Genomic DNA, 55,457 nt, shown 5'->3' with positions numbered 1-55,457 from the left:
CGTCGCCCGCGGCGAAGTCGTCCTCGTCGAGGACAAGCTCGGCGTAACCATGACCGAAATCATCAAGACCGAACGCGCTTAAAGCGAACAAGGAATGACGCGCGGCAGCGCGACCAGACGGACAGGAGACTGACATGCGGCTTCTCATCGTTGGCACATTGAAGGGCCAGCTCACCACCGCCACGAAGATCGCGATGGAGAACGGCGCCACCGTGACCCATGCCGAGGATCACGAGCAGGCGATGCGCGTGCTGCGTAGCGGCAAGGGCGCCGACCTCCTGCTGGTCGACGTCGCTCTCGACATCCGCGACCTCGTGATGCGGCTCGAGGCCGAGCACATCCACGCCCCGATCGTCGCCTGCGGCATCACCAACGACGCCCGCGCCGCGGTCGCCGCGATCCATGCCGGCGCCAAGGAATACATCCCGCTGCCGCCGGATCCGGAGCTGATCGCCGCCGTGCTGGCTGCCGTCGCCAACGATTCGCGCGAGCTGGTCTATCGCGACGAAGCCATGGCGCGCGTCATCAAGCTCGCTCAGCAGATCGCGGGCTCCGATGCCTCGGTGATGGTCACCGGCGAATCCGGAACGGGCAAGGAAGTGCTGGCGCGCTACGTTCACACCCGCTCGGCGCGCGCCAAGCGGCCGTTCATCTCGATCAACTGCGCCGCGATCCCCGAGCATTTGCTGGAGTCCGAGCTGTTCGGCCACGAGAAGGGCGCCTTCACCGGCGCGATCGCTCGCCGCATCGGCAAGTTCGAGGAAGCGACCGGCGGCACGCTGCTGCTCGACGAAATCTCCGAGATGGACGTCCGCCTGCAGTCAAAACTGCTCCGCGCCATCCAGGAGCGTGTAATCGACCGCGTCGGCGGCACCAAGCCCGTGCCTGTCGACATCCGCATCATCGCGACCTCGAACCGCAATCTGGCGGAAGCCGTACGCGAAGGCACGTTCCGCGAGGACCTGCTGTTCCGCCTCAACGTCGTGAACCTGAAGATCCCGCCCCTGCGCGAGCGTCCCGCCGACATTCTCGAGCTCGCCCAGCATTTCGTGAAGAAATATGCCGAGGCCAACGGCGTGCCGATGCGGCCCATTTCGGCCGAGGCCCGCCGCGTGCTCTCCACCAATCGCTGGCAGGGCAACGTCCGCGAGCTCGAAAACACCATGCACCGCGCGGTGCTGATGGCGCAGGGCGACGAGATCGGGCCCGATGCGATCCTCACCCCGGACGGCGACCGCCTCGACCTCGCCAAGACGGCGCCGGCGGTGGCGCATGCCACCATGGCCGCCGAACAGGTGACGCGCGCGCTGGTGGGCCGCACCGTCGCTGACGTCGAACGCGACCTGATCCTGGAGACGCTGAAACACTGCCTCGGGAACCGGACCCATGCTGCGAATATTCTGGGCATCTCGATCCGCACGCTGCGCAACAAGCTCAACGAATATTCCGACGGCGGCATCCCGATCACGCCGGCCGGCATACCGGGTGAGTATCCGCGGATGCCGATGGTGGGGGCGTAGGCTTCCAGCTGAAGTTGAGAGAAAGCAAATGCCCGGACCAAGTCCCGGGCATTATGTTTGAAGGCGGGCTGCTCAACCTCGTCATTGCGAGCGCAGCGAGCAATCCCAGATATTTCTCCGCCATTACAAACTGGATTGCTTCGCTACGCTCGCAATGACGGCGTTGAGAGCGCTCCCCGCATAACGGGACCGCGTTACGTGACTAGGACATGACGACGCCAGGCCCTATAACCTCGCACCAGAACCCACGCGAGGAACCACATGTCTGAAGCTCAAGTCACGGATTGGCTGGCGTCGCAGCGGCAGGCGATGATCGATCTCTTGCGCGACGTCGTGAACATCGATTCCGGGTCCTATGACAAGGCCGGCGTCGATGCGGTCGGTGCGCGGTTCGAGCGGCATTTTTTCGAGCACGGCATTCCATTCCGGCGCGAGACCCATGACAGTTTTGGCGATGCCATCCACGCCGAGGTGGCAAAACCCGGCAGCAACGAGAAGCCCGTGCTGCTGATGGGGCATCGCGACACCGTGTTCGGCAAGGGCGAGGCCGGACGTCGCCCGTTCACGATCAAGGACAAGCGCGCCTACGGGCCCGGCGTCGCCGACATGAAGGCCGGCGTCGTGATGAACATGTTCGTGGCCACCGCCTTTCACAGATTCGGCGGCAACCCGCATCCGATCAAACTGCTGATCACTTCGGACGAGGAGATCGGCTCGCCATCGTCGCGACCGGTGATCGAGCGTGAGGGCCGCTCTGCGCGCGCGGTGTTCAATTCCGAGCCGGGCCGTCCAACCGGCAATGTCGTCACCAGCCGCAAGGGCGGCATCTTCATGCATGTCGGCATCACCGGAAAGGCGGCCCATTCCGGCGCCAATTTCGCCGCCGGCATCAGCGCGATCGGTGAGCTCGCGCACAAGATCATCCAGATCCACGCGCTGACTGATCTCACCAAGGGCATCACGCTCAATGTCGGCCTCGTCTCGGGCGGCCAGTCGGTCAACACGACCGCGCCCTACGCCGAGGGCCAGATCGACATGCGCTATGTCGATCCAAAGGATCGCGCCGCCGTGATGGCCGAGATCGAACGGATCATTGCGACGCCTTACGTGCCCGGCACAAGTGCTGTGCTGACGATCAAGGGCGAGTTCGTGCCGGTGGTGCAGAGCGAGGGCTCAAAGGCGCTCTTCGAAAGCTATCAAGCGGCCGCAAAACAGGCCGGCCTCACCACGCTCCAGGGCGAGTTCTCCGGCGGCTGCGCCGATTCCGGCTTCACCGCCGCGGTCGGCACGCCGACCATCTGCGGCGTCGGACCTGTGGGCGGGCTTGCCCATTCGCCGGAGGAATATCTCGAGCTCGACAGCATCGTGCCGCGCGCACAGGCGCTGGCACTCGCTATCCTGCGGGGGTAAGCGCGGCTGCCGTAGGGTGGGCAAAGGCGCAACTGCGCCGTGCCCACCAGTTGTTTTCGTTGGATAGAGGTGGTGGGCACGCTTCGCTTTGCCCACCCTACGAGAGCGAGCAAGTCCTACGAATAGCTCGGTGCGTCGGGCTTGCGAAAAATGTGGATGGGATCGCCCGGCACGAACGGCTGGCCGCGGAAGGTCGCATAGGCGTAGAGCGCGAGATACACGATCGCCAGCGCGCCGACGGCATAGAACGCCCAGGTCCCGACGCGCTTCATCGCTCCGCTCCTTGGCCGTCCCAACATGGGAGGCTCAGGGGGCTTCTAGAGCGATGATGGGGAAAAGGCCAGCCCTGGGGCGCTCAGATGCCGCGGTGGCTGCGCGCGGGAAGGCTGACGTCCGCAAGCCTTGCTGCGTCCTCGTCCTGATCCACCGCCACATACTGACCGTGCCAATAGGCGAGCGCCGCCGTTCGGGTGGAGTTCTTGATGTCCCTGACGCGGCCGATGACGATGCCGTGCGAATGACGCTCGACGATCTCCTCGACCTCGCAATCGACGGCGGACAATGCGCCGACCAGCAGCGGCACGCCGGAGACCGACGTCACCCACTGCGCACCGGCGAAACGATCGGCGCCCTTCAGCCCTCCCTTGCCGGCAAAACGCTCGGCGACATCGAGCTGATCGGCGGCGAGAATGTTCACGCCGAAGGCGCCGTAGCGGCGGATCAGCGGGAAGGACGAAGCATCGCGATTGATGCTGACCAGCAGCGTCGGCGGATCGACCGATAGCGAGGTTACCGACGTAACCGTCATGCCGGTGATGTCCTTGCCCCGCCCAGCGGTGATGACGCTGACCCCGCCGGTGAGGTGGCGCATGGCGCCGCGGAAATCGGCGGACGAGACGGGGATTTCGGTCATGAGCTCGCGAGGGACTACATTCATGGCATGCTCCCCGAAGCGGGGTCCCCTTTTATTTAGGTACGATCATCCGCCGACAAAAGATGGCTCAGAATCGAGCCTTCGAGGCCAGCGAGCTCGACCGAGCCGCGCGTGCGCGGCCGGGCCGCGTTAACCATGACATCATGGGCAATTCGGCCCTCGTCGATCACCAGCACCCGGTCGGCCAGCGCGACGGCTTCGGCGACGTCATGGGTCACCAGGATCGCGGTGAATCCCTGGTCGCGCCAGACCCGCTCCAGCAGCCGCTGCATCGAGATGCGGGTCAGCGCATCCAGCGCACCGAGCGGCTCGTCGAAGGCAAGCACACGCGGGCGGGACACCAGCGCGCGGGCCAGTGCGACGCGCTGCTTCTGGCCACCCGACAGCACTGACGGCCACTGGTCGCGCTTGTCGGTCAGCCCGACCTCGGCAAGCGCCTTCTCGGCACGCGCGTGCGCATCGCTGGACGAGCGATCGCGGCCAAGGCCGACCTCGACATTGGAGAGCACGCGCGCCCATGGCAACAGCCGAGGCTCCTGGAACATCACGCGGGCATCTTCCGCCTGGACGTCGTCACCAAAGCTGATGCTGCCGGCGTCGATCTTCTCCAGGCCGGCGATGAGACGCAGCAGCGTGCTCTTGCCGCAGCCGCTTTTGCCGACGATCGCGACGAACTGGCTGGCGGGGATGTGCAGATCGATACCGCGCAGCACCTCGTTGTCGCCGAAAGATTTGCGCAGGCCCCGGATGTTCAGCGGCAGACCACCGACATGAACCGGCCGCTCCTCACGCGTGTGAGGTACGAAATTGGCGTGGCTGACGAGCTCGGTTTCGGGAAGGGACGTACGAAGCGCTGTCTGCATGTCACTCTCAACGTTTTTGAAAAGCGGGGTGCCAGGAGAGCGTCAGGCGCTCCAGCACGCTGGAGGCACTGTCGGCGAGCTTGCCGAGCAAGGCGTAGATCAGGATCGAGAGCACGACGACATCGATCAGCATGAACTCGCGCGCCTGCATCGCCATGTAGCCGAGACCCGAGGACGCCGCGATAGTCTCGGCGACGATCAGGGTCAGCCACATGATGCCGAGCGCAAAACGGATGCCGACGAAGATCGACGGGAGTGCGCCCGGGAAGATCACACGACGGAACAGTTCGCCATCACTCATGCCGTAGATGCGGCCCATCTCGACCAGTTGCGGATCGACGGTGCGGATGCCGTGCAGCGTGTTGAGATATATCGGAAAGAACACGCCGAGTGCCACGAGAAACAGCTTTGCACTCTCGTCAATGCCGAACCATAAAATGACCAGCGGGATCAGCGCCAGATGCGGCACATTGCGCACCATCTGCAGCGTGGTGTCAGTGAGCTTGGCCGACAACTGCGACAGGCCGTTCGCGAGCCCGAAAGCAAAGCCGATGCTGCCGCCGATCAGGAAGCCGATCGAGGCGCGCCAGAACGAGACCCAGATGTTGCGGACCAGCTCGCCGGACAACAGCAGCTTCCAGCCGGCGAGCGCGACGTCGCTCGGCGCCGGCAGGACGCGGGTCGGCACGAAGCCGGTGACGCTCGCCACCTGCCAGATCGCGATAATGGCGAGCGGCACGATCCACTGGACCAAGCCGTCGACGCGCGGCAGGCGGAAGTTGCGCGGGAGTGAGACGCTGTCGATGAGGCTCATGATTGCGACACCCGATGCTGCGGACGGTAATCGCTGCCGACAGTCTCGCCGAACGGACCACCGTTGAAGTGCAGCTTGGTCACGTTGCTCGGCTGCTCCAGCGAGAGCAGCGGGAAGACCAGCTCGGCGAAGCGATAGGCTTCCTCCAGATGCGGATAGCCCGACATGATGAAGGTATCGATGCCGATGTCCTGATACTCCCTGATGCGGGCGGCCACGGTCTGGGCGTCACCGACCAGCGCCGTGCCGGCACCGCCGCGCACCAGGCCGACGCCGGCCCAGAGGTTCGGAGCGATCTCGAGCTTGTCGCGCTTGCCGCCATGCAGCCGCGCCATGCGCTGCTGGCCGACGGAATCCATTCGCTCAAAATTCTTCTGCGCGGTCGCAATGGTCTCGTCACTGACGTGCTTGATCAGCTCGTTGGCGGCCTGCCAGGCTTGTTCATTTGTCTCGCGAACAATGACGTGAAGCCGGATGCCGAAGGAGAGTTTTCGGCCGCGCGCGGCGGCGACGTCCTTCACCTTTGCGATCTTCTCCGCAACCAGAGCCGGCGGCTCGCCCCAGGTGAGATATTTGTCGACGGCGTCGACCGCGACGTCGATGCCGGCATCGGACGAACCGCCGAAATAGAGCGGCGGCCGCGGCGACTGCACGGGAGGAAACAACAGTTTGCCGTCCTCGATGTGGATATGCTTGCCCGCGACATTCACGGTCTTGCCCGCAAGCAGATCGCTATAGACGTTGAGGAACTCGCGGGTGACCTCGTAGCGCTCGTCATGACCGAGGAAGATGCCGTCGCCCCTGTTCTCGACGGGATCGCCGCCGGTGACCACGTTGACGAGCAGCCGGCCATTGGTGATGCGGTCGAGCGTCGCGGTCATGCGCGCGGCAACCGTCGGCGATTGCAGGCCGGGACGGACCGCCACGAGATAGCGCAGGCGCTCGGTGAACGGCGCCACGCTGGAAGCGACGATCCAGGAATCCTCGCAAGAGCGCCCGGTCGGCAGCAGCACGCCGTAATAACCGAGCTGATCGGCGGCCTGCGCAATCTGGCGCAGATAGTTGAAGTTGACCTCGCGGCCGCCGATGCCGGTGCCGAGATAGCGGCCGTCACCGTGGGTCGGCAGAAACCAGAGGATGTTGGCATTGCTTTGCTTGCTCATGACCTTGCTCATGTTCCTGGCCTCCGCGCCGCGTCGGAAATCTTGATGGATTTGGGGATCAGGCCGAGCGCGAGGAATGCGTCGGCAACCTGCTGCTGATCGACGATGACGGCATCGGTGATCGGCTTGATGCCGTAGGCCTGCCGCTTCAACGCGACCTCGACCACCGGCACGGACAGGCCGATCGCCGGAGCAAGCTGCTCGGCCACCGCGTGAATGTCGCCCTTGGCCCAATCGTCGACGGCGCTCAGCTCAGTGAGCACGGCGTCGACGATCTTCGGGTTGGCTTCGAGGAATGTCTTGGAGGAGAAATAGAACTGGTAGTTGGCGACGATGTCGGTGCCGTCAGCCAGCGTGCGTGCACCCGTGGCCGCTTCGGCCGCGGCCTGGAACGGATCCCAGATCACCCAGGCATCGACCGCGCCGCGCTCGAAAGCGGCACGCGCATCGGCCGGCGCCAGGAACACGGGTTCGATCTCTGCGTATTTGACGCCCGCCTTCTCCAGCGCCTTGACCAGGAGATAGTGGACATTGGAGCCTTTGTTGAGCGCGACCTTCTTGCCTTTGAGGTCGGCGACCGACTTCAGCGGACTGTCCTTCGGCACCAGGATCGCCTCGCCCTTCGGCGCCGGCGGCTCATAGGCGACATACCGGATCGGCGCGCCGGCGGCCTGGGCGAAGATCGGCGGCGCTTCACCGGTGTTGCCGAAATCGATCGCGCCGACATTGAGCGCTTCCAGCAGCGGCGGGCCGGATGGGAATTCGGTCCACACCACCTTGTAGCCGTCGGCCGCGAGCTTCGGCTCCAGCGTGCCCTTGCTCTTGAGCAGGACCAGCTTGCCGTATTTCTGGTAGCCGATGCGGACCACCTTGTCCTGTCCGTAGGACGTGCCGACCGCCGCGGCGACGATGCCGATCGACAGCACGATGGCCGCGATCAGACGCTGAATGATACGCCTCATGTTCGAACCCTTTTGGATGGAGAGATTGGTCGGCATGATCAGGTCGCAGTGCTGCGCCAGACGATGTCGCGAATGACGATCGGCTTCGGGATCAGGCCGAGCTTGGTGAAGCGGTCGGCAACGCCCTGCTGGGTCGCGACGATGTCGTCGGTGACGGGGCCGATCACGAAATTCGCGCGATCGGCCGCGACGGCCTGGATGTCCAGCGGGACGCCGGTGATCGCGGCCAGCGACCTGGCTACCTCGTCGCGGTGCTGTTCGGCCCATTTGCCGGTCGCGGTCGTCACGTCGACGATCTGTTGCAGGATCGCGCCGTGGTTCTTCGCGAATTCGCGGTTGGCGATGTAGAAGGAGTTGGTCTTGGTGACCTCGCGCGCATTGATCAGGATGCGGCCGTTCTGCTTGGTCTCGCCGATCGCGAAATACGGATCCCAGATTGCCCACGCCTCGATGCTGCCATTGGCGAAGGCGGGACCGGCGTCCGGCGGCGTCAGATAGACCGGGGTAATGTCGGCATAGGTGAGACCGGCCTTCTCCAGCGTCTGGACCACGACATTGTGGGCGCTGGAGCCCTTGGTGAAGCCGATGCGCTTGCCCTTCAAGTCAGCGATCCCGTGGATAGGCGAATCCTTGGGCACCAGGATGCCCTGGCCGTTGGTGATGGGCTGGCCGGCGGCATAGACGATCGCCGCGCCCGCGGCCTGGGCGAACACCGGCGGAGAATCGCCGACCGCACCGTAATCGACGCTGCCGACATTCATCGCCTCCATCAGCGGCGGGCCGGAGGAGAACTCGACCCATTTCACCTCGATGCCTTGCGGAGCGAAATGTTGTTCCAAGGTCGCCTGCTGGCGCGCGATGACCAGCACGCCGGTCTTCTGGTAACCGATACGAATTTCCTTCACCGCGCCTTGCGCATTCGCGCGCGAGGCGAACGCGGCGGCTGCCGCAGTTCCAACGGAGAGTTTGAGAAAGTCCCGACGTTGCATTCCACACTCCGGGCCGCAGGCGGCCGTCATCATTCACGTTGCGAGAATGATGGTGCGGGTTCTTGGAGGTGTCGAGACGCGCGGAAAAATAGCGATGCGAACACTACGCGCGTGGCGGAGTGCATGATTAATCTTTCAAGCGGCGGGCCGAATGAAGACGGAATTTTTCTGCACGCGGACGTGAAAGCGGCGCCCGTTCAGTCTCGGACTCGCGGCCGGCACAAGAAACGCGAAAACAACCCCATGCACAGTAGCCGGGGCGCACAAAAGCAATCTCTTGCGTATTATCCGAAATAAATTTGACACGTCGGGCAAAACAGGCGCAAGATGGCATGATCGGCGCTCGGGAAGGACAGGCCCGTGCCGGGCTATTGCATCCATCTCACCGGCAAGTTCTGCAAGCCCCTGAACGCCCAACCGCCGATCCGCACCGGCTCGTCATCGGTGATCTCGATATGCTCGGCACGCGCAAACACCGTCGGCAAGGCGACGTCGGCGATCATCGCGCGCGAGGCCCAGGCGCCGGCGCAGAAATGCGGACCGGCACCGAAGGCGACGCTCTTCGAGGTGTCACGCCGCACGTCGAACTGGTCGGCGCGCTCAAAATGCTTCTCGTCGCGGTTGGCGGAACCGAACATCAGGAACACGCGCTCGTCCGTCTCGAGCGTGACGTCGCGGATCGACCACGGTTTTGCGATCCGCCGCGGCGACATGCCGATCGGTGAGATCCAGCGGGCGTATTCCTCGAACGCCTGCAGCCACGAGACCTCGCCCTTGCGCACGAGTTCGAGCTGATCGGGATGCGTCAGCAGCGCCCACACAGTGCCGGCGATCGCCTTGCGCGGCTCGTTCTGGCCGCCGGAGATCGCGAGTTTGACGTTCGCGCGCACGCTTTCCATCGGCATGCCGGAGGCGAGCAGCACGCCGAGGATACTCCGATCAGGGGTCTTGCGCATCACCGGCAGGATGTCGTCGATCGCAGCATCAATGCCTGATGTCGCGGCGTGACAGCGCGCCTCGACGGCGGGATCGCCGCCGTAATTGGCGATGCCCTCGATCATGCCCTGCGACCACGCATCCATGTCCCCAAAGCCGATATTGGTGAGGCCGGTGATCGACTTCAGGCATTCGCCGGAGAACGGCAGCGCGAAGTCGCGCATGAAATCGATCCGTGTCCCCGGCGCGATCGCATCAATGATGCGATCGGCATGGGCCTGGAACAGCGCGGTCCAATGCGCCTTCACCGTCTTCGGCGACACGGTCGGAAACATCGCGCGGCGCTCGACCTGATGCGCCTCGCCGTCCTTGCGCATCATGTTGTGGCCCATCAGCCGGTTCATCAGGCCGGCGGGCTGATGCGAGGAGAACACGTCGATCTGCTTCTCGGAGATCGAGATGTCGTCGCGGGCTGTTAGCAACGTCGAACCGAGCTGCGGCACGAAGGCGATCGGCGCTTCTTTCCGCATTTTCGCGAGCATCGGATAGGGGTCGGCCCAGAACGCGGCGGGGTCGATGTCGATGCGCGGCGCGGTGCTCAAGACGGCCTCCCCTGGATTCCCGTTTGCTCCAGTCCAGACTAGCGAACTCCGGCGCCGGCGTCTGTCCCTAGCGATAGGGACAGACCATGGTTCGCCCCGGCTCTAGTCGGCGGGTTGCGACGACCTGAGACAAATGTCTCATCCCGCCATCCCTTTGGCTGTAGTACGTTGAGCAGCAGGTGCAGGAGGTGCAATGGCTCGTCCCCTCAAACGCCGAACTTTGATCGTCGGGTCTTTGGCCGCAATCAGCTTCGCGCGGGCGGCTTCCACAAAGGTGTGGCGCATTGCTTTGGTTACCTCCAGCCCTGGCGCCAGTATCCTCAACATCATTCGCACCTCGCTCAAGAGCGCGGGATACGAAGAGGGCAACAATCTCGTTATCGACTTTCGCGAAGCAAACGGCCACTATGGCAGGTTACCGGGCTTGGTTGATGAACTAATCGCCTTGAAGCCCGACCTGATCATCGCAGAAGCAACGCCGGCCGTTGCAGCCGCCCAGATGGCGACCACAAAGATTCCGATCATCATGGCACCCGCTAGTGATCCTATCGGGGCTGGGTTCGTAAAGAACTTCACTCACCCCGGCGGAAATATAACTGGCGTTGCCAACATGTTTGGCGACACAACTACCAAGACGCTGGACATCATTCGGTCTGTGTTTCCGAATGTGAAGAAGATCGGCGTACTGATTTCCAACAACCCGAGTCATCCGCCTTTGCTTGACCTGGCAGCGCGCGCGGCCGCAACAATCGGTATTTTGGCGAGCGGTTTTGTCGCCAAGAACCCGGAAGACCTCGAGAACACGTTCGCACAGATGAAGGCGGCTAATTGTGAAGCTGTTTACGTTCTTGCTGATCCGCCCCGACCCGTTTTGCCGGCAATTGCGCTGAAAGACCATTTGCCGACGATTTTTCAGGTTAGCAGTTACGTCACGACGTATGGCGGGCTAATGAGCTATGGCCCCAACATACGGTCGTTCTTCACAATGGCGGCCGACTACGCGACTCGCATAATGAAGGGTGCTGATCCGAAAGAGTTGCCGGTCGAACAGCCCACTACCTTTGAGTTCGTCATTAACCTTCGAACGGCACGGGCTATGGGTATCAAAATCCCTGAACAGGTTTTGCTGATGGCTGATCAGGTCATTGAATAGCAAACGGCGAGCTGGCCAGAAGCGGAAGGCCAGCTCATTCGATCACTTCGTCTGCGGTTGCGAGTAGCGTGGGAGGAATGCCAAGCCCCAGCCTTCGCGCGGTCTTGCTGTTGATGATGAACTCGTACTCGGTCGGCTGTTGAACCGGAAGATCACTTGCCTTCTCGCCGCGCAAAATTCTATCCATGTAGTCAGCGGCGCGCCGGAATTGCTCCCCGACACTGACACCGTAGCAAGCGAGTCCGCCATCTGCAGCGAAAGAACGCATCCCATAGATGGCCGGGAGGCCATAGCGCGCTGCAAGTTCGATAATCAAGCGGCTATGTTGCAGTAAAAATCCGTCGGGAGGCACGACCAATCCGCCACTCGGCTTTCCGCGGAGGCGATCCATTGCCGATTCGATTTCAGAGGCGCTGCGAACGGGCGCATCCGCCGATTCTATCGCGAGTTTCGCTGCGGCCCCTTCGAACGAATGGTAGGATTGCATGGGACCCGGATTATCCGGATTGGACATGAACGCCACGCTTGCAAGTGGCGGAACCAATTGCTTTAGCAGCTCAAGCCATTTCGCGCCGACAGTGGCCTCCGCACCGGTGAAGCCAGTCATGTTGCGACCCGGATGGGCGAGAGACTGAACAAAGCCCTGCGCCACCGGCTCATAGATCATGAAGAAGACGATCGGGACAGTCTGGGTCGCCCGCTGCAGCGCAGCCAACGTTCCGGTGGTCCCGGCAAGCAGGGCGTCAGGCTTGAGACCAAGCAATTCGGAAATCGCAGCCTGGGTCCGCTCGGGGCTCGCGACACCCCATCGAAAGTGGATGTGAAGGTCGCGATCTAATGTCCGTCCATGCTTTTGGAAGCCTTGCCGCAACAGGGCAGCATATGACTGTCCCTCCGGATCGGCTTCCGGACCCGGCATGAACACACCAACCACGCGCGTCGTGTCAGATGATTGCGCCCGCCCCGCTAACGGAAAACTCGCTGCGGCACCGCCCACAAGCGTGATGAACCTACGACGATCCATTGCGAATGCCGTTTTCATGCCCCGACATGAAGGTACAGAATTCTCGATACAAGTCCAACCTTCCCGAACGTCGGCTTTGGGTCAACATGCGAAGAACTCAACCTGAGCAAATCGAGTCCGCAATGCCTGACGGAGCGGACCTCATTGGGACGTGTCGCCACTTCCCTGATGGACCCACTTTCGGACGTTCTCTTTGATTTCCAGATCGCACCAGTGGCCCCAAGTTGGTCGGTCGATGTACAAGATGTATCGGGAGCGAACGAGCCATGCTCGGCGGCGAACGTTCTGCGCCGACGACTGGCAGAATTAAACCGCCGGAGGCAGTATGGTCGACACCACACTTTCCACCACCTATCGCGAATACATCGACTGCCTGAACAGACAGGATTGGGCTGAACTGGTGCAATTCGTTCATGTCGATGTGCACCACAATGGCGAACGGATTGGGCTATCTGGTTATCGCGAAATGCTGGAGAGAGATTTTCGCGAAATTCCGGACCTTCATTTCGATATTCAACTCCTAGTGTGCGATCCACCGCGCATTGCGAGCAGGCTCGGATTTAACTGCACGCCAAGAGGAAATTTCCTCGGCCTTGACGTTGATGGGCGAAGGGTTTCCTTCGCCGAGAACGTCTTCTATGAGTTCGACGAGCGGAGAATAAAAGCGGTGTGGTCGATCATCGATAAGCTAGCGATCGAGAGACAATTAGGGCAGAGCAACGATCCCCGTTAATGTTCGTGGTCCGCTTCGGGTCAATCGCGTCGGTCTGCACCAGAGTTCGGGACTTCCGGTCCACCCCCGGCTCCGGACATGTCGCAGCATTGCGGCACTGACGCGATGGGCCAATAGCCGACCCACCGGCGCATCACAGATTTTTCAACAAGCGCCGATGTAGCGTTGCGGCATTGGGCTGCCTGGCGGCCCAATCCAGATTACGTTCGCCATCGATCTTCACCCAGAACGTACGGGTAGGCGCATCGGTTCCATCGAGCGAGCTGAAAGTACATGATGCCCTTTCTCGAATGATGGCGCCGATCGAGTCCTGAGCTTGGTAGTCAATGAGCGCCACGTACTGAACCGGCGGGTGATGCGCAGCTTGCATCATGGATCGTCTGGTTGACGCGGATACAGCGCGCTCCGGGTCGGCGAAAAATTCGTCCCATGTGATCGTTCTTCTGGAGTCGTCCAACCCAATCCGTTGATAGGTGGAGGGAACCGCCAACCGCTCCTGGATTGCCGTTTCGCAGGTCTGTACAAATTGAGAGGTGAACGGCGGATAGCCACGGGCGTAAGCATAGCCGAGAACAGCGATGCCGAGGACTAGGAACGCTGCGAGAGCAAGCTTAATCTTCATCTTTAACTCTTACAGAACTTTGCCTGCCTGGTTTTGAGCGACTGGCCCAGCGTGCACACTCCCGACCTAACTCGAACTAAGCTAAGCGTGCATTAACGGGACCTCACAACCCGCCAACTCAAATGTGCCATTTTGTCGCCGGCGGTTGCGACGACCATTCGGCTTTGATTTGGCTCTGGCCTGTCCGCTTCGGGTCAAGATGCGAAGAACTCAACTTGAGCAAATCCAATCCGCTCCGCCTCATTAAGCGGACCTCAATGGGGTGTGCCTCCACTTCGCCGATGGGCCACAAGCAGAACTTCCGTCAAGGACCCCAATGGATGCCCAATGGTAAACAACTTACGGCGAAGATGACTTGATGCCGAGGTGAACTCGGCAATCAATTCGCGCTAAGGTCGAGCATTCGAAGTCGAACGCCGGATGGAAAATGTGGGTCGCTAAAGCACTCGGCTTGATCGGGGTCGCGGCTATAGGGTGCGCCCTGCTGTTCGGGGGATATGAGGACGCTCAAACGCTTTACTTCCCTGCGCTCACGCTTTTCTTGTTCGCAGTTCTTTTCCTCCGCCCCGCGCGCCCCGTCCATCCCTACATCATTGTCTTTTTGACACTACTAGCAACGCTGATTTCAAGCGCACTCTATGGGGTATTTGGCATTGGCCGAGCTGCTTTGGTCATATCTGCCCTCTTTCTTTTTGTTGGTGTGACGGCAGTTGCCATCCCCTTTGGAATAGACGCGGTTTCGGCTTACGTCCGCAGTCTGAGGCGCAAGCCATGACCCAAGAGCGTCCGCTGAGGGTCAATCAGGTCGTTCCGACCCCATGCAAGCGGCTTCCGGTCTGCCCCAAGGAACGGACATAACACGACACTGCCTCAGCCGACGCTATGGGCCAGAGGCGGAAGTCTCTAGCCGCTCCATCACGCGCCTGGCCGCTGTCGGTCATCGGGGCAATCTCCTGAAATCGTCATAACTGAGATGTCTGACCACTCGTGCATCTGGCGGCGGTTGATGGGTCGGATTGGGAAAAAGGTACTCAGCAACTTTGCTCGACCTCAGCCAAGTCAATCGAGACTGGATACCATGGGTGATCGGATCGTCGGTGATCTCAACAGTAGCGCCTTTGAACGTCACACCGGGCCCGAAGCTCGTGGCAAGGTCGAGCGGGTTAACCGGCGCGACACTCGTCGGATCGTTCAGATTACCAAATCGAACCAATGCGGGAACATCTTTGAGCTGTAACTCGGACTTGGGTTTGGACCGATTGAGGTCATCGAGATAAGCAGCATATTTCTCATTAATTGACGCTTTTGCAGCGTTCTCGCCACGAAACTTGTCCTGTGGGAACGGTGTCAAGCCGGCGTTGTAAGCGTCTCCTCCCCCGCGAGAGAGGATTGATTGTCTTTCAAAGGTCGAAAACAAAATGCCGTGTTGCCCAAGGTCAACGACGACAGCCTCGCCCACCAATTGTTCTGTGAGCCCCCACCCTTGAGCCCTGGTCAGACCGCCGGGGAAGCTTATCGTCTCCTGCGTGACGCTAGAACCTGATCGCTCACCTTCAGGAGTTTCGACTACTATTGTGAGCCGTGAACGAATGACGCGGGGCCGGGTCGTGCTGCCATCAAAAACAAACCAGCCGAGCGCCAAGATCACCGCTACGACGAACAGGGAGACCCAAAATACCTTCAAGAAGACCGAAAGTGCTTCCTTCGCTCGCGGGGGCATCGAACCACTCAGACCTAAGGTGTCACTGGTCTCCAAGCCGGGATTAGGTTGTAGTGGCAGTCTTCGTCAACTAAGAGCGGATGGCGTGCTCAATTTTGGATTAAGCCATCACGACTTCGGCAATGGGTCAATCGCGTCGGTCTGCACCTGAGTTCAGGACTTCCGGTCTACCCCCGGCACCGGACATGTCGCAGCACTGCACCAACTGACGCGATGGGCCAATTGCGGCCATTAGATTAGCGCACCCGGAGGTCGAGCACCTGCTGTTCACGCCGAATAGGTGATTTTGGGTCCTGCGCTAGAATGCTTGCAATCCATTTCACCAGCACAGGAAGCGTCTTCGCCTCAATCTCGCGACGCACAGCGCCCACTTGTTCTACCGGTACCGAACCGGCGCGAATGCAGAGGCGTTCATGGGGCACAGCGGGAGTGGGCGGCCAAAAATGAGCGTCAAATAGTGCACCTGGTCGTCGGATGAGATGGACGTCAATGGAAACACCGGCGCGCTTGAGTGCATCCTCTAACGTTGATGGACGAAGCGGATAGCCTTGTCTCTTGGGGAGCGTTGCAGTCTCGGATTTCATTTCTCCAATGTGCCATCGGATTGCTTGACCAAGCAATAACCGCTTTCCAATTGGTACTAGACTCCAATTGGTACTAGACAATGACTAACCGCCTCTGACCACGTCGCCTCAAAATGAGGGCTTTGGTCCGCTTCGGGTCACATCCGGGCGTCGCGGCCATATCTCTCCTTGGTCTATTCATACCCCGCAAGCCGACGCCGGGCGCAAAACCAGCGAGGCAGCAAGGGGCCAAAAGCGGATAAGGCCAAGCTCCTCACGTAACAGAAATGTCTAGTCCAGTAGGATCGCGATTGACAAACAAACGGGTTCTATCGCCATCGTCAAACTCGATTGCAATCTCATCAGCGCGATGACGCCAAACAATTCGGACCGTTTTCCCTTTCAAGAGTTCCGTTAATTTCTCAGCCTCCTGCTCTAGCTCTGTCATGGAAATTCTCCGCTAAACCTGCAAGCCTTTGAACTCAGGAAAGCTATTCATCACCCGTCTCGCTTGTACGCCTGCGCAACCGTCGCTGGACGACCTCGCCTAGTGGGGTATCCGGTGATTTGCGAAAAGACTTCAGCCTCTTCATTCGCCCTTTGCGCCATGCTTGCGACTGCGCTTCGTCTGCTACTGCGTCTGCAACGTCCCCCTGCGCAGCGATAAGAGCTTGCCGCACGGTGCGCCGCTCCCCCTGGTGCGAAAGCTGTTTGCTGCGCGGAATGTTCTTTCGACTGCTCTTCTGGTTTTCACCATATGTGTTGCGCCTGTCGTTTGCGTAGCTCAGTTGCTTCTTTTCCTGGGGAGTTTTGACCTTACTCACAGCTTGCCTCCGAATTCGACCGCTGATGACAGTCCGCGCTCGCCATTCTTTCTCGTAGAGGTTGATAATCCATCAACTAATAGCATTCCGATTTAGCTGTCCCCAAGTCGGCTTTGGGTCACTTGCAGACATGGCGAGCACGCGCCACGAAGTCAGCTAAGGGCCAGAAGGAGACATCGCGCGACCTGCGTCAGTCCCGCTAGTTACACAGCCTTCATGCATCTTGCTGCGCTTGGCTCGTCTTCGATAGCCAGCAACAAACTGCGGTTGGAACTGCTCCAACCATTCCGATGAGTACCGGATCGCTTCTAACATCCGCTCTCAAGCCAAAGACATAAGCTGTCACCAATGAAAGAAGAAACCCTGTTGTCGCTGTGACCGTGATGCTTACAAAGGTTGGCTTTTGCGACAAATACCAGTCCATTGCAGACAAAAGGCACGCGGGTACTATCGCAACGAAGTAGGCGATCCCAAGCATTCCATACAGTGCCCGGAACGTCGGAAGCTCCGGTCTCGCAACCAGGCCGGGGACCAAGAAAGCAAGCAGCGCCAATGGAGGTAAGAGACCCGGAAATATTAGAAATCGCTTCATGGCCACTACTGTAGCCCGAAAATCTGCATGTCTTTGTGCAAATTCTCAGGAGATTTCCTGCATTGCCGAAGCGAGCCGCCAGTTCTGCAATGGGTCAAAATGCGAAGAACTCAACCTGAGCAAATGTAGTCCGCTTCTCTTCGCTCAGCAGACCCGAATGAGACATGCCGCCACTTCGCAGATGGGCCAAGAGCGGGCTCATGCATCGGGGGTCGAAGCCAGCGGCAGCCATGCCCGGTCTGAGCGTTGATACGCTACTGGCCCCGCGCCTGCGATTGCCGAAAACAGCCGCGCCGGGTAAAATTGAACGTGGATCAATACCGTTTGTGCTTGTCCGACTTCGATTGTCGGGTATCCGCGAGTTCCGACACAATCGCCTGTTTGCATAGGGGTGATCCGATGAATTCCAGTGTAGATCGCTCGACAATTCTGAACCGCATCCTTGATACGGCCACGGATAATCTCAGGATCGCAAAGATTCTCGTTCGAATGGGGCTTGATCCCAACAACATCACCTACGACGCACTGCTTAATTGGCTGTTTGAAATTGTGCTGGCTAATATCACGCTCGCCAACATGTTCGCCTTGATTGGCGCCATCTTCTTTGTCGCTACCTTGCTGATGCAGAGAATGGTGCCGCTGCGGGTCGCGAATATGGTCGGCTGTACATTCTTCGTAATTTCCGGCGCGCTTTCCGGAAGCGTCGCCACCTTTCTGCTTTATCTGCTGCTGTTGCCAGTCAATGCCGTTCGCCTCCGTCAACTGCTCAACCTCGTCAAGAAGGCACGTAACGCGACGCAGGGTGACAGGTCGATGGAATGGCTCAAACCATTCATGATCGAACGTAGATATCGCCGGGGCGACAGGCTATTCAGGAAGGGTGATGCCGCTACGGAAATGTTCCTCACCGTCACCGGGAAGTTTCTCGTCAATGAGATCGGCGTCGAGCTTGCGCCAGGGCGTCTCATGGGAGAACTTGGTTTCCTTACGCCCAATAACCGACGAACCGGAACGGTCGAGTGCATAGAAGACGGCCAGGTCCTGACCATAACTTATGAAAGGCTGCTTGAAATCTATTTTCAGAATGATCAGCAATTCGGCTATTATTTCCTCGTCCTGACCAGCCAGCGCCTCCTGGAAAACAACCAGCGCCTCCAGGAAAACATCTCGCGGCTGGAAGCAACTCTCGCACAAGAGAAAGCGGCGCGACAGACGTCAGCCGGGCATGGCATAGCTTGAACGGCCTTGACTGCTGCACCATTGGTGGAACGACTGTCCCCACGCAGTGCGGCTCTTGGACCGAGATACACAATGAGCGACGAGAAGCCGAGGGGAGTTCTAAGAATTCCCGGTTCGAAGCCTGACGTCTTGCGCGACCCGCCACCGGCGATTGCTCGCGAACCGATGCGCAGCAACAGTGAACTTGAGCCGCTTGCCAAGCAGGTTGCAGCAAATGCTCCTCTAATGAACAAATTTCGCGCGACTATCGGCTGTGAAGATGAAGCTCGCATGCGCGACATGATCGACGAAGTCAGGAATTACGCCCGTAGCATCGATTCTGCATTGACGTACGCTGAAGGCGCGAGACTTGCCCTCCTGCTATCGAATATCGACGATAGAGGCTCACCAAGTTGAGACAAGTTCAAACCTTCGGCTGAATCAGCTAAGGGTCAAATGGCGACGATCCCGGAGAGCCGGCCGCCAGTCCGCGGTGCTCCCGGAAGCAGATCTGCGCACTTTGAGTACCCCTAGTTCAATTGGCCAGGCCCTGCGAGCAGGCCCAGCACGATTCCGAACAGCTCATTCTGCGCGGAAATGCCGAGCCGCTCATAGGCGCGCTTGCGGTAGGTCAGAGTCGAATGCAGGCTGATGCCGAGCGCTTGCGAGATCGCCTCGGAGCTGAAGCCGAGCAGGATGCGGCGGCAGACTTCCTGCTCGCGCGGCGTCAGCGCAGCGAGCGGTGCGCGGGTCTTAAACAGCGCGGCGAGATTCTGGTCGGGCGTTGCAGTCGCGGCCTGCTGGAAATGACGTGCGACACTGGCGCCAATCGCCGGCGCGATCGCCTGCAGCCGCGCACGCTCGGCATCGTCGAAGCGGCCCTGGGACGTGATGCGATAGAAATTGACATAGAAGCAGGTGCCGTCGGTCCAGATCGCGGTGGCGCATTTGTCGACGATATCGGAATCGTTGAAGAAGATTTTCCGATAGCGCGCACCGTACATGCGCGGCGCGAAGGCCGGCAGCACGATCGGCGCGCTGCCCTCGCCTTCGAACAGCGCATCGCGGTTGGGATCGGACTCGTGGAACTGGCCGGCATAGGCCGCGCCGAGGTCGCTGCCGGTCGGGATGTTGCCGATATCGAGCAGACAGCTCGCCGCGCCGGCGCGCGTCAGCGCAAACACCATGCAATGGCCGACGCCGGCCTGCCGGCGCAGCGTGTCGATGAGGATCCTGGGAAAGTCCGGACGGCCGATGGCGAGCACCGCGGGCGTGACGTCGCCCGCCGCTGGAGTTGGGGGCGCCGTGTGGGGCCGCATCGTCTTCTCCCTGATTACTTTCTTCGCAGGATCTGGTCCATTTTCTTTCCCCGGGCCAGTTCGTCGATCAGCTTGTCCAGATAGCGGATCTCCCGCATCGTTGGTTCTTCGATCTCCTCCACCCGAACCCCACAAACCACGCCTTTGATCAGGGCGCGCGAAGGATTAATCTCGGGGGCGTTCGCGAAGAAGGTTTCAAAGTCCGTCTTTCTTTCAAGTTGGACTTGCAGCTCCTTCTGACCATATCCGGTCAACCATGAGATGATCTGATCGACCTCGGCCTTCGAACGCCCCTTCTTCTCTGCCTTCGCAACGTAAAGCGGATACACGCTTGCGAAGCTCGTCGTATAGATCCGGTGTTTTCCCACAAGCGCTCCCCTACCCCGCCGCGGCCTTTGCCGGTGCCACACTCACCGCAAGCTTGCCGTAGCGATCCGTAAAGGCTTCGGTGTCGATCTCTTCCAGCTTGATCTCACCGCTCATCACGCCCTGCTTCCAGGCGGCCTGCGCCGGATCGTTCTGGAACTCGGGCATCACCTCGCGGCCGAACAGCTCCAGCGATTCGCAGATGTGCTCGTGGCTGTTCTTGCCGGCCTGGTTGAGCAGGATGACCTGATCAATGTGAGAGCTCTGGAAGCGCTTCAGCTTCTTGCGGATCGTCTCCGGCGAGCCGATCAGGCCGCCGCGCAGCGCCGCCTCCTGCGCTTCCGGGTTGTCGCGCTTCCACTTGTTGTACTCGTCCCACATGTTGACGGTGTAGGGCGCGGGCCGCTGGCGGTTCTGCGAGGCGCCGTAGAAGCGCAGCGCGAACTGGAAAAAGGTGGCGCCGTCGGCGCGCGCGCGCGCCTCTTCATCCGTCTTGGCGCACATGAAGAACGACACCAGCGCCATGTTCGGATTGATCTCGTAATCGGCGAGCTTGGAAAGCCGCTTGGTCATCGCGTTGTAATAAGCATGCACCCAGGCATGCGCGGCATCCGCACTGACGAATTGAAAGCCCAGCGCGCCGAAGCCGTGGCGGCCCGCGCGTTCGATGGTCGGCAGTTGCGAGCAGGCCATCCACAGCGGGGGATGCGGCTTCTGTACGGGTTTGGGCACGACGTTGCGCAAGGGAATGTCGAAGTATTTGCCGTGATGCTCGGAGCCCGCGTCCTTGAACATCGGGAAGATCGCGGCGACGGCCTCCTCGAACACTTCCTTCTTGGTCTCCATGTCGCGGCCGAACGGCGTCAGCTCGGTGATGGACGCGCTCTCGCCCATGCCGAACTCGCAGCGGCCGTTGGACAAGAGGTCGAGCACCGCGACACGCTCGGCGACGCGCGCAGGATGATTGGTGGTGAGCTGGAGGATGCCGTGGCCGAGGCGAATGTTTTTGGTGCGCTGGCTCGCGGCGGCGAGAAACGATTCCGGCGAGGGTGAGTGCGAATATTCCTCGAGGAAGTGATGCTCGACGACCCAGGCGTGATCGTAGCCGATCCTGTCGGCCAGCTCCAGCTGCGAGAGCGCGTTCTGGTAGAGCCTGAGCTCGTCGCCGGCGACCCAGGGCCGCGGCAGTTGCAGCTCATAGAAGATGCCGAACTTCATGACGCGTCTCCCGCATGCTTTTTGTTGCGGGCATCTTAATGCGTAAGGCGGCGCTGTCTACGCAGTCGCAATTCCGCCTTGCGGGAGAACGCGCTTCTCGGCGCGGCGGCCGTTCAGCACCGCGCCGATGAAGGTGAAGCGCACCAGCACATGATAGCTCGCCAGCATCGGTGGAGTCGCGACGACGAGAATGATCGCGAACTTGACGAGGGCAGGCCAGTCGAGCTGCGACACCGCGACCTGCAGCGCCATCACGATCGGCAAATGGATGATGTAGAGCCAGTAAGACGCATCGGCGAGGTAGCGCCGGGTCGGGCTGAAGCCGGACATGAAGCGCAACGCGAGCCCCAGCGCGGCGAACGTCGTCATCCATATCGCGGGCGCATACAGGATGGCGGAGGCGAGCCGGAGCGTGGCGAAGCTGAACGGCAGTTTCGGCGCCCCCGGCGCGGAAAACATCACACCTGACAGCACGAAGCCGATCCAGATCAGAACGACCGCCAGCAACAGATGGGGGAGCCAGCGCCGCTCGAGGATTCGCAGAAGATCGATCTGCCGGTGCAACAGCCATCCGGCACCAAAGGCCGTGCCGAAACAGATCCAGGCCTGTGCGTTGGTGATGAGCGATTGATCGGGCGTCCGCACCCCCATCACATTGACCCATCTTGGGTCGAGGCAGAACGCGATTCCGATCGGGACCGCCAGAATGAGAGGCGCCAGCGGGTTGCGGATGACTCTCGCAAAGAGGCGGTCGATGAGCGTTCGCAATTTGCCTGACACGTCGAGCCAGACGATCGCGCCGCGCAGCAAGAGCATGGCGAGATAGAGTTCCAGCAGAACGTAGAGAAACCACAGATGGGTCAGGCGGAAATTCGGCAGTGCCGGCAGCCAGCCGGACGTCCATTGGAGCGGACCGCCATTCGGAAAGTGCGAGGCCCAGACGATCACCAGGGCGATGGGCACGAACACAAGCGGCCAGCCAATCACGAGCGGCAGGGCGATCCGCTGCAACCGATCCTTGACGAAGCCCAGGCTGCCACGACGATGAAAGCTCATGCGGGCGAAGAAACCGGCCATCAGGAAGAAGGTCGTCATCCGGAAGACATGGATGGTGAAGGACAGCAGGCTCAGGATGAAGCTTGGATTGACGTCCTGGATGATCCAGAACCGCGGCGAGGCCAGCACGAACGACATGGCTGCGTGCAGGACGATGCCGAGCAGTAGCGCGATGCCCCTCAGCGCATCGAGCGCGTGAAGCCGTTCGGATGCGGGAGTGACAGCGCTCGAAGTGGACATGAACAGGCGCTCGCTGGCTGAACAGGACTTTTCCGCCGCACAGTCTGCCCAATCGGGGCAAGTCTCTCTCGCCCGATCCAAAAATCGGCTAGCCGATTTCTCGACGGGGTTCGCTGTTTTCAGTCGTATCGCACCGGCTCAGCGCCTCGCGCCGGAATTCGGTCGGGGTGACGCCGGTTTCGGCCTTGAAAGCGCGGTTGAAAGGTCCGATCGACTGGAAGCCGGCATCCATGGCGATGGTCAGCACCGGGACCTCCCGTTGCGTCACATCGGAGAGCGCCAGCCTGGCGTCCTCAATACGATAACGGTTGAGGAACGCGTTGAAGTTCCGATAGCCGAGCCCCTCGTTGATGGCCAGACGCAGCCGGTGCTCGGGAACGTCAAGCTTCGCCGCGAGCGCCCCGATCGCAAGGCCTTCTTGCCGGTAGGTTCGCTCCACATTCATCAGATGGTCGAGACGCCGCAGCAGGATGGGATCGCAAGCGACCCGGGGATCGACGACGACCCGGGGATCGACGACGACCCGGCCCGCGGGAGCCCGATCGGCTCCGCGCCCGTCGCTGGATGCGATCGCCGCCACGGCGTCGTTGACGGGCACGGCCGGCTGCATCGCGAAAGTCCCCACGCCGGCCATCATCGCCACCACGAACAAAGCCAGCGCGGTCGGCAGGCTGGCCGGCGCGCCGGGAACGATGACGGGAATCGCCGCGAAGCCGGCGCCGGCCACCGCAGCGATAAGCGCGACATTGATGGCCAGCATCGCCAGCCGCAGGCGGCGGCGCCGCGCGACCAGATCGGCGCCCCAGGTCTTGACCGTCTGGACGGCAGCCGCAAGAGCCAGCGCCAGATTGACCAGCGCCAGGCCTCGGCCGCCGGCGCCGGCCAAAGCGGGCCAGTAGAACCAGCCCAGCGTGAGCGCAAAGCCGAAGGCCACGATGCCGAGCCACAGGACCCCATGCCATCGCCTGAGCACGGAATCATCGTCAAACGCCGCGCGCGCCCACAGCCAGAATACCGCAGGCTGCGCAGACAGGATCGGCAGCACCCACCACCATGACGCCTTGGGAAAGAACGGGGCGGTCGCGATGGCGTAGAACACGCCGCCGGCAGACATGGCCATGCCCAACAGCGCCTGCTGGCTGGTCGCACGCCGCAGCAGCGCCACGAGAATGATCAACAGGAACACGCCGCTCATTGCGCCGCGCAGCCCGAGATCGATGGCCGTGAGCCCCATCCCGTTCACACCGTGCCTCCGTTGCTCAACTTTCGCATCACGCTTGCGTTGGCACAATCCAAACTTGCGTTTGGCGGCACCTGAGCGCGCGCCTCGCCCTTCGAGACGACCGCTTTCAGCGGTCTCCTCAGGGTGAGGCTAAGCGGCATCTCGCGTGTCCGAAATTGCCGCCGCGCACTCCGTCCTCATCCTGAGGGCCCGCCAAAGGCGGGCGTCTCGAAGGATGGCCGCAGGGAAACAGCCTCCAGATGCGATTGTCCTGCGCTTGAACCGGCGGGGCGAATGGTTAGTTTTGGGGGATGGCGAATCGCTTCGTTTCGCCCCTCCTCAAGACAGATATGGCCAGTTTTTCCCCTCATCAGGATGCCGCTCTCAAGGCCGTTGGCGATTGGCTCAAGGCCAAGCCCGGCCGCAACGGCACGCCGCCGATTTTCCGCCTGTTCGGCTTTGCCGGCACCGGCAAGACCACGCTGGCGCGGCACATCGCCGACGGCGTCGACGGCGAGGTGAAGTTTGCCGCCTTCACCGGCAAGGCCGCGCTCGTGATGCGCAACAAGGGGTGCGACGACGCCTCGACCATCCACTCGCTGATCTATCGCGCCCGCGAATCCGGCGAGGAGCAGCCGAGTTTCGAATTGTGGGACGACGCGCCGGCCTCCAAGGCCAAACTGATCGTGATCGACGAATGCTCGATGGTCGACGCCGAACTCGGCCGCGACCTGATGTCGTTCGACTGCCCGCTGCTGGTGCTGGGCGACCCCGCGCAGCTGCCGCCGATCCAGGGCGCCGGTTTCTTCACCAACACCGAGCCCGACGCGATGCTCACCGAAGTGCATCGCCAGGCCCAGGATGATCCGATCGTGCGGATGTCGATGGACGTCCGCGAGGGCCGCGAGCTCGACATCGGCCGCTACGGCGAGAGCGAAGTGGTGTCGCGCAAAGAGCTCGATCCCGACCGCGTCATGAGCGCCGACCAGGTTCTGGTCGGCCGCAACAACACGCGACGTGCCTATAATATGCGAGTGCGCCAGCGGCAGAACATCGAGGACGTCTTCCCGGTCGCTGGCGACAAGCTGGTCTGTCTGCGCAACAACCGCAAGAAGGGCCTGTTCAACGGCGGCCTGTGGCGCGTCAAGTCGCGCAACACCTCGCGCTCGAAGTCGCGCATCCTCAGCATGCGGCTCTCGCCCGACGAGGATTTCGGGCACAAGGTCACGAAGGTCTCGGTGCGCGCCGATTGCTTCGAGGGCGGCATCGAGCAGATCGCCTGGGAGCAACGCAAGCCCTATGACGAGTTCGACTACGGCTACGTGCTGACGGTGCACAAGTCGCAGGGCTCGCAATGGGACGACGTCGTGCTGTTCGACGAAAGCTTTGCGTTTGGCGAGAGCCGGGCGCGGTGGCTCTACACGGGGATTACGCGCGCGGCGAAGCGGCTGAGTATCGTGGTTTAGAACTCCGCTGCCTCACTTCCCCGCCACGAAATAAAAATCCTCGCGTCCCGGCGGCGAGCCATACGAAAACGGCTGCTGCTCGTGCTTGGTGGCGGTCCATACGTCATCGCGGACGATATCGAACAGCTTTCGGATCTCGACCTTCGGCACCTTGATCTCGCGGGCGAGCGCGGTCGAGAACGGGCTGTCGGCACCATTGTCGCCGTCGATCGCGGTCTCGCCGTGCTTGGCGGCGTAGACCACCATGAAGCCGGCACCGGGCTCGATGTTGGAAAAGCCCTTGTCGACCAGCTTCAGCGACAGCGTGTGCTGCATGGTCGGCGCAAACGGATTGTCGCGGCAGGCATCCAGAATCACCAGACGCACTTTTCGCGCGGCACCGACGGCGGCGATGACCTGCTCCAGTGCGACCGCCTGGCTCTCGGCGTCCCGGTCGACGGCGAGCTTGGCGTCAACAGGAACGAGGTAATTCACCCCGCCGATCTCGAAGCCGTGGCCGGCATAATAGACCACTGCCCAATCGGCCTTCTCCGCCTCGGCGGCAAACGTCTGCAGGGCCTTGAAGAACTTGTCGCGGGTGAGGTCATTGACGGAAATCACGGTCTGGAAACCGAGGTCCTTCAACACGCTCGCGATCATTTTCGAATCGCGCGGCGGATTGGGCAGAGCGCGGACGTTCTTGTAGGCGCCGTTGCCGATCACAAGCGCAACGCGGCGCCCGCTGGCCGCGCCGCCTGGCGTTTGCGGCGTCAACGCGGCGAGCCGCTCCTGCGCGATGGCGCGGGCACGCGCGACGTCGGGATCGTCGAACTTCGTCAGCGAATAGGCCGCCGAGCGATAGTCGGCACGGGCCTGGGCGAGATCGTGCTTACGCTCATAGATCTGGCCACGGCCGGAATGGGCGCGGACACTGTTCGGGTTGAGCTGAAGCGCCGCATTGTAGTCCTTCAGTGCGGCGTCGAGGTCGCCCTTCATCATGCTGACGTCGGCGCGATTGTTGATCGCAAAGGTGTTCTTCGGTTGTTTCTCGATCAGGCCGTTGCAATCGGCGAACGCCTGGTCGTACTTGCCCATCAGGCCATAGGTGATGCAGCGGTTCCCCGCGATCTGTTGCGCGGTCGGGTCGATCTTCTCGGCTTCCGCGAAGTCTGCCAGCGCGCCGTCGTAATCCTTCGTCATCGTGCGCACGCGGGCGCGGTTGGTCCAGCCGAGCAGGAATTTCGGCGTGTATTTGATCGACAGGTTGAAGTCATCCAGCGCGCTCTGGATCGCGCCCCGGCGGAGCTGAATGGTGCCGCGGTTGTTGTAGGCGAAACCGAAGGTCGCGCGCTTCCGGATGGCGAGATTGTAGTCGGCCATGGCGAGATCGTCCTCGCCTTTGCGCTCATGGGCGAGGCCGCGCAGGTTGATGGCGCCGAGATTGTCGGGATCGAGGTCGAGCGACGACGACAGAGTCTCGATGGCGCGGTCGTAGTCGCGCTTGTTGATCAGGGCATTGCCGCGCACGACCAGCGCGAGTGCCTTGTCCTTGCCGCTGAGCTTGTCGGTCTTCAGCAGATTGTCGCAGGCCGTCGCACGGGCCTGCGCCTCGGCATTGCGGTCGCGGCACAGAGTGAGATCGTCAGGACCTTGCGGCTCGGCCGCGGCGATCGCAACGCCGGAGACGAGTATGACTGATATCAGGGGGACGACGCGCAGCATGTTGTCAGATCAGCTCCAGCCACCACGTTTTCAAGTCGATCAGCGATCGCGCCGGTTCATCTAGCCCGGAGTTCCCCACCCGCCAAGCCGGGCTGCTGGATGTGGCATTTTTTCACGGACTCGTGTGTCTCCGGCCGTAACAATCGCCCGGTCTGCCCGTATCTCTGGTGTCTGAAAACGCCGGGCAGGCTGTTCGCCCGCCTTCAACCGCCCTAAACTGTAGGCCTTCCGAAAGAGGATCCGCCATGCGCCGCTCCGTCCTGTCCCTGCTCGCCGCTACCACCGCCTTGACGCTGGCCTTTGCCGCACCGACCCGGGCCGCGGAAGACGCCGTCGTGATCCCCGCCCCCGCCATGGACGCAGCACCCGCGAACGGCATCCAGACCGCTGTCATCGCCGGCGGCTGCTTCTGGGGTGTGCAGGGCGTTTTCCAGCACACGGCCGGCGTCGTCAACGCCGTCTCCGGCTATGCCGGCGGCACCAAGGCAACCGCCGATTACCAGACCGTCTCGAGCGGCCGGACCGGCCATGCAGAATCGGTCGAGATCAAGTTCGACCCGAAGAAGATCTCCTACGGCAAGATCCTCCAGATCTACTTCTCGGTGGCGCACGACCCGACCCAGCTCAACCGCCAGGGACCGGACAGCGGCACGCAATATCGCTCGGCGATCTTCACCACCTCCGACGAACAGAAGAAGGTGGCGGACGCCTATATCGCGCAGCTCAACGGCGCCAAGGTCTATAGCAAGCCGATCGTGACCAAGGTCGGCGCGCTGGAAGCGTTCTATCCGGCGGAGGGCTACCATCAGGACTATCTGACGCTGCACCCGAGCCAGCCCTACATTGCCTATAACGACATCCCGAAGGTCGAGAACCTGAAAAAACTGTTCGCGGATAACTACATTGAGAAGCCGACGCTGGTGAGTGCCAGCAAGGCCACCAACTGATCGCGAGATCGCAAAACAAACGGGAGACCCATGCCCGACACCAAGACGAAAACCACCGACGACAAGGTCATCAAGAGCGAAGAGCAGTGGCGCAGCGAACTGTCGCCGATGCAGTACGCCGTGCTGCGCGAGAAGGCGACCGAACGTCCCTTCTCCGGCGAATATGAGCACGACCGCCGTGCCGGCACCTATGTCTGCGCCGGCTGCGGCAACGTGCTGTTCGAGTCCGACGCCAAGTTCGACTCCGGCTGCGGCTGGCCGAGCTTCACCGCGCCCGCGGTCGAGAGCCATATCGACGAGGAGCACGATGCGACGCACGGCATGATCCGCACCGAGGTGCTCTGCTCCAAGTGCAGCGGGCATCTCGGCCACGTCTTCCCCGACGGACCGGGGCCGACGGGACTGCGTTACTGCATCAACTCGGCGTCGCTAAAGCTCGAGCCGAAATAAGGTTGCTCGCCGCCTGGTTCCGCCATGGAACCCGGCGGCGCGATGTGCTTTTCTTGTCTGGCGGTGCAGCCGATGAGCGCAATCCGGCGGCCGCCAGGGAGGATGCCATGTCACTCGGGACCATCCTGATCATCCTGGTGATCATTTATCTGCTGGGCGGCTGGTCGGGCCGGATCGGCGGCTATGGCTACGGCATGGGCCATTCCGGCATGGGGATCGGCGGCGTCGTGCTCGTGGTGTTGATCGTCCTGCTGCTGCTTGGCAAGCTATAAACCATCTAAGACACTGAAATTGCTACAATTTTTTCATCTGCGGGCCTGCCATGCGCGGATTAATCATCTCCCATCGCAGGGGTCGCAATTTTGTCAAATCGGCCTATATTAGTGGGCGAAAGTGATGTGCGGCGGGCCCACCCGATCGTGGCCTCCGCCCTCCCAAACCCCACGCGCTTAAAGCCCCAGACAAGATCACGAGGTCTTTGACCATGCGTCCACTGCGTCCGTTCAACTTCAACACCTCCGCCGAACTCTTTCCCGCCGCCATCCGCAAGAAGAAGCGCGCGGGCTTCACCTATCGCCGGTTCGGCACCGCGGCCGAAGCCGTGCAGTTCGCGATGGAGCAGTTGCCGACGGATTCGCTGAATGGCGCCTATCTCCAGGTCGAGGAAGCCCGTTTCGACCAGAACGGCATCCGCTCGCTTTACGAGAGCGAGGCCTTCCCGCTGCCGCGCCACCGCAAGCCGGAACCGGTCGCCGAGGCCGACGCCGACGCGGCATAAGTTTTCTTGAAGCCTCCGATGTGCGGAAAGCGCGATGGCCGAAAGGCTGTCGCGTTTTTTGCGTTTTGGGCGAGCTTCAGATGCGCGGCTGCTTGTCGAGCCAGCGGCGCAAGAGGCGGACGTTGCGCATGTTGGCGCGGAACATGACGTCGAAGGCGTCGCCCACGAACGGCACGATGCCGACCACGCCGTCGACCGCGACATTGCCGAGCATGCGCGCGGTGAGGTACCAGGGCGCACCGAGCGCACGGGCCTCGCGCACCAGCCAGAGCGAGATCGCGGTCGTGATGATGTCGCCGACGATCGGGATCAACCCGATCAGGCCGTCGATGCCGTAACGAATTTTGGTGCCCGGCAGGATGAAGGCGACGTCGAGCAGCTTTGCGAGCGCTTCGAGCCGGGCGATGCGCTGCTCGCGCGTCAGATTGCCGAACGGATTGCCGTTGCCAGATCCTTGCCCGAAGTCGAAGCGAAACTCCTGAAACCCCTGCTCCAGGCTTTCGGGACGGATCTCCTGGCCGTCCTGATCGATGATCGGCCCGCGCGCTGCGCGGCCCGAAAAATCGGCGCGCGACTGGGTCCCGGAGCGGGATCTGCGTGGCACAAGAATGTCGTCATCGGGCATGGTCATGGCCATTAGGGAACGCGCGGGCACGGCAGAGGTTGCTGCGCCGCGTCCGAAGGTCGCGCACTCAGCGTGCTGCCGCCGCAGGCTGCGGCTCCTTGACATAGTGATGCACGAACCAGGATGAAAGCACTGCCGGCACGAAGCCAACCAGGCCGTACAGGATGAACTGCACCGTGCCTGAGTCCGACCCGCGCGAGCCGTAGGTCAGCGATGCCAGGATAAAAGCGAACAGGCCGACCAGCAGCATCCGCAGCACCGGCCTGACCCGCCTGACATGGATCAGGATGTCGTCCACCGCGCCGATCATCAGCGACGGCAGGAAGCCGAACAGATAGCTGTATTGCAGCGTCTTGAAGAACACGACGAGCAGCTTGCCGACCTCGCCGAGACTGGTCTGGGTCCAGTAGCCGGACTGGTAGGTCGTCGTGAGCAGAAGCAGGAAGCCGCCCACGAACGGCCCCACGAGCGCAAACACCAGATAGCGTTTCATCAAGAACTCCTGATACCCGGAGGCTTTTATAGCAGCGCCGGGAACCTTGGATAGCGGGTTGTGGGGCTCTGATGGGGAACAAGTGGCAAGGCGGCGGGTTCAGACTGAACCTAAAATTCCCTGTCAGATTTGGAGCCGCCGATGTCTCGTAAACTGTTGTTGCTGGCGACCATCACCCTGTTGGCTCTCGGTGGCCTGTCGAACGCGCCCGCCTTTGCGCAAGGCCATATGGGCTCGCCGCAAGAGCAGAAGGCCTGCTCGCGCGATGCCTCGCGGCTCTGCCGCAAGGACCTCGGGAATGACGGTGCAGTGCAGAGTTGCCTGCAGGCCAACCGCGCCAAGCTGTCCAGATCGTGCAGCAAGGTGTTCGCGAGTCACGGCATGTAGGATTGCGCGCCGGCGTTTTGCGTGACGGTCTCGCAACATCTGCGAATTCCTTCGCGTCTCCCATTGAAGCTTCGTGACAATCGCGCATACTCGGGTCGGGCGGCGCAGCACTTTTCGATTCGAACATCAAGCAATCGAGCGACCACATGCGGGATTAAGTTCCCGGCGTGAAGGCTGTGACATGCGGCAGATCAAGCCGCGTGCGGCGCCCCAAAACAAAGTGGTTCAACCCACGGAACTCGGGGACGCATTCATGACACGCTATCAAACCATCGCTTCGCGCTTCAAGACCACCGCTTCGCTGTTGGCCTTCGCCGCCACCGCCTTCGCACTCCAGACATCACCCGGCCTCGCCTTCTCGTCCGAAGCGCAGCAGATGTGCTCGGGCGATGCGATGCGGCTGTGTTCCAATGAAATCCCCGACATTCCGCGCATCAGGGCCTGCATGGTCCACAAAAAGGCGCAGCTCAGCCCCGGCTGCCGCGCCGTGATGGATCGCGAGGCCGCCGCCGCAGCGTCATCGCGCAAACGGGAAGCGGCCGCGCAGTAAGGGTCATCTGCAAGTCATTCCGGGGCGATGCGCAGCGTCGAACTATGATGCGCAATTGCGCATCTGATAATCCATTTCCCCGCATCGCGCGCCGCACGATGGATTCCGGGCTCGCGCTACGCGCGCCCCAGAATGACAGAAATGGCTTAGGCTCGACCTAATCGCCCCACTGCGCGAACGCGTCGTTGAAGGCGCGCTCGCCGGGGGCGCCCTTCTCGATGGCGATGATGGCGCGGCGCTGGTTGGAGTAGACCAGCGGCACGTCGAACCACGAGCGCTCCTTCAGGAGCTGGACGTTGCGGGAGCGGTCGGCGTCGACGTTGGAGAGGCCGACCAGGAAGAAGCCGTCGGTGACCTTGACCGCGAGCCCCGCGAGCGGCGTGCCGCGCGCCTGCTCGTTCGACTTCATCAGGATGCCCGGCACGTTGGAGACGCTGCCGCCCGGAAAATCCGGCGGCAGGATGAAGGTCAGCTCGGCCGTGTGGCTCGCCGGCAGCGACGAGTCGGTGTTGCGGCGGAACGACATCGTCATCTTGAACTTGCGGTCGGGAATCTCGATGTCGGCGCGCACCGCGATGTCGGCCTTCTGATTGCCCGACGCCTTGATCGGCTCGAGCCGCCAGACCACCGAGCCGACATATTGCTTGCCCTTGGGGTCGGACGGATCCTCGTCATAGAGCACGACCTTCTGTGCCACCGGCGCGGCCGGCTGGTCGCTCGCCGAGGGCTGGCCGACGCGATCCGGAATCTTCGGCTTGCTCTGCGGCTGCGAGGCATCCTTCGGCGCCTCCACCACCTGGGTGGGCGAGGACTTCAACAAATTGGTCGCGGTCTGGACCAGCGACTTGCCCCAGAGGATGCCGGCGCCGACCAGGATCAGCACGATGCCGATGGCGATCGCGCTCTTGAACGGGAAGATCGAGCCGGTGCGCGCGCGCTTCTTGACGCCGCGATCGGGGGCGATGCGCGGACGCGGCGACGGCGGCTGCGGCGCGTAGCGCTCGGCCTCCTCCATCGACTCGTCATAGGAATAGGGCGCGTCGGGTTCGGCGGCGCGGTTTTCCAGGCTCGGCTCGAGCCGGTCGAATTCCGGCGAGGGCGACGGCACATTGGCGTAGGTGCGACGCGCGGCGCGGTTGGCCTGCGCGGCAGCGCCGCCGAGATCGTTGACGTCGGCGGTGATGTCGCGGAAGCCGCGCACACCAGGCGCCGGCGGCAACGGGGGCGGCGGTCCGGCATCCGGCGGGCGGCGCTGAGGGGTGCGATCGCGCCCGGCCGGCGGCTCCGGTTGGCGCGGCGCATCGAACCGCGGGGCGCGCGGCGGACGCGGGGCATCGCCCTGGTCGTCGCCGCCGAGCGGCGGGCGATCATTGCGCGGCGGCGGCCCGGCGGGGCGGGCTCGGGGTGGCGCTGCCGGCTGAGGGGATGCGGGCGGATTATTGTCAGCTGCGCGGGCGCTGGCCCGGCGGAACGCATCGCCGCTGCCACTCCCGCTGCGAGTGCCGCCACCGGGGCGTGAGGCCTCGCGGGCACGCTGGGCAGCTTCCGATTCGACCTTGCGGACGGCCTCTTCCAGCGACAACCGCTCTCGGGTGATCTCGGATTCGGAGAGCGGCGGCTGCACGCTGCGGAGCTGCGCGATCAGGGCCGTGCGCGCCCGCTCATAGAGCGCGCGCCGGCTTTCGCCGGGAGCGTTGGGGTCCAGGGCGGCAATAGCGCGGGCGATCAGCGGATAGTAATCAGCCATTTCTACTCAACTATATCCGCGTCCTGGTAAGAGATCGTTAAGCCTCAAACGGGTTTTGCACCAAGATAGTATCCTCGCGTTCCGGGCTGGTGGAAAGCAGCGCGACCGGGCACCCGACCAATTCTTCGATTCGGCGGACATATTTGATGGCCTGAGCCGGCAGGTCGGCCCATGACCGCGCGCCGGCGGTCGGCTCCTTCCAGCCCTCGATGGTCTCCCAGATCGGCTCGACCCGGGCCTGGGCGCCCTCGCCGGCCGGCAGATGGTCGATCTCCTTGCCGTCGAGCTTGTAGCCGACGCAGACATCGATTGAATCGAAGCCGTCGAGAATGTCGAGCTTGGTCAGCGCCAGCCCGTTGATGCCGCAGGTCCGCACGGTCTGGCGGACCAGGACGGCATCGAACCAGCCGCAGCGGCGCTTGCGCCCGGTGTTGACCCCGAACTCGCGGCCACGACGGCCGATCTCGTCGCCGATCTCATTCAGCAGTTCGGTCGGGAACGGCCCCTGCCCGACGCGGGTCGTATAGGCCTTGCAGATGCCGAGCACGTAGCCGACCCCGTTCGGCCCGATGCCCGTTCCGGTCGCCGCCTGCGCCGCCACCGTGTTGGACGAGGTGACGTAGGGATAGGTGCCGTGGTCGACGTCGAGCAGCGCGCCTTGCGCGCCTTCGAACAGGATGCGCTTGCCCGCGCGCCGCTCGATATCGAGCAGGCGCCACACGGTTTCCGCATAAGGCAGCAGTTGCGGCGCCAGCGCGCTCAGTTCCTTCAGGATCTCCTTGCCGTCGAACTCCGGCAGGTTGAGGCCGCGACGCAAAGCATTGTGGTGCGCAAGGAGCCGGTCGATTTTGTGCGGGAGCGTGTCGAGGTCGGCGAGGTCCATCAGCCGGATGGCGCGACGACCGACCTTGTCCTCATAGGCAGGTCCGATGCCGCGGCGGGTGGTGCCGATCGCGGTCGCCGAGTTGGACGATTCGCGCAGCGCATCGAGCTCACGGTGCAGCGGAAGGATCAGGGTGACGTTCTCCGCGACGCGCAGATTCTCCGGGCTGACCGCCACGCCCTGGCTGCGCAGCTTGGCCACCTCGTCGAGGAAGGCCTGCGGATCGAACACGACGCCATTGCCGATCACCGATAGTTTCGACGAGCGCAGCACGCCGGAGGGCAATAGCGCGAGCTTGTAGGTCGCGCCGTTGATGACCAGCGTATGGCCGGCGTTATGACCGCCCTGGAAGCGCGCGACGATGTCCGCCTGCTCCGACAACCAGTCGACGATCTTGCCCTTTCCTTCGTCGCCCCATTGGGCGCCGACGACGACAACATTGGCCATTCGCGGGTAATCCTTCGAAGATTTTTCTCTGTACGTGCATGGTCCAAACGGAAAACCGGTACCCACTTTTCCAGGATCATGCCTGCGCCCGGCCCAATTCCCGGCCCGGGGCCGTTCGTACGCGAGGCAGCCAACCGGATAAAGGAAGCAGCCTCTCTAAGCAAGCAAGAACGGGGCTTTTTCAGGACCCAACGCCCGATCCAAGCCTTTGATATCCCCGGAAAATCCGGAAATCTTCCAAGGCCATGCGCCGACCTCGACCAAAGCGCTAGGCACAGCTTGGGCCGCTGCATGGTCGCGATGCGCCCGCCCCGGTTGATGCAACCTCGATTTCCGTGTCTTTGAACGCTGCCGGGTCTCGACCGGCCCGGACAAAGCAGGGCTGGAGGCCTTGACGTTATTCTTTGGCGCACTCCACGCGGGGCCATAACAATCACAATGTCCGCCACCGGCCAGACCACGAGCGCCGAAGCATCCAGTCACAACTGGATCGCCAACCAGCCTTACCTGCTGCTCAGCATCACCGCGATGTGCTGGGCCGGCAATGCGGTCGTGGGACGAATGGCCGCCGGCCACATCCCGCCGGTGACGCTGTCCTTCCTGCGCTGGACCTTTGCCTTCCTGCTGGTGCTGCCGTTCGCCTGGAGGCACCTCGCCCAGGACTGGCCCGCGATCCGCGAGAAGCTCGGCCTGATGATCGTGCTGTCGATCACCGGCATCGGCGCCTTCAACACCCTGCAATATTGGGCACTGGAGCATACCCAGGCGCTCAACACCCTGCTGTTGCAGTCGGCGGCGCCTTTGGTCGTAGCACTGTGGTCGCTGGTCATCCTCGGCATCCGCCTCACCACGGCGCAGGCCTTCGGTGTGGCGCTCTCGATGTGCGGCGTGCTGATCATCCTGCTGCACGGCGATCTCACCACGCTGTCGAACATTGCCTTCAACAAGGGCGATTTGATCTTCATCGTCGCGCTGATCATCTTCGCGCTCTATTCGGTGCTGACCCTGAAGCGCCCGCCGATCCACGGCCTGTCGTTCCTCGCCTTCACCTTCGGCGCAGGTGCGGCCTGCCTCATTCCGCTGGAGATCTGGGAGTTGTCGGCGCGCCCCGTCATGAAGCTCGACGGGCCGAACCTGCTCACCCTGTTCTATGTCGCGGTGTTTCCCTCGACGCTCGCCTATCTCTGCTTCAACCGCGGTGTCAGGCTGATCGGCGCCAACCGCGCCGCGCCGTTCTTCCACGTCGTGCCGGTATTCGGCTCGGTCATGGCGATGGCCTTCCTCGGCGAACACCCGCAGGCCTTCCACTTCATCGGCTTCGCGCTGGTGCTGTCGGGCGTGTTCGTGGCGTCAAGGAAGCAGACGACCTGAGCGGCAAATCGGCGCGCATTGCAAACCGGCGTCCTTGCAATTTGTTCGGGACCAAGGTTCAATATCCTTATTGCTGGCTTCCCGATCCGACACCCCAACTCTGATTGTCAGGGAGAGTAGTATGGGCGCGTTGATGGCCGAGGACGATATCTATATCGGTCCGTTTTTCGATCTGTTCAATTTGAGATTTGGTCCCGAGCAAAGCGAGAGCGAGTTCACTGCCGGGGGTATGTCCGAGATCAAGGCCCTCCAGGACGAATTCGAGATGTTCCAGAACGGGAGGCCGTTCGTCGATAGCGCAAAGCTCCTCGGACTCGGCGGCCTGCACAACAATCGCGCGAAGAACCGCTGGTTCACCCTGCTGAAATGGCTGGCCAGGGTCCCGTCGGACCAAGACGGCGAAACCGGCGACCAACGCATCGTGAACGCGCTGATCAAGAACCTGGCGCGCAAGTCACCGCTGCCTTGCTTCATGAAGGCCCACGATTCCCGCGATCGCAACGGCGACGGCCTGCGGGTCGTCGTTCGCGAAGACAAACCGATCTTCTACATCGAACGAACATACCTCACGATCTCGCTGCCGATGGCACCGAACGTCCCGCCCGAAGGCAAGGGCAAGAAGAAGAAGAAGTCGAAGAAATAGGCGGGCCGATGCGCGCCGCCGCCGCAAGGGAGCGTGCTTCTCCGGGCGACGGAACGCTGACCGGGATCTATGCCGGTATCGCCGCCTATTATTCGGCGAAGGTCGCACGCTTCGGCGCAACGCCGTCCGGCGTCGACTGGACCTGCCAGGCCACGCAGGACATGCGTTTCGTCCAGCTCCTGAAATTGTGCGACTTCGCATCGCCCTTCTCGCTGAACGATCTCGGCTGCGGCTATGGCGCGCTGATCGCCTATCTCGACCGCCGGCATGACGACTGTGCCGTCGACTATCTCGGCATCGACGTTTCGGAGGCAATGGTTCAACGCGCGCGGCGGTTGTGGCGGGACCGCGGCGATGCCGCCTTCACCTGCGGCCATGCCAGTCTGCGGATGGCTGATTATGCGGTCGCCAGCGGCATCTTCAACGTGGCGCAGGACCAGAAGCGGCACGATTGGGAGCGCTTCATCGCAGCGAGCCTCGATGACCTCCATCGCACCACCAGGCGCGGCTTCGCCGTCAATTTCATGAAGCGGCCGGCAGGGGCGAACGCCCGCCACGGCCTCTACACCACCGACACCGCGTCCTGGGCGCGCTACTGCGCCACCCGGTTCAATGCCATAGCCGAGGTGCATAACGGCTATGGATTGATGGAGTTCACGCTCATCGTGCGGAAAACCTGACACTCAGGCGCCGACCGACAGCCGCCGCCGCGTCTCCTCCAGCAGCCGCCGGTAGATGCCGGCGCCCGTCAGCTTGATCAGAGCTTCCGCCCGATCAGCGAGGCGGGCCACTTCGCCGAGGCGATCCGGATCGTTGCTCGTCGCGAGTGCGGCCGCGAGTGTGATGGTGGCGCGGCATTCCGGCAAGCGGGCATGCCGTTCCTGGGCAACCGCGATCGCTTCGCGCGCCTTGTCGACCGCCGCGGCGTGGGTGCCGGAACGGAGCTGATAGTCGGCGATGCTCGCAAGCATCTCGGGTTCGATCTCCATGGCGACACGCGCCGCGCGCACGAATTCGACCCCCTCCGTCAATGACGGGATCGCCGCCTGATAGTTCTGGGCGATGCCCTGCGCCGTGCCGATGCAGGCCAGCGAATAGGCGCGCAAATACGGGGTGGCCTGGCGCGCTGCCAGCTCGATCACGTGCCAGGCATGGGTCGAGGCCATCGCAGAATCGCCGAGGCACCAAGCCAGATCGACGTGCCCGAGATTTGCGATGAACTGCACCGTCGGATCGATCAGCGTCGGATCGATGGCGAGGATGCGGTCGAAACACAGCCGCGCTTCATCGAAACGCCCCAACCGAACCAGGATCCGGCCGCGCAGGCTGAGGATCCAGTGCTCGACATTGTAGCCGAGGAACTGGTGCTCGAAGTCCGTGATGCCTGGGACGCCGGCGAGCGCCGCATCGCTCGCCGCGAGCGCTTCGCGCAGAAGGCCCGCCCAGCCATAGGCCTGGCTGAGCGAAGCATTGAGCGTCGCGGCGCGGCTGGTGAGCTGGCGCGATTCCGTGAGAGCCAACGCCTGCTTGACCGTGTCGACATAGGCATCGGCCTGCCCGCCGCTCGCTCCCGCGATCCGTCCTTCGACGAACAGCAGAAGCGGGATCATGGAATAGTCGATGTCCTGCGCCCATTCCAACGCTTCCTGGATGAAGGGCTTTGCATCTTCCGACGTCATGCCCTCGCGCCAACCGAGCCAGGCGATCTGGCTGCTGGCCGCGATCCTGAGCGCATCGCCCGCCGGGCTGCGCTTCTGTCCCACCTGCAGCGTGCGCACCTTGTGCCAATGCCGGATCGCTTCGGCCGGACTGGTCGAACCAATCCAGCGGGCGGCGCGCGCGGCATATTCGGCGGCGGCACCGGCCTCGCCAGCCTGTTCGAAATGATGCGACAGGAGCGCTGCGAACTCCTCGAGCCGCTCCGGATAAAATTGCTCGATCGCCCGCGCCACCCGCGCATGCAGGAGACTGCGGCGCGCGCGGAGCTGGGTCGAATAGGCAACCTCCTGGATCAAGGGGTGACGGAAGCCATAGGCTTGGCCGTCCTGGCCACTACGCGCCTGGAGCATCTCGCCGGAACAGAGCCGAACCAGCGTCGCCTCGAGCTCAGGGGCGGACAGGCTGGCGACGCTCTGCAAGACCGCGAGTTGAAACTCCTTGCCGATGATCGCGGCCGTGTGCAGGAGATCGCGATCGGCGGGCGCCAGCCGATCGATCCGCGCACCGATAACGGCCTGCACGGTCGGCGGCAGCACGTCGGAGACGCCGGGGAGGCCGCGCTGGTAGCCACCCTGTTCGCCGACGATGGCCAGATGTTCGACCAGCGAACGGATCAGTTCCTCTGCGAAGAAGGGATTGCCGCCGCTGCGCTCTGCGACGCGCCGCCGCACGTCGAACAGCGCGTCCCCCGGCCCGAGCAGCTCGTCGACGAGATCGCCCGTATCCGTCGGCGAGAGCTCGGCAAGCTCGATCTGCTGGTACAGCGGCCCGCGCATCCAGGGCGCGACATAGGTCGGCCGGAAATTCACGATCAAGACCGTCTTGGTGGAGATCACCTCGTCGACGAGCGTCGCGACGAACTCCTCGCTCGCCGGGTCGAGCCAATGCAGATCCTCGATGATGATCACCGACGCCGACGCGCCGCGCTGCCGGATCATGTGTCGGATGATCTCTAGCAGACGGATGTTGCGGGCGCGCGGACCGAGCCAGGAGGGCGGCCCCTGGCCGTGCCTGATGCCGAGGAAGTCGCACACCAGCCACAGGTCTGCCTCGAAGGTCGAACCGAGCTCGGCGAGGCGCGTGGCGATCTGCTTCACCGCCAGATCGGGCTCGTCGTCTGGCGAGACGTTGAAATAGGTCGAGCGCAAGAACTCCAGCACCGGCTCCAGCGGCGTTGCCGTGCCATAGGGCTGCGCACGGGCCTCGAACACCGGAATGAGGCGCGCGCGGCACCATTCGGCGAACTCGTAGCACAACCGGCTCTTGCCGGTCCCGGGCGGGCCGACAATGCCGGTGACGCGCGAACCGCCGGTCTCCACCGCCGCCAGAGTCCGCTGCAGCAGAGCCATCTCCCGCTCGCGCCCGCGGAACGTGGCCAGAGCGACGCCGCGGAATTGCTGGCTGGCGACCGCCGGCTTGAGGTTCTTCAGAAGATAAAGCTCGATCGGCTCAGGCACGCCGCGCAGACGATGACGGCCGAGCGGGCCGACGTCGCAGAATGAGCGCACCAGTCGATAGGTCTCATCGGTCATGCAGATCTCGCCCGGCTCCGCCTTGGCCGGAAGGCGGCTTGCGAGATGGATGGCAAGGCCGTATGCGCCGTGCTCGGTGACGGTGTCGACGAGCGGAGCATCCGCGACGATCTCGCCGGAATGCAGGCCGATGCGCACCGACATGGCATCGTCGCGCACGCGAAACGTGTCGCGGATCACCAACGCCGCCTCGCACGCCAGCAGGGCGTGACCTTCCTGCGTGCGCGGGGCGCCGAAGAAGGCGAGAATACCGTCGCCGAGCGTTCGTACCACCGTGCCCTCGAACCGCGCTACAGCGTCGCACATGGCATCGAGCGCGGGCTTGAGACGCTGCATGGCATCTTCGGCGGTGAGGCCGGCAACGATCTCGGTCGAGCTGACGAGATCGGCAAACAGAACCGTCACCTGCTTCAGCTCGCCCCGAACCGGCCTCGTGGAATGCCCCGCCGCTGCCGGGATTGGCCTGCTCGCGGCGCTCAGGGCTGCGCCGCAGGCCCCACAAAAGCCCGAACCAGGCGGGCTGGGATGATTGCAGGCGGGACAGGCCACCGGCAACGCTGAGCCGCAGCCGTGACAGAAGCGATTTGTCGCCGGATTGTCTCCGCCGCAACGCTCACAGAGCATCTGATCCCCTAACGAAGCAATATTCGACGAGGAGGAAACAACGTTGCAGCACGTCACGCCGGGCCGGCAATGCCCCGACATGCGTGCTCACCCGCCAAAGGCACCATCTTTGGCACCCCCACGCAACCGATTAGTTCACATTTGAAGCCCAACTTGCCGAAACTGCGCCCGAAAAGTTGCGAAACTCGACCCGGCCGCGCGCTCTGGTCGCAAGCCAGCGACGTCAGCCCGCCTTGAACTTGCTGTAGGCCTGGCTCGTCGCAATGATCACGTGCTCGGCGCAGCCGTTGATACGATGCGGATCGGCCTCTTTCTCGTAAGCCTCGGACGTCATCATATCGAGGAAGGCAGCAACGGTCGGATAGGTGACCAGCGCAACGAAATCCCAGTCGTTGCCCGCATGCGGGCCGAGCGCGACCGCCTTGGCCTCGCCGGTCCACAGCAGCGTGCCGCCGCGCGCCTTGATCATGGGCACGGTAATCGCGCTGTAGCGCAGATACGCATCCCAGCCGGAGCCGTCACCGTCGCGCGAGCGCGGGTGGAAGCGCATCAGGTTCAGCATCACCACCGGCGCATTCTGGTCGAGCCCTTCCAGGCCCTGGATGTTCAACATATTGACCGCCAATGGCACCTCCTCGGGTCGCGCCTGCATTGTAGCATTGCGGCGGCGTGACTTGTGTCACGACGGCAATCCGGCGCAAGCTCGAATGTGACGCCAATGACGATCGCTTCGCCCGCGCCACCTGCCTCGAGTCCGGTCAGCTGGCTCAACAACCAGCCTTATCTGCTGCTTAGCCTGAGCTCGCTGTTCTGGGCCGGCAACATTGTGCTCGCGCGCCATGTCGGCGCACATGTGCCGCCGCTGACGGTGACCACGATCCGCTGGTTCGGCGTGTTCCTGATCCTGCTGCCGTTTTCCTGGCCGCATCTGAAGCGCGACTGGCCTGCGTTACGCAAAAGCCTGCCGCTGATGCTGTTCCTGTCGCTGGTGGGCTTCGCCTTCAACAACGCGATCTCGTACTGGGCGCTACAATATACCGAGGCGCTGAATGCGCTGTTGATCCAGTCGGCCGGGCCGCTGTTCGTGGCGCTGTGGTCGCTCGTGCTGTTCGGCGTGCGGCTGACGGGTGCGCAGCTCGCCGGCATCGCGATCTCGCTGGCGGGCGTGCTGGTCATCATCCTGCACGGTGATTTAGCGGCGCTCACGAGCATCAGCTTCAACAGGGGCGACATCATGTTCGCCTCCTCGCTGGTGGCGTTCGGGATCTACTCCGCCTTCATCCCGCGTCGGCCGAAGGTTCATCAGCTGTCATTTCTCTCCTTCACCACCTGCTGCGGGGCGATGATGCTGCTACCCACCGCGATCTGGGAGGCCTGGAGCGGCAGCGTCATGCAGTTTGATACCGTGACGCTGATGACGCTCGGCTACATCCTGATCTTCCCCTCGACGCTCGCTTATCTCTTTTTCAACCGCGGCGTCGCGCTGATCGGCCCGAACCGCGCCGCACCGTTTTTCCATCTGGTGCCCGTGTTCGGCTCGGCGATGGCGATCCTGTTGCTCGGCGAAAAGCTCCAGCCGTTTCACCTGATCGGCTACGCGCTGGTGCTCGCCGGCGTCGTCATCGCCTCCCGCCAGGGTTCTGCGGTGAAGTAAGTCCGCGCACCGGACTGGTAGGGTGGGCAAAGCGAAGCGTGCCCACCAACGTTTCAACGAGTTCAAAACGAAAAGGTGGGCACGGCGCTCACGCGCCTTTGCCCACCCTACGAATTCAGCGCCAAGAACTCTGCGCCAAGGATTCAGCGCAAGAGTTTAAGCCGCGCGCACCTTGGCGAGGAAGCCGTCCACCGCGCTACGCAGCGCACCGGACTGGTTGTCCAGCTCGCGGGCGTTGGTCAGCACGTCGCCGGCAGCGGAGCCGGTCGCTTCCGCGGCCGAGGTGACGCTGCCGATGTTGGTGTTGATCTCGTTCGAACCCGCCGCGACCGACTGGATGTTGCGGGCGATCTCGCGGGTGGCATCGCCCTGCTGCTCGATCGAGGACGAAATGCCGGCGGTGATCTCGCTCATCTCGGCGATGGTCCGGGTGATGCCGCCGATCGCCGCGACCGCATCGCTGGTCGAGGTCTGCATCGCCGCCACTTGCGCGGAGATTTCCTCAGTCGCCTTCGCGGTCTGGTTGGCCAGCGCCTTGACCTCGGAAGCGACGACGGCGAAGCCACGACCGGATTCACCAGCACGTGCCGCTTCGATGGTGGCGTTGAGCGCGAGCAGATTGGTCTGCGCCGCGATCGAATGAATGAGCTTGACCACCTCGCCGATCTTCTCGGCGCCGGTCGAGAGCTCCTGCACCGTGGCGTTGGTACGCTCGGCGTCGCTGACGGCGCGGCTCGCCACTTCGGTCGAGCGCGTCACCTGGCGGGAGATTTCCGCAACCGAGCTCGACAGCTCTTCGGCGGCGGCGGCGACCGTGCCGACATTGCCGGAGGCCCGCGACGAGGCCGCACCGACGGTGGCGGCGCGCGACGAGGCGTCGCTGGCGGTCGCGGTCATCGACTGCGCGGTCGACTGCATGCCGGCCGCAGCCGAGGAGACCGAGCGGACGATGCCATTGACGCTGCGTTCGAAGTCGTTGGCGATATCTTCCATCGCGCTGCGACGTTCCGCCACGGCACGCTCTTTCGCCGCCGCGTCGGTCTTCTCGAGGTCGCGGATGCGGACCGCGTTGTCCTTGAAGATCTGGACGGTCGCAGCCATCATTCCGACCTCGTCGCCACGGCCGACGCCGGGGATGTCGCCCTCGAGCTTGCCGTCGGCAAGATCCTTCATGCGGGCACCGAGCAGCGCCAGCGGACGGCTGATGCTGCGGCCGATCATCCAGGCGACGCCGCCGGCGACGATGACGATGCCGAGCATGGCGAGACCGAGCGACCAGAACACCGGACCCATCTTGGCGTCGATGTCGTCGAGATAGGCGCCAGTGCCGAGATACATGTCGAAGCCGGGAATCGCGACAGCGTAGCCGATCTTGCGAATCGGCGTTTCCTGGCCGGGCTTCACATATTCATAGTAAAGCAGGATCGAGCCGTTGGCCTTGACGCCGTCCATCAGCTCGATCGACAGCTTGCGGCCGTTGGTCACGACGTCCATGCGGTTGGTGCCGATCTGCTTCGGATCGGGCGCGAGCTGGGTGATGCCGTCATAGGACGTGCCGAACAGATAGCCCGCACCGTTGTCGTAGGTCATCGCATTGCCGTAGCGGCGAAGCTCGGCCAAGGCGGCGTCCTTCGTCAATTCGCCCGCATCGACGCGCTTCTTCAGAGCGGCTGCATAGTTCCGGCCCAGATCGACGATCGACTTGGCTTGATCGATGCGCGCATTCACCATCTCGCGTTTCATCAAATAGCCGGCGAGAACTCCGGCGACGCACAGGCCGAACAAGGTGACGCCGACAAGGATGCCAAGCTTGGAGGCGATCTTCAGATTGCTCAACTTCACGGGATGGCTCCGGCAATGAGGGATAACGAACACACGAGTGAATCGATAAGATTTGACTCAACTTTTAGTGGGGAACCCATTAGCAACCTGTTACGAAGGGCCCCGTAGAAGCCCGGAGAGGACCGCAAAACTTCTGAATAAACCGCGGTACCGGCAACCGACGATTGTACGCGCCGGCGTAGATTTCGCGTAAAAGACGCAAAGGCCCGCCCAAAGGTGCGGGTCGCAACAAGAACCGACAACTAAATCGGGAGCAGAAAATGCCGAAATACAGGGTGGTGACGCCGAAGGGCGCGAGCTTCACGGTCGCAGGCAGCGATTATTCCCTCGAGCGCGAAGCGCTCGATCCGATCGATGCCGAGATCGTCGAGGCGCCGGCCAACGAGGCGGAGTTCATCGCCGCCGCCAGGAATGCCGACGCGATCTACGCCAAGGGCATTCCGATCTCAAAGACCATCATCGACGCGCTGGAGAACTGCAAGGTCATCACGCTCGGCTCGGTCGGCGTCGACAGTGTCGATGTGAAGGCGGCGACCGCGCGCGGCATTCCCGTCACCAACATCCCCGACACCTTCATCGAGGAAGTCGCCGACCACGCCATGATGCTGCTGCTCTCCGGCTTCCGCCGCCTTGTCGAGCAGGACAAGATGGTGCGCACCGGGCGCTGGGCCGAGGGTCGGCCGGCGCTGCTCAAAGTGCCGCGGCTGATGGGCCAGACGCTGGGCTTCGTCTCGTTCGGCCGCGTCGCGCGCGCAGTTGCGAAGCGCGCCGCACCGTTCGGCCTGCGCATGATGGCTTACGATCCCTTCATCCAGGAAACCCTGATGTGGGACCACGGTGTGATCCCGGCGACGCTGAACGAGGTGCTGTCGCAATCCGACTTCGTCTCGATGCACGCCCCCGCCCGGCCCGAAGTGCATCACATGCTGACCGAGAAGCATTTTCGGCAGATGAAGAAGAGTTCGGTCTTCATCAATACCGGGCGCGGCGCCACCGTGGACGAGGAAAGCCTGATCAAGGCGCTGCAGGAGGGCTGGATCGCGCATGCCGCCCTCGACGTGCTGGAGAAGGAACCGCCGTCGCACAACAACCCCATCCTGAGCATGGAGAACGTGACCCTGACCGCCCATGTCGCCTCCGCCTCGGCACGGTTCGACGAGGCGCGCAAGCGCCGAGTGGGCTACGAATTGTCACTGGTGCTTCAGGGCATGTGGCCGGTAAGCTGCGTGAACCCGTCGGTGCTGCAAGACACCGCGCTCCGCCGCTGGCAGCCCGTCAGCATGGACCGCGGCCCGAACAGCTAAGGCGGCCGGCGCAACACGCGCCGAAAGACCGGCAAAAGAACGAAACGGCCCTTCACCGGCGACCAACGCCGGGAAGGGAAACATCTTAGGGAGGAACTGATGAGGAACGACATCACACGTCGTGATGCCTTGGCGCTGGGCCTGTCCGCTGCAACAGTCGCTGCCACTGGTGTTGCAGCGCACGCTCAATCCGCAATCAAGGCTGCCGACGTCCCCGCGCCGAAACTGCCGATCGAGAAGGGCGCAACGCTCCGCATGCTGCGGCCGGTGCGCTTCGTCCAGGCCGATGAGGACGTGTTCCGCGCCAATGCGGCCAAGTTCACCAAGGAGACCGGGGTCGAGGTCAAGATCGATTTCGTCGGCTGGGAGGACATCAACCAGCAGACGGCGGTGACCGCCAATTCCGGCGCCGGCCCCGACATCATCATCGGCTTCTCTGATGCCCCGCACATCTACGTCGACAAGCTGATCGAGCTGACCGACGTCGCCGACTATGCCGGCAAGCGTTACGGCGGCTGGCTGCCGCTGGCGCAGCGCTACGGCAAGAAGAACAAGAGCGACACCTGGATCGGCCTGCCGTTCGGCGCGACCGGGGGGCCGCTGATCTATCGCAAATCGATCCTGCAATCCGTCGGGTTCGACAAGGTGCCGGAAGACCATGCCGGCATCCTTGATCTCTGCCAGAAGCTGCAAAAGGCCGGCAAGCCGGCGGGCTTCGCGCTCGGCAACGCCAAGGGCGACGGCAACGGCTTTGCCAGCTGGGCGCTGTGGTCGCACAACGCGGCCCTGCTCGATGAAGAAGGCAACGTCACCATCAACAGCAAGGAGACGATCGCAGCGCTGAACTGGGTCAAGCAGCTCTACCCGACCTTCATCGCCGGCACGACCTCTTGGAACGACGTCAGCAACAACCGCGCCTATGCCGCGCAGGAGATCGCGCTGACGGCAAACGGCGTCTCGCTGTATTTTTCACTGAAGAACGACCCGGCGACCAAGGCGATCGCCGACGACAGCGTACATCAATTGCTGCCGAAGGGCGTGGCCAAGGTCTCGCCGATGGCGGGGCTGACGCTGAATGCCATGGTGTTCAAGCACAGTAAGTATCCCAACGCCGCGAAGGCCTTCCTGCAATTCATGCTGGAAAAGGACCAATACGAGCCGTGGCTCAATGCCAACTCCGGCTACTGGTCCCAGCCGCTCGCCGCCTATGCCGACGCCGCCGTGTGGTCGCAGGACCCCAAAGTGGCGCTTTTCAAGGACACGATGAAGAGCACCTATTATGACGGCTATGCGGGTCCAATCTCGACGGCGACCGGTGCCGTCAGCGCCGACTACGTGCTGATCCAGATGTGCGCGTCCGTTGCAACCGGCGCGGCCACGCCCGAGGCCGCAGCCGCCGAAGCCGAGCAACGCTGCAAGCGGTACTTCCGGCGGCAGAAGTAAGACAGAACGACCGTCATTGCGAGGAGCGAAGCGACGAAGCAATCCAGACTGTAACTGCGGAAACAGACTGGATTGCTTCGCTTCGCTCGCCATGACGGACGTGGTGACAGTCTCAAACAGGACAACGCCCTGATGTCCGTGACCACCCTCTCTTCTCCCGCACTGGCGCAACGGCAGCCGTCCTGGCTGGTGCGCCTGTTCGACTACAAGCCGTTCCTGGTCGTGATGTGCCTGGCGCCCGCGATCGGGCTGCTCGGGGTATTCCTGACCTATCCGCTGGGGCTCGGCATCTGGCTCGCCTTCACCGACACGACGATCGGCCGAACGGGCGTGTTCGTCGGCTTCGACAATTTCCAGTATCTGCTCACTGACTCCCTGTGGTGGAACGCCGTCTTCTACAGCGTGGTCTACACGGCGATCGCGACCTTCGGAAAGTTCGCGCTTGGCTTCTGGCTCGCACTGCTGCTCAACAACCATTTTCCGTTCAAGAGCCTGCTGCGCGCGATCATCCTGCTGCCCTGGATTGTGCCGACGGTGCTCTCGGCGCTGGCGTTCTGGTGGATCTACGATCCGCAATTCTCGATCATCTCCTATCTGCTGGTCGACGTGCTGCATTGGCGCACGAGCAATATCGACTTCCTCGGCACGCCCTGGCCGGCGCGGTTCTCGCTGATCGCGGCCAACATCTGGCGCGGTATTCCCTTCGTCGCGATCTCGCTGCTGGCGGGCTTGCAGACCATCTCGCCCTCGCTCTACGAGGCCGCGATGCTTGACGGCGCCAGCGCCTGGCAGCGCTTCCGCTACATCACCTTCCCGATGATGATGCCGATCCTCGCCATCGTCATGACCTTCTCGATCATCTTCACTTTCACCGACTTCCAGCTGGTCTACGCCATCACCCGTGGCGGGCCGGGCAACTCGACGCATTTGCTGGCCACACTCGCGTTCCAGCGCGGCATCGCCGGCGGCGAACTCGGCGAAGGTGCGGCGATCGCGGTATCGATGATCCCGTTCCTGGTGTTCGCGACGCTGTTTTCCTATTTCGGCCTGGCGCGCCGCAAATGGCAGCAGGGAGAGGCCAATGACTGACACCGTCGCGCAAACTGCCGCCGTCGCCGACGCAAAAGCCGCGCCCGACACCATGGCCTGGGATTCCGGGCTGCGCCGGCTGATGATGATCTATCTGCCGCTCGGCTGCTTCGTGCTGATCCTGCTGTTTCCGTTCTATTGGATGGCGATCACGTCGTTCAAGCCGAACGCGGAGCTGATGAACTACAAGGAGCATAATCCATTCTGGATCACCTCGCCGACGCTGGCGCACATCAAGCACCTCCTGTTCGACACCGACTATCCGCGCTGGCTGTGGACGACGATGCTGGTGGCGATCGGGGCGACCACGCTGTCGCTGATCGCGAGCACGCTCGCCGCCTATGCGATCGAGCGCCTGCGCTTCCGCGGCAGTCCTTATGTCGGCCTCGGCATCTATATGGCCTATCTCGTGCCGCCGTCGATCCTGTTCATCCCGCTCGCGACCGTGGTGGTGCAGTTCGGGCTGTTCGACTCCCCGCTGGCGCTGATCCTGGTCTATCCGACCTTCCTGGTGCCGTTCTGCACCTGGCTGCTGATCGGCTATTTCAAGTCGATCCCCTATGAGCTCGAGGAATGCGCACTGGTCGACGGCGCGACGCGGCTGCAGATCCTGCGGCGGATCACGCTGCCGCTCGCAGTGCCCGGCCTGATCTCGGCCGGCATCTTCTCCTTCACGCTGTCCTGGAACGAGTTCATCTATGCGCTCGCCTTCATCCAGAGCGGCGCCAACAAGACCGTGCCGGTCGCGATCCTGACCGAACTCATCACCGGCGACGTCTACCAGTGGGGTGCGTTGATGGCGGGCTCGCTGCTCGGCTCGCTGCCGGTCGCGATCTTCTACTCGCTGTTCGTGGACTATTACGTCTCCTCGCTGACCGGCGCGGTAAAAGAATAGCCTGGGACTGCGGCGTTTGGCCCGGCTTCACAAAACTGCAATCTGCAATCCGCATAAGGCGTCGTCCGCTAACAGGAGACGCACATGCGCGCGACTTTTCTCAGCACCGTCGCAACGATCATTCTCACCGCGAGCACGGCGCTTGCGCAGAGCGAGGGCGAATTTCCGGCCAAACTCGCCGGCCACGTCGTGATGCCGGCCGCGACCTTCATCGATGCCCCCGCCGATGCCCCTGCCGATCTCAAGACCTCGGGAAAGTACACCACGGGAAAGCGCGTCGATGCGCTCGGCACCGTGATGGGCAAGTCCCTTGAGCGTTCGACCGGGGTCTCGCTGCCATTCAAGGGCCAGCCGCTGCAGGGCCATTCCGGCATCAAGAAGATGCCCGACGGCACCTTCTGGGTCATCACCGACAACGGCATGGGCGCGCGCGCCAATTCGATGGACTCGATGCTGTACCTGAACCACTACAAGATGGATTGGGCGGGCGGCAAGATCGAGCGCGAAGCGACCGCCTTCCTGCACGATCCCGACAAGAAGGTGCCGTTCCGCATCGTCCACGAGGACACCCAGAAGCGCTATCTCACGGGCGCCGATTTCGACACCGAAGGTTTCCAGATCGTCGGCGACACCTTCTGGATCGGCGACGAGTTCGGCCCCTACATCCTGAAGGCCGACAAGACCGGCAAGATCCTCGCCGTGTTCGAGACCATCGCCGACGGCAAGCCGGTGCGCTCTCCCGACCATTGGGCGGCGGCGACCCCGGGCGCGCCGGGCGCGACCTACACCAACGTCAATCTGCGCCGCTCCAAGGGTTTTGAGGGCTTTGCCTCCTCGAAGGACGGCAAATTCCTGTACGGCCTGCTCGAGGGCCCGCTGTGGGACGCCGACAAGAAGGATTGGGAGCGGGTCGACGGCAAGGAAGCGTCCCTCATCCTCGAATTCGACGTCGCCGCTGAAAAGTTCACCGGCCGCTACTGGCAGTATGTGTTCGAGCAGAACGGCAACGCCATTGGCGACTTCAACATGATCGACCCGAGCGCCGGCCTCGTCATCGAACGCGACAACGGCGAAGGCACGCCCGACAAGGCCTGCCCGGCGGGCACGCGCGGCGAGAACTGCTTCCCTGATGTCGCCAGGTTCAAGCGCATCTACAAGATCGAGCTGACTGACGCCAATGTCGGCAAGCCCGTGCGCAAGATCGGCTATATCGACCTCTTGAAGATCCAGGACCCCGACAAGAAGGCACGCAAGCCGCTGAACGACGGCGTCTACACCTTCCCGTTCTTCACCATCGAGAACGTCGATCGCGTCGACGACACCCACATCATCGTCGGCAACGACAACAATCTGCCGTTCTCGTCCAGCCGCGATCCCAACAAGGCCGATGACGACGAGTTCATCCTGCTCGACGTCGCGGATTTTCTGAAGGCGAAGTAAGGCGAGGCTCTTTCAACGCGGTCATCGCCCGGAGTGACCGGGCGATCCAGTACGCCGGGACGTCTGCGATGAAATCGCGAGGCCTCGGCGTACTAGATGCCCCGCCTGCGCAGGGCATGACAGGGGGTGAGCGCGGAGCGAGGTGAAGGGCGCCGCTCTAGCCTGACGGCACGATCACCATGCTCTTGTCCTTCGGCCAGCGGGCGCGCCAGGCGAAGTTGATGTCCTTGACCTCTCCGGGCTTGGCGTCGAACGACCATTCCAGCACGCCTCGCTTGTCCCGGATATCTTTTGCCGTCGGCGGTGTGGTCGCGGGCAGCATCTCGACGACGATCTCGTCATTCTCGCTGACCGGCAGCTGGTCCTCGATCGCGACGTGAATCGGGAAGTCGTGGCCGTTGCGGACGGTGGTCTTGAACGCGCGCTCGTCGGTCCTCGAGGTCGCGACCAGGAGACCGGCCGAGCCCTCGTTGCGCTTGAGTATCGCGCGCTCGACCTTGACCTTGTCGTCGGCGCCGAAGCCAAGCCGCACGATGTCGTCCTTGGCTGATGCCGAGAGCTTGCCGCGGCCGACGAAGACGCCGTCACGGTAGATCGCGACCTTGCCCGGCAGCAACGTCGTGTCGTCGGTCTGCTTGAAGCTGGCCTCGAGGAAGGCGGTGGAATCCAGCACCGGCGCAGCGCGCACCGCGAGATCGGCGGGCACGCTCATTGAAGCAATGCGCAGGCTCTTGGCGCCCTCGGCGGCGCCGAGGCTGACACGGCCGGGGATCTTGAAGGTGGCCTGGAAATCGCCGATCTCCGCAACGGCTTGCGGTTCGTCGGCACGTTGGGCCGGCAGATCAAATTCCTCCCTGCTTCGTGCCGCCTCCATCTTTCGCAGCATTGGCGCCGCCGCTGGCATGGCGGTATCCGCGACCGAGCCCAGCGCGCGCGGCTTCGGCACCTGCGGATATTGCGCCACCAGCGAGCCCAGTTCCGGCGCGCTGCCGCCACGGGCGATGCGGACGGTGGAAACGCCGAGCGTGACGTTCGACCAGTCCTCGCCGGTCGATTGCGTGACCTCGGCGCGGCGGACCAGCTCGAGTTGCGGCTTGCGGTCCTTGCCACCGGTGTCGAGCCGGGCGTCATAGAGCGGCAGCCAGCGCGCATTACGCACGGCGTAAGTGACCCGCAGCGTCGCCTTGGTCGCGGCAGCGGAAGCGACGTCGATCCGCACTTCCAGCTTGCTCGGCGGCTTGGCGGAGCGGTCGGCTTCGAGTTGCGCGATCTGGCGATCGATCTCGCGTTGTTTTCGCGCGGCATCACGGATCGCGGCCTCGGCCGCTGCGACTTCCTCCGCCACGGCAGTGAACGCCGCGCGCCACTCGGTGATCGGGCGCGCCTCGCCCTTGTCGCCGAGGCCGGCGGGAGAAGCTTCGGCAAAGCGCTGCGCGAATTTGCGCCGGGCGGCCGCCGCATCGATCGCGCCTTGCAGGTCGGCGCGCTCGTCCTTGAGCGCCTCGATGCGCTTGTCGAGCTCGGGCAGATTGACCGGCGGCGCCGCACGCGGCGGTCGTGCGTCGATCGTGCCGATGGTGAGCTTCGCGCCGGCCTCGCCCTCGACGCGGAGCGATGATGGATCGAGCGAGAGCGGAAAATCTTTTGCGACCAGCGTGCTGTCGCCGGAGGTGAGGTCGATCGCGATCACACGGGTGACGGTGGCGCCATCAGGATAGACGGTGACGGTGTCGATGGCCGATGTGGCGTCCACATCGGCGGCCCATGAAGGCGAGACGAGCGCTGCGGTCACCAGGACGAGGCCCGTCGTCGCCAGATATCTTGCAATCGTGCGCATCAAATTTCTCCCTGCCGATGTCGCCGCGTCGCCAGCCGGACGCGCAAAAACATGCCACGCCATCGTGGTGAGACGCGGCAGGGAAGGAACCGGTTCGATTAGGGTTTCCGTTAGGCGCAGCTGCGGCAGCACCATGGCCGAGGAACGCGTCACCACGCCGCGGCACAACCTCAGAGGTTGGGCTCAGACCTCGCTGGGCGCCCCCTGGCCAAAGATGCGGCGGAGCAGGTCGGTCACGTTGCGGGCACCAGCCTTCTTCAAAATGCTGGCGCGATAGCCTTCGACCGTGCGTGCGCTCAGATGCATGCGACGGGCGACCTCCTTGTTGGTCAGGCCGGCAGCGAGATGCGCCAGCACGTCGCTTTCGCGCGCGGTCAGGGGCTCGCAGCCGGGCAGCCAGCGCTGCCGGCTCGAATCGGGCTGGGCGGATTCGTCGATCGCGGCATCGATCCGTCCGACGACCTCATGCGTGCGAAACGGCTTCTCGATGAAGTCGGCCGCGCCGCTCTTGATAGCGTCGACCGCCATGGCGATGCTGCCGTTCGCCGAAGTCACCAGCACCGGCGCCATGCAATTTTCCTCGCGCAGGCACTTGAGCACGTCGAGGGCGGAGCGATCCGGCGGCATCTCGAGCACCACGCAGGCCGGCATCCGCGCCTTGGCTTCCGACAGCAGCGACGCGCCGTCGGCAAAGCAGATCACGTCATAGGCGCTCTGTTGAAGCGCACTGGACAATTGTTCGCGGGAGGCCGCGTCGGTTTCAATGACGAATACCTCACCCTTGGAAAGCATGTTTCCCGGCATAATCCCGATCCAATAATGTCTTGGTCAAATGAGAAGGGACGGCCGGGGGCCCCATCGCGCCCCGCCGTCATGAGCACGGCATTCGCGCCAGTGCTTCGCTTTCCATTATGTATGTTCCGCCTTGTTCCCGGATTTGACGGATCGGGACAGAAACTTTACATTTCGGGACATCTGCGGGAATGGCTGACAGGAACGGGTCGCATGACCGACCTCATTCGCAGCGCAGGCTTGAGCTGTTACCCGGAGGTTGCCCGGTCGGTTGGGCTCGACCCCAAACAGATGATGCGCAAGGCCAGGCTGCCGCTGGCCATCCTCGATAAGCCGGATACCCCCATCGCTGTCGCAAGTTTGCGTCGCCTGCTCGAATTGTCGGCCGAAGCCTCAGGTGCCGAAGATTTCGGCTTAAGGCTGGCCGAGCGTGGCGGCCTGACCAATTTCGGCGCGGTCGGCCTGATCGTGCGCGAACAGGCGACCGTCGGCGAGGCGATCGAGGCATTCTCCCGCTTCATCCACATCCACCACGACGGCATGAAGCTCGACGTGATCACCGACAAGCAGACCGTGACCGTCACATTGCATCTGCGTGGGCGGCAACCGACCGCGCCGCGTCAATCGATCGACATGGCCTTGGGCAGCATCCACCGCATCATCCAGTCGCTGTTCGGAGGTGACTGGCGGCCGCAGGAAGTGCACCTGCATTATCCGCCGCCGCACGACCGCAAGCGCTACCGCGAATTCTTCCGCTGTCGCGTGACCTTCAACGCGGAGGAGGACGCGATCCTGCTGTCGGCGCACGACATGGAGCGCCGGATCCCGAGCGCGCATCCCTTGATCGCGAACTATCTGCGCAAGCGGATCGAGGCGATCGAAAGCCGCCCGGCGAGCTGGGAGGAGAAGGTCGACGAGGTCGTGCGCATCCTGCTCGCGAGCGGCGACTGCACCGTCGAGCGGGTGGCCGAGCACCTCGCCTGCACCCGTCGCACCATCCACCGTCACCTTGCCGAGGCCGGCACCAGCTTCTCCGCGATCCTCGAAGCGCAGCGCGCCGATCTCGTGATCCAGCTGATCGAGGACCCCGACCGGCCGCTGGCGGATATTGCCGCGCAGCTTGGCTTCTCCGCCCAAAGCGCCATGGCCCGCTGGTTCCGCGGCCGCTTCGGCTGCACCATCACCGATTGGCGGCGGGGCGTGCGGCCCCTGCCGCAGCCGCGCGGGGTTACGCCCGCCAATCTCGGCTTCCGCCTGGTGCGCAAGGAGCGATTATAGATGGTGAGCGTGTCGGCGCGCTGGGGCAAAGTGTGGGCGGCGCGGTCGTAGCGACGCTCCGTCATTGCGAGCGCAGCGAAGCAATCCAGAATCCTTCAGCGGAGGCAGCCTGAATTGCTCGTCGCAAGGGCTCCATGCAATGACGGCGTGGAGATATCTCGTTCTCCCAAATGACAGCACCAACAAAAATGGCCGGGACGAAGCCCGGCCATTCCCAATCGTTCGCGATCATTGCTTTACGTATTCTTCAGCGCGACGCGGAATTCGGCCTCGGTCTTGGACTTGACCTCGTCGAGCGTGACGCCGTCGGCGAGCTCGATCAGCGCCATGCCGCCGTCACCGTGCTTGTCGATGGTGAACACGGCGAGATCGGTGACGACCATGTCGACCACACGCTCGCCGGTCAGCGGAAGGTTGCACTGCTTCAGCAACTTGGCGCCGTCCTTGGCGGAATGCTCCATCACCACGACGACGCGCTTGACGCCGGCGACGAGGTCCATCGCGCCGCCCATGCCCTTGACCATCTTGCCGGGGATCATCCAGTTGGCGAGATCGCCGTTCTGGGCCACCTGCATGGCGCCGAGGATCGACAGATCCATGTGGCCGCCGCGGATCATGCCGAAGGAATCCGCGCTGGAGAAATAGGAGGTCGAGGGCAGCTCGCTCACGGTCTGCTTGCCGGCGTTGATCAGATCGGCGTCCTCTTCGCCCTCATAGGGGAACGGGCCCATGCCGAGCATGCCGTTCTCGCTCTGGAGGCTGACATCGACGCCGTCAGGGATGTAGTTCGAGACCAGCGTCGGGATGCCGATGCCGAGATTGACGTAATAGCCGTCACGCAATTCCTTCGCGGCGCGCGCAGCCATCTGTTCACGGGTCCAGGCCATATCGCTCTCCTGATCTTAAGCTGCGGTGCGCGGGCGGGTATTGCGGAATTCGATGCGCTTCTTGGCCGTGCCGACCTCGACGATGCGCTTCACGAAAATGCCGGGCGTGTGGATGTGGTCGGGGTTGAGTTCACCGGCGGGAACCAGGTGTTCGACCTCGGCCACCGTGACCTTGGCGGCGGTCGCCATCATCGGGTTAAAGTTGCGCGCGGTCTTGCGGTAGATCAGGTTGCCGGCGGTGTCGCCCTTCCAGGCGTGCACGATGGCGAGGTCGGCCAGCAGGCCGCGCTCCATCAGATACTTCTCGCCGTCGAACTCCTTCACTTCCTTGCCTTCGGCAATCAACGTGCCGACGCCGGTCTTGGTGTAAAAGGCCGGGATGCCAGCGCCGCCGGCGCGGATGCGCTCGGCCAGCGTGCCCTGCGGATTGAATTCGAGTTCCAGTTCGCCGGCGAGGAATTGCTGGGCGAACAGCTTGTTCTCGCCCACGTAGGACGAGATCATCTTCTTGATCTGACGGGTTTCCAGCAGGCGGCTGAGTCCGATGCCGTCGACGCCGGCATTGTTCGA

General features: G+C 62.9%; 55 protein-coding genes (2 of these 55 running past the window's edge). 25 read left to right on the top strand and 30 right to left on the bottom strand.

Translation table 11 applies throughout. The features are described from left to right. The 3 genes from fliN to ABIA96_RS29620 all read left to right on the top strand — a co-directional run. A protein-coding gene (fliN, locus tag ABIA96_RS29630) for a flagellar motor switch protein FliN (protein WP_354140575.1) crosses the window boundary here: on the top strand, positions 1–82 show its final stretch. The gene continues 269 nt to the left of window position 1, outside the view; 82 of the gene's 351 nt are visible here — the last part of the coding sequence; its start codon lies beyond the left edge, outside the window; it ends in the stop codon at positions 80–82. Between the two features lie 52 nt (positions 83–134). Then, on the top strand, positions 135–1,520 hold the full coding sequence (gene flbD, locus ABIA96_RS29625) for a sigma-54-dependent transcriptional regulator FlbD (protein WP_354140574.1): 1,386 nt from the start codon (positions 135–137) through the stop codon (positions 1,518–1,520). Between the two features lie 261 nt (positions 1,521–1,781). Further along, entirely contained in the window at positions 1,782–2,930 is a 1,149-nt protein-coding gene (locus ABIA96_RS29620) for a M20 family metallopeptidase (protein WP_354140573.1), read from the top strand. A gap of 116 nt (positions 2,931–3,046) precedes the next feature. Here ABIA96_RS29620 and ABIA96_RS29615 read toward each other — a convergent pair whose 3' ends face one another. The 8 genes from ABIA96_RS29615 to ABIA96_RS29580 form a co-directional block, all read right to left on the bottom strand. Beyond that, positions 3,047–3,202 (bottom strand): hypothetical protein, encoded by a 156-nt coding sequence (locus tag ABIA96_RS29615; RefSeq protein WP_254133775.1) that lies wholly within the window; start codon positions 3,200–3,202, stop codon positions 3,047–3,049. An 83-nt stretch (positions 3,203–3,285) separates the two neighbouring features. Further along, the gene (locus ABIA96_RS29610; RefSeq protein ID WP_354140572.1) at positions 3,286–3,867 is read right to left on the bottom strand and encodes a flavin reductase family protein; all 582 of its coding nucleotides are present in this window, start codon (positions 3,865–3,867) and stop codon (positions 3,286–3,288) included. Between the two features lie 32 nt (positions 3,868–3,899). Then, entirely contained in the window at positions 3,900–4,727 is an 828-nt protein-coding gene (locus tag ABIA96_RS29605) for an ATP-binding cassette domain-containing protein (RefSeq protein ID WP_354140571.1), read from the bottom strand. A gap of 7 nt (positions 4,728–4,734) precedes the next feature. Further along, a complete protein-coding gene (gene ssuC, locus ABIA96_RS29600; RefSeq protein ID WP_354140570.1) occupies positions 4,735–5,541 on the bottom strand; it encodes an aliphatic sulfonate ABC transporter permease SsuC in 807 nt (268 codons plus the stop codon). After that, entirely contained in the window at positions 5,538–6,716 is a 1,179-nt protein-coding gene (gene ssuD, locus ABIA96_RS29595; RefSeq protein ID WP_354140569.1) for an FMNH2-dependent alkanesulfonate monooxygenase, read from the bottom strand. The genes ssuC and ssuD overlap by 4 nt, the downstream gene beginning before the upstream one ends. Beyond that, positions 6,713–7,666, bottom strand: coding sequence for a sulfonate ABC transporter substrate-binding protein (locus tag ABIA96_RS29590; protein WP_354140568.1), 954 nt, complete (start codon positions 7,664–7,666; stop codon positions 6,713–6,715). Before ABIA96_RS29590 ends, ssuD begins: the two co-directional genes overlap by 4 nt. A gap of 38 nt (positions 7,667–7,704) precedes the next feature. Beyond that, a complete protein-coding gene (locus tag ABIA96_RS29585) occupies positions 7,705–8,655 on the bottom strand; it encodes a sulfonate ABC transporter substrate-binding protein (protein ID WP_354140567.1) in 951 nt (316 codons plus the stop codon). A gap of 368 nt (positions 8,656–9,023) precedes the next feature. Further along, positions 9,024–10,193, bottom strand: coding sequence for a cytochrome P450 (locus ABIA96_RS29580; protein ID WP_354140566.1), 1,170 nt, complete (start codon positions 10,191–10,193; stop codon positions 9,024–9,026). Positions 10,194–10,386: 193 nt separating this feature from the next. Here ABIA96_RS29580 and ABIA96_RS29575 point away from each other — a divergent pair, with 193 nt between their 5' ends. Further along, positions 10,387–11,346 carry an ABC transporter substrate-binding protein gene (locus ABIA96_RS29575; RefSeq protein WP_354140565.1) on the top strand — a complete coding sequence of 320 codons (960 nt, stop codon included), beginning with the start codon at positions 10,387–10,389 and terminating at the stop codon, positions 11,344–11,346. A gap of 34 nt (positions 11,347–11,380) precedes the next feature. Here the strand turns inward: ABIA96_RS29575 and ABIA96_RS29570 are convergent, their stop codons facing one another. Further along, positions 11,381–12,388, bottom strand: a complete 1,008-nt coding sequence (locus tag ABIA96_RS29570) for an ABC transporter substrate-binding protein (protein WP_354140564.1) — start codon at positions 12,386–12,388, stop codon at positions 11,381–11,383. Between the two features lie 307 nt (positions 12,389–12,695). On the opposite strand from ABIA96_RS29570, the gene ABIA96_RS29565 reads away from it, so the two are divergent. Further along, positions 12,696–13,103, top strand: a complete 408-nt coding sequence (locus ABIA96_RS29565) for an ester cyclase (protein ID WP_354140563.1) — start codon at positions 12,696–12,698, stop codon at positions 13,101–13,103. A 133-nt stretch (positions 13,104–13,236) separates the two neighbouring features. Here the strand turns inward: ABIA96_RS29565 and ABIA96_RS29560 are convergent, their stop codons facing one another. Next, positions 13,237–13,725: a hypothetical protein gene (locus ABIA96_RS29560; protein ID WP_354140562.1), complete on the bottom strand. Its 489-nt coding sequence runs from the start codon at positions 13,723–13,725 to the stop codon at positions 13,237–13,239. A gap of 427 nt (positions 13,726–14,152) precedes the next feature. Between ABIA96_RS29560 and ABIA96_RS29555 the strand changes: the two genes are divergently transcribed. Then, positions 14,153–14,500 carry a hypothetical protein gene (locus ABIA96_RS29555; protein WP_354140561.1) on the top strand — a complete coding sequence of 116 codons (348 nt, stop codon included), beginning with the start codon at positions 14,153–14,155 and terminating at the stop codon, positions 14,498–14,500. Between the two features lie 162 nt (positions 14,501–14,662). Here the strand turns inward: ABIA96_RS29555 and ABIA96_RS29550 are convergent, their stop codons facing one another. The 3 genes from ABIA96_RS29550 to ABIA96_RS29540 all read right to left on the bottom strand — a co-directional run bounded on the left by ABIA96_RS29550 (position 14,663) and on the right by ABIA96_RS29540 (position 16,832). After that, the gene (locus ABIA96_RS29550; protein WP_354140560.1) at positions 14,663–15,445 is read right to left on the bottom strand and encodes a hypothetical protein; all 783 of its coding nucleotides are present in this window, start codon (positions 15,443–15,445) and stop codon (positions 14,663–14,665) included. A gap of 837 nt (positions 15,446–16,282) precedes the next feature. Continuing rightward, a complete protein-coding gene (locus ABIA96_RS29545; RefSeq protein WP_354140559.1) occupies positions 16,283–16,456 on the bottom strand; it encodes a tudor domain-containing protein in 174 nt (57 codons plus the stop codon). A gap of 43 nt (positions 16,457–16,499) precedes the next feature. Beyond that, positions 16,500–16,832: a hypothetical protein gene (locus tag ABIA96_RS29540; RefSeq protein ID WP_354140558.1), complete on the bottom strand. Its 333-nt coding sequence runs from the start codon at positions 16,830–16,832 to the stop codon at positions 16,500–16,502. A 991-nt stretch (positions 16,833–17,823) separates the two neighbouring features. Here ABIA96_RS29540 and ABIA96_RS29535 point away from each other — a divergent pair. Both ABIA96_RS29535 and ABIA96_RS29530 read left to right on the top strand, forming a co-directional pair. Continuing rightward, positions 17,824–18,663 carry a Crp/Fnr family transcriptional regulator gene (locus tag ABIA96_RS29535; protein ID WP_354140557.1) on the top strand — a complete coding sequence of 280 codons (840 nt, stop codon included), beginning with the start codon at positions 17,824–17,826 and terminating at the stop codon, positions 18,661–18,663. Between the two features lie 72 nt (positions 18,664–18,735). Further along, complete coding sequence (locus ABIA96_RS29530; protein WP_354140556.1) at positions 18,736–19,059, top strand: hypothetical protein; 324 nt, start codon at positions 18,736–18,738, stop codon at positions 19,057–19,059. Between the two features lie 113 nt (positions 19,060–19,172). Here the strand turns inward: ABIA96_RS29530 and ABIA96_RS29525 are convergent, their stop codons facing one another. The 5 genes from ABIA96_RS29525 to ABIA96_RS29505 form a co-directional block, all read right to left on the bottom strand. Beyond that, positions 19,173–19,961 carry a helix-turn-helix transcriptional regulator gene (locus ABIA96_RS29525; protein WP_354140555.1) on the bottom strand — a complete coding sequence of 263 codons (789 nt, stop codon included), beginning with the start codon at positions 19,959–19,961 and terminating at the stop codon, positions 19,173–19,175. 14 nt (positions 19,962–19,975) lie between these two features. Next, positions 19,976–20,329, bottom strand: coding sequence for a DUF2200 domain-containing protein (locus ABIA96_RS29520; RefSeq protein WP_354140554.1), 354 nt, complete (start codon positions 20,327–20,329; stop codon positions 19,976–19,978). A gap of 10 nt (positions 20,330–20,339) precedes the next feature. Further along, positions 20,340–21,545 carry an LLM class flavin-dependent oxidoreductase gene (locus tag ABIA96_RS29515; protein ID WP_354140553.1) on the bottom strand — a complete coding sequence of 402 codons (1,206 nt, stop codon included), beginning with the start codon at positions 21,543–21,545 and terminating at the stop codon, positions 20,340–20,342. Between the two features lie 57 nt (positions 21,546–21,602). Beyond that, positions 21,603–22,841 carry an acyltransferase family protein gene (locus ABIA96_RS29510; RefSeq protein ID WP_354140552.1) on the bottom strand — a complete coding sequence of 413 codons (1,239 nt, stop codon included), beginning with the start codon at positions 22,839–22,841 and terminating at the stop codon, positions 21,603–21,605. Between the two features lie 88 nt (positions 22,842–22,929). Beyond that, on the bottom strand, positions 22,930–24,075 hold the full coding sequence (locus ABIA96_RS29505; protein ID WP_354140589.1) for a helix-turn-helix domain-containing protein: 1,146 nt from the start codon (positions 24,073–24,075) through the stop codon (positions 22,930–22,932). Between the two features lie 338 nt (positions 24,076–24,413). Between ABIA96_RS29505 and ABIA96_RS29500 the strand changes: the two genes are divergently transcribed. Next, the gene (locus ABIA96_RS29500; protein ID WP_354140551.1) at positions 24,414–25,529 is read left to right on the top strand and encodes an ATP-dependent DNA helicase; all 1,116 of its coding nucleotides are present in this window, start codon (positions 24,414–24,416) and stop codon (positions 25,527–25,529) included. A gap of 12 nt (positions 25,530–25,541) precedes the next feature. Here ABIA96_RS29500 and ABIA96_RS29495 read toward each other — a convergent pair whose 3' ends face one another. Beyond that, positions 25,542–27,230, bottom strand: a complete 1,689-nt coding sequence (locus tag ABIA96_RS29495; protein WP_354140550.1) for a caspase family protein — start codon at positions 27,228–27,230, stop codon at positions 25,542–25,544. Positions 27,231–27,475: 245 nt separating this feature from the next. On the opposite strand from ABIA96_RS29495, the gene msrA reads away from it, so the two are divergent. The 4 genes from msrA to ABIA96_RS29475 all read left to right on the top strand — a co-directional run bounded on the left by msrA (position 27,476) and on the right by ABIA96_RS29475 (position 29,405). Then, entirely contained in the window at positions 27,476–28,177 is a 702-nt protein-coding gene (gene msrA, locus ABIA96_RS29490) for a peptide-methionine (S)-S-oxide reductase MsrA (protein WP_354140549.1), read from the top strand. A gap of 30 nt (positions 28,178–28,207) precedes the next feature. Next, the gene (msrB, locus tag ABIA96_RS29485) at positions 28,208–28,627 is read left to right on the top strand and encodes a peptide-methionine (R)-S-oxide reductase MsrB (protein WP_354140548.1); all 420 of its coding nucleotides are present in this window, start codon (positions 28,208–28,210) and stop codon (positions 28,625–28,627) included. Positions 28,628–28,734: 107 nt separating this feature from the next. Continuing rightward, entirely contained in the window at positions 28,735–28,899 is a 165-nt protein-coding gene (locus tag ABIA96_RS29480; protein ID WP_354140547.1) for a DUF3309 family protein, read from the top strand. Between the two features lie 212 nt (positions 28,900–29,111). Then, the gene (locus ABIA96_RS29475) at positions 29,112–29,405 is read left to right on the top strand and encodes a hypothetical protein (RefSeq protein ID WP_148754538.1); all 294 of its coding nucleotides are present in this window, start codon (positions 29,112–29,114) and stop codon (positions 29,403–29,405) included. Between the two features lie 76 nt (positions 29,406–29,481). Here the strand turns inward: ABIA96_RS29475 and ABIA96_RS29470 are convergent, their stop codons facing one another. Both ABIA96_RS29470 and ABIA96_RS29465 read right to left on the bottom strand, forming a co-directional pair. Beyond that, positions 29,482–30,036 carry a DUF4112 domain-containing protein gene (locus ABIA96_RS29470; protein ID WP_354140588.1) on the bottom strand — a complete coding sequence of 185 codons (555 nt, stop codon included), beginning with the start codon at positions 30,034–30,036 and terminating at the stop codon, positions 29,482–29,484. Between the two features lie 61 nt (positions 30,037–30,097). Next, positions 30,098–30,523 carry a DUF5413 family protein gene (locus tag ABIA96_RS29465; RefSeq protein WP_354140546.1) on the bottom strand — a complete coding sequence of 142 codons (426 nt, stop codon included), beginning with the start codon at positions 30,521–30,523 and terminating at the stop codon, positions 30,098–30,100. A 141-nt stretch (positions 30,524–30,664) separates the two neighbouring features. On the opposite strand from ABIA96_RS29465, the gene ABIA96_RS29460 reads away from it, so the two are divergent. Together ABIA96_RS29460 and ABIA96_RS29455 are read left to right on the top strand one after the other, a co-directional pair. Continuing rightward, positions 30,665–30,910, top strand: a complete 246-nt coding sequence (locus ABIA96_RS29460; RefSeq protein WP_354140545.1) for a hypothetical protein — start codon at positions 30,665–30,667, stop codon at positions 30,908–30,910. A 253-nt stretch (positions 30,911–31,163) separates the two neighbouring features. Further along, entirely contained in the window at positions 31,164–31,460 is a 297-nt protein-coding gene (locus tag ABIA96_RS29455) for a hypothetical protein (protein ID WP_354140544.1), read from the top strand. 157 nt (positions 31,461–31,617) lie between these two features. On the opposite strand, the gene ABIA96_RS29450 is transcribed toward ABIA96_RS29455, so the two are convergent. Both ABIA96_RS29450 and ABIA96_RS29445 read right to left on the bottom strand, forming a co-directional pair. Beyond that, on the bottom strand, positions 31,618–33,207 hold the full coding sequence (locus ABIA96_RS29450; protein WP_354140543.1) for a hypothetical protein: 1,590 nt from the start codon (positions 33,205–33,207) through the stop codon (positions 31,618–31,620). A gap of 37 nt (positions 33,208–33,244) precedes the next feature. Further along, on the bottom strand, positions 33,245–34,537 hold the full coding sequence (locus tag ABIA96_RS29445; RefSeq protein WP_354140542.1) for an adenylosuccinate synthase: 1,293 nt from the start codon (positions 34,535–34,537) through the stop codon (positions 33,245–33,247). Positions 34,538–34,975: 438 nt separating this feature from the next. Here ABIA96_RS29445 and ABIA96_RS29440 point away from each other — a divergent pair, with 438 nt between their 5' ends. The 3 genes from ABIA96_RS29440 to ABIA96_RS29430 all read left to right on the top strand — a co-directional run bounded on the left by ABIA96_RS29440 (position 34,976) and on the right by ABIA96_RS29430 (position 37,231). Next, on the top strand, positions 34,976–35,908 hold the full coding sequence (locus tag ABIA96_RS29440) for a DMT family transporter (RefSeq protein ID WP_354140541.1): 933 nt from the start codon (positions 34,976–34,978) through the stop codon (positions 35,906–35,908). A 121-nt stretch (positions 35,909–36,029) separates the two neighbouring features. Then, positions 36,030–36,551, top strand: coding sequence for a hypothetical protein (locus ABIA96_RS29435; protein ID WP_354140540.1), 522 nt, complete (start codon positions 36,030–36,032; stop codon positions 36,549–36,551). An 8-nt stretch (positions 36,552–36,559) separates the two neighbouring features. After that, complete coding sequence (locus ABIA96_RS29430; protein WP_354140539.1) at positions 36,560–37,231, top strand: methyltransferase domain-containing protein; 672 nt, start codon at positions 36,560–36,562, stop codon at positions 37,229–37,231. Between the two features lie 3 nt (positions 37,232–37,234). Here the strand turns inward: ABIA96_RS29430 and ABIA96_RS29425 are convergent, their stop codons facing one another. Continuing rightward, positions 37,235–40,426, bottom strand: a complete 3,192-nt coding sequence (locus ABIA96_RS29425; RefSeq protein ID WP_354140538.1) for an ATP-binding protein — start codon at positions 40,424–40,426, stop codon at positions 37,235–37,237. Positions 40,427–40,649: 223 nt separating this feature from the next. Continuing rightward, the gene (locus tag ABIA96_RS29420; RefSeq protein ID WP_354140537.1) at positions 40,650–41,051 is read right to left on the bottom strand and encodes a DUF1330 domain-containing protein; all 402 of its coding nucleotides are present in this window, start codon (positions 41,049–41,051) and stop codon (positions 40,650–40,652) included. A gap of 93 nt (positions 41,052–41,144) precedes the next feature. On the opposite strand from ABIA96_RS29420, the gene ABIA96_RS29415 reads away from it, so the two are divergent. Beyond that, positions 41,145–42,080 (top strand): DMT family transporter, encoded by a 936-nt coding sequence (locus ABIA96_RS29415; protein WP_354140536.1) that lies wholly within the window; start codon positions 41,145–41,147, stop codon positions 42,078–42,080. 156 nt (positions 42,081–42,236) lie between these two features. On the opposite strand, the gene ABIA96_RS29410 is transcribed toward ABIA96_RS29415, so the two are convergent. Further along, positions 42,237–43,922, bottom strand: a complete 1,686-nt coding sequence (locus ABIA96_RS29410; protein WP_354140535.1) for a methyl-accepting chemotaxis protein — start codon at positions 43,920–43,922, stop codon at positions 42,237–42,239. Positions 43,923–44,182: 260 nt separating this feature from the next. Here ABIA96_RS29410 and ABIA96_RS29405 point away from each other — a divergent pair, with 260 nt between their 5' ends. The 5 genes from ABIA96_RS29405 (at position 44,183) to ABIA96_RS29385 (ending at position 50,093) form a co-directional block, all read left to right on the top strand. Further along, complete coding sequence (locus ABIA96_RS29405; RefSeq protein WP_354140534.1) at positions 44,183–45,226, top strand: C-terminal binding protein; 1,044 nt, start codon at positions 44,183–44,185, stop codon at positions 45,224–45,226. A 99-nt stretch (positions 45,227–45,325) separates the two neighbouring features. Then, the gene (locus ABIA96_RS29400; protein ID WP_354140533.1) at positions 45,326–46,669 is read left to right on the top strand and encodes an ABC transporter substrate-binding protein; all 1,344 of its coding nucleotides are present in this window, start codon (positions 45,326–45,328) and stop codon (positions 46,667–46,669) included. Between the two features lie 132 nt (positions 46,670–46,801). Next, positions 46,802–47,758 (top strand): carbohydrate ABC transporter permease, encoded by a 957-nt coding sequence (locus tag ABIA96_RS29395; protein ID WP_354140532.1) that lies wholly within the window; start codon positions 46,802–46,804, stop codon positions 47,756–47,758. After that, entirely contained in the window at positions 47,751–48,653 is a 903-nt protein-coding gene (locus ABIA96_RS29390) for a carbohydrate ABC transporter permease (protein WP_354140531.1), read from the top strand. Before ABIA96_RS29395 ends, ABIA96_RS29390 begins: the two co-directional genes overlap by 8 nt. Before the next feature lie 84 nt (positions 48,654–48,737). Next, positions 48,738–50,093, top strand: coding sequence for an esterase-like activity of phytase family protein (locus ABIA96_RS29385; protein ID WP_354140530.1), 1,356 nt, complete (start codon positions 48,738–48,740; stop codon positions 50,091–50,093). A 157-nt stretch (positions 50,094–50,250) separates the two neighbouring features. On the opposite strand, the gene ABIA96_RS29380 is transcribed toward ABIA96_RS29385, so the two are convergent. Together ABIA96_RS29380 and ABIA96_RS29375 are read right to left on the bottom strand one after the other, a co-directional pair. Beyond that, positions 50,251–51,930, bottom strand: coding sequence for a mucoidy inhibitor MuiA family protein (locus ABIA96_RS29380; RefSeq protein ID WP_354140529.1), 1,680 nt, complete (start codon positions 51,928–51,930; stop codon positions 50,251–50,253). A gap of 183 nt (positions 51,931–52,113) precedes the next feature. Then, positions 52,114–52,734 carry a response regulator transcription factor gene (locus ABIA96_RS29375; protein WP_354140528.1) on the bottom strand — a complete coding sequence of 207 codons (621 nt, stop codon included), beginning with the start codon at positions 52,732–52,734 and terminating at the stop codon, positions 52,114–52,116. A gap of 201 nt (positions 52,735–52,935) precedes the next feature. On the opposite strand from ABIA96_RS29375, the gene ABIA96_RS29370 reads away from it, so the two are divergent. After that, the gene (locus ABIA96_RS29370) at positions 52,936–54,000 is read left to right on the top strand and encodes an AraC family transcriptional regulator (RefSeq protein ID WP_354140587.1); all 1,065 of its coding nucleotides are present in this window, start codon (positions 52,936–52,938) and stop codon (positions 53,998–54,000) included. Between the two features lie 236 nt (positions 54,001–54,236). Here the strand turns inward: ABIA96_RS29370 and ABIA96_RS29365 are convergent, their stop codons facing one another. Both ABIA96_RS29365 and ABIA96_RS29360 read right to left on the bottom strand, forming a co-directional pair. Beyond that, a complete protein-coding gene (locus ABIA96_RS29365; RefSeq protein WP_354140527.1) occupies positions 54,237–54,887 on the bottom strand; it encodes a CoA transferase subunit B in 651 nt (216 codons plus the stop codon). A gap of 15 nt (positions 54,888–54,902) precedes the next feature. Continuing rightward, on the bottom strand, positions 54,903–55,457 hold the 3' portion of the coding sequence (locus ABIA96_RS29360) for a CoA transferase subunit A (protein ID WP_354140526.1). Its footprint extends 153 nt past the window's final position; 555 of the gene's 708 nt are visible here — the last part of the coding sequence; its start codon lies off the right edge, out of view; it ends in the stop codon at positions 54,903–54,905.

The sequence above is a fragment of the Bradyrhizobium sp. LB11.1 genome (assembly GCF_040549385.1).
Lineage (GTDB): Bacteria > Pseudomonadota > Alphaproteobacteria > Rhizobiales > Xanthobacteraceae > Bradyrhizobium.
The sequence above is the reverse complement of the archived record's forward strand: the minus strand, read 5'-3'. Positions and strand labels throughout refer to the sequence as shown.

Coding starts and splice junctions, on each gene's coding strand:
- flbD (WP_354140574.1), top strand. CDS start 135: ATGCGGCTTCTCATCGTTGGCACATTGAAGGGCCAGCTCACCACCGCC.
- ABIA96_RS29620 (WP_354140573.1), top strand. CDS start 1,782: ATGTCTGAAGCTCAAGTCACGGATTGGCTGGCGTCGCAGCGGCAGGCG.
- ABIA96_RS29615 (WP_254133775.1), bottom strand. CDS start 3,202: ATGAAGCGCGTCGGGACCTGGGCGTTCTATGCCGTCGGCGCGCTGGCG.
- ABIA96_RS29610 (WP_354140572.1), bottom strand. CDS start 3,867: ATGAATGTAGTCCCTCGCGAGCTCATGACCGAAATCCCCGTCTCGTCC.
- ABIA96_RS29605 (WP_354140571.1), bottom strand. CDS start 4,727: ATGCAGACAGCGCTTCGTACGTCCCTTCCCGAAACCGAGCTCGTCAGC.
- ssuC (WP_354140570.1), bottom strand. CDS start 5,541: ATGAGCCTCATCGACAGCGTCTCACTCCCGCGCAACTTCCGCCTGCCG.
- ssuD (WP_354140569.1), bottom strand. CDS start 6,716: ATGAGCAAGGTCATGAGCAAGCAAAGCAATGCCAACATCCTCTGGTTT.
- ABIA96_RS29590 (WP_354140568.1), bottom strand. CDS start 7,666: ATGAGGCGTATCATTCAGCGTCTGATCGCGGCCATCGTGCTGTCGATC.
- ABIA96_RS29585 (WP_354140567.1), bottom strand. CDS start 8,655: ATGCAACGTCGGGACTTTCTCAAACTCTCCGTTGGAACTGCGGCAGCC.
- ABIA96_RS29575 (WP_354140565.1), top strand. CDS start 10,387: ATGGCTCGTCCCCTCAAACGCCGAACTTTGATCGTCGGGTCTTTGGCC.
- ABIA96_RS29570 (WP_354140564.1), bottom strand. CDS start 12,388: ATGAAAACGGCATTCGCAATGGATCGTCGTAGGTTCATCACGCTTGTG.
- ABIA96_RS29565 (WP_354140563.1), top strand. CDS start 12,696: ATGGTCGACACCACACTTTCCACCACCTATCGCGAATACATCGACTGC.
- ABIA96_RS29560 (WP_354140562.1), bottom strand. CDS start 13,725: ATGAAGATTAAGCTTGCTCTCGCAGCGTTCCTAGTCCTCGGCATCGCT.
- ABIA96_RS29555 (WP_354140561.1), top strand. CDS start 14,153: ATGTGGGTCGCTAAAGCACTCGGCTTGATCGGGGTCGCGGCTATAGGG.
- ABIA96_RS29550 (WP_354140560.1), bottom strand. CDS start 15,445: ATGCCCCCGCGAGCGAAGGAAGCACTTTCGGTCTTCTTGAAGGTATTT.
- ABIA96_RS29545 (WP_354140559.1), bottom strand. CDS start 16,456: ATGACAGAGCTAGAGCAGGAGGCTGAGAAATTAACGGAACTCTTGAAA.
- ABIA96_RS29535 (WP_354140557.1), top strand. CDS start 17,824: ATGAATTCCAGTGTAGATCGCTCGACAATTCTGAACCGCATCCTTGAT.
- ABIA96_RS29530 (WP_354140556.1), top strand. CDS start 18,736: ATGAGCGACGAGAAGCCGAGGGGAGTTCTAAGAATTCCCGGTTCGAAG.
- ABIA96_RS29525 (WP_354140555.1), bottom strand. CDS start 19,961: ATGCGGCCCCACACGGCGCCCCCAACTCCAGCGGCGGGCGACGTCACG.
- ABIA96_RS29515 (WP_354140553.1), bottom strand. CDS start 21,545: ATGAAGTTCGGCATCTTCTATGAGCTGCAACTGCCGCGGCCCTGGGTC.
- ABIA96_RS29510 (WP_354140552.1), bottom strand. CDS start 22,841: ATGTCCACTTCGAGCGCTGTCACTCCCGCATCCGAACGGCTTCACGCG.
- ABIA96_RS29505 (WP_354140589.1), bottom strand. CDS start 24,075: ATGGGGCTCACGGCCATCGATCTCGGGCTGCGCGGCGCAATGAGCGGC.
- ABIA96_RS29500 (WP_354140551.1), top strand. CDS start 24,414: ATGGCCAGTTTTTCCCCTCATCAGGATGCCGCTCTCAAGGCCGTTGGC.
- ABIA96_RS29495 (WP_354140550.1), bottom strand. CDS start 27,230: ATGCTGCGCGTCGTCCCCCTGATATCAGTCATACTCGTCTCCGGCGTT.
- msrA (WP_354140549.1), top strand. CDS start 27,476: ATGCGCCGCTCCGTCCTGTCCCTGCTCGCCGCTACCACCGCCTTGACG.
- msrB (WP_354140548.1), top strand. CDS start 28,208: ATGCCCGACACCAAGACGAAAACCACCGACGACAAGGTCATCAAGAGC.
- ABIA96_RS29480 (WP_354140547.1), top strand. CDS start 28,735: ATGTCACTCGGGACCATCCTGATCATCCTGGTGATCATTTATCTGCTG.
- ABIA96_RS29475 (WP_148754538.1), top strand. CDS start 29,112: ATGCGTCCACTGCGTCCGTTCAACTTCAACACCTCCGCCGAACTCTTT.
- ABIA96_RS29470 (WP_354140588.1), bottom strand. CDS start 30,036: ATGACCATGCCCGATGACGACATTCTTGTGCCACGCAGATCCCGCTCC.
- ABIA96_RS29465 (WP_354140546.1), bottom strand. CDS start 30,523: ATGAAACGCTATCTGGTGTTTGCGCTCGTGGGGCCGTTCGTGGGCGGC.
- ABIA96_RS29460 (WP_354140545.1), top strand. CDS start 30,665: ATGTCTCGTAAACTGTTGTTGCTGGCGACCATCACCCTGTTGGCTCTC.
- ABIA96_RS29455 (WP_354140544.1), top strand. CDS start 31,164: ATGACACGCTATCAAACCATCGCTTCGCGCTTCAAGACCACCGCTTCG.
- ABIA96_RS29450 (WP_354140543.1), bottom strand. CDS start 33,207: ATGGCTGATTACTATCCGCTGATCGCCCGCGCTATTGCCGCCCTGGAC.
- ABIA96_RS29445 (WP_354140542.1), bottom strand. CDS start 34,537: ATGGCCAATGTTGTCGTCGTCGGCGCCCAATGGGGCGACGAAGGAAAG.
- ABIA96_RS29440 (WP_354140541.1), top strand. CDS start 34,976: ATGTCCGCCACCGGCCAGACCACGAGCGCCGAAGCATCCAGTCACAAC.
- ABIA96_RS29435 (WP_354140540.1), top strand. CDS start 36,030: ATGGGCGCGTTGATGGCCGAGGACGATATCTATATCGGTCCGTTTTTC.
- ABIA96_RS29430 (WP_354140539.1), top strand. CDS start 36,560: ATGCGCGCCGCCGCCGCAAGGGAGCGTGCTTCTCCGGGCGACGGAACG.
- ABIA96_RS29425 (WP_354140538.1), bottom strand. CDS start 40,426: ATGCTCTGTGAGCGTTGCGGCGGAGACAATCCGGCGACAAATCGCTTC.
- ABIA96_RS29415 (WP_354140536.1), top strand. CDS start 41,145: ATGACGATCGCTTCGCCCGCGCCACCTGCCTCGAGTCCGGTCAGCTGG.
- ABIA96_RS29405 (WP_354140534.1), top strand. CDS start 44,183: ATGCCGAAATACAGGGTGGTGACGCCGAAGGGCGCGAGCTTCACGGTC.
- ABIA96_RS29400 (WP_354140533.1), top strand. CDS start 45,326: ATGAGGAACGACATCACACGTCGTGATGCCTTGGCGCTGGGCCTGTCC.
- ABIA96_RS29395 (WP_354140532.1), top strand. CDS start 46,802: ATGTCCGTGACCACCCTCTCTTCTCCCGCACTGGCGCAACGGCAGCCG.
- ABIA96_RS29390 (WP_354140531.1), top strand. CDS start 47,751: ATGACTGACACCGTCGCGCAAACTGCCGCCGTCGCCGACGCAAAAGCC.
- ABIA96_RS29385 (WP_354140530.1), top strand. CDS start 48,738: ATGCGCGCGACTTTTCTCAGCACCGTCGCAACGATCATTCTCACCGCG.
- ABIA96_RS29380 (WP_354140529.1), bottom strand. CDS start 51,930: ATGCGCACGATTGCAAGATATCTGGCGACGACGGGCCTCGTCCTGGTG.
- ABIA96_RS29375 (WP_354140528.1), bottom strand. CDS start 52,734: ATGCCGGGAAACATGCTTTCCAAGGGTGAGGTATTCGTCATTGAAACC.
- ABIA96_RS29370 (WP_354140587.1), top strand. CDS start 52,936: ATGACCGACCTCATTCGCAGCGCAGGCTTGAGCTGTTACCCGGAGGTT.
- ABIA96_RS29365 (WP_354140527.1), bottom strand. CDS start 54,887: ATGGCCTGGACCCGTGAACAGATGGCTGCGCGCGCCGCGAAGGAATTG.